This is a genomic window from Paenibacillus sp. UASWS1643 (genome assembly GCF_008693195.1).
GTDB classification, from domain to species: Bacteria; Bacillota; Bacilli; order Paenibacillales; family Paenibacillaceae; genus Paenibacillus; species Paenibacillus amylolyticus_B.
Map to the genome: position 1 here is coordinate 1 of NZ_VXKZ01000092.1, position 57,671 is coordinate 57,671.

Below are 57,671 nucleotides of genomic sequence, written 5' to 3' on the forward strand. Positions count from 1 at the left end.
GCTCATTTTGAATCTGACGAGATTAAACATCTCATTTGTGCTCCAGTCGATCCAAGCCAAGGCTTGTTTCAAACTTTTGCGTTCATTCTGCAAGCAGAATGTTTACTCACTCGTTGTTCAGTTTTCAAAGATCAAACTTGTTTTGTTACCGAATGTCGTTCTCTTCAGCAACTCTTATATAATATCATGTCCGAACCAACTTTGCAAGCTCTTTTTTTAAGTTTCTTTCGAAGCTTATTTCATTCGCTTGCCGCACCGTGTATCTCGTGTTTTTTCGGCCGGAAATAGAATATACCATGTACAGTTATGGAACGCAAGTCTTTTTTCGATAAACATTAAATTCTTATAAAACGAGTACTCTGTAGACCTTTTACAAGTATCTCCTTATAGCCGGCCAAATGATACATCTGCGCACTAACTTTAATGATCGGAGTGATTAACTTACATACGCAAAAAGTTTTTCACATGATCCCTAATTCAATTATAGAGAAACACATGTTGTATACAGTACAGACTCATCACGTTATAGAAACTTATTAGCCGATGATTTCATTAGATAAACAACCAACAAATCATAGATCATTATATTCATTCCTTCTATATAGAAGGAAAACATTTCTTAGATTCATTTTTCCCAAGAAAAGAATACAAAAAAAGCGAAAGCTCAGGGGCTATTCCCGGGGCTTCCGCTTCTTTCATTTATGAGATAACAAACGTATCTCAGATAATTCTTCGTTACACCTAACGAATCCTACTCCCCGCCAATAAATACATATCGGCAAACTACAATGAGCGCCAAGATCCACATAAGCCAGTGAATTTTCACTTTACGCTCTGTAACCAAGTTACTGAACACCGCCAGAATCACATAAGATACAATACCTGCGGAGATCCCGTTTGCGATTCCGCCTGTGAAAGGCATCAATACAATCGTAAGGAACGCGGGGAAAGCTTGCAGGAAATCATCCCACTCGATGCTACGCACTTGACTCATCATAAGCACACCCACGATGATCAATGCCGGAGCCGTCGCAGCGGATGGTACAACCAGCGCAAGCGGAGCGATAAACAGAGCCAAAATGAACAGCAAACCTGTGGTTACCGAAGTCAGTCCTGTACGTCCACCCGCCTCAACGCCTGAGGCACTTTCAACGTATGCCGTAATTGTACTTGTACCCAGTGCAGCACCTGCGCTGACACCAACTGCATCGACGAGCATCGCTTTACCGATCGTTTTCTCGCCTTTTTTCTTATCCTTCATAATCCCCATACGTGTTGCAGTACCTACCATGGTACCAAACGTGTCGAACAATTCAACGAAGGTGAAGATGAAGATGATCTCGAACAGCCCCAGACTGATGGCACCTTTCAAATCTAGCTGTCCAACCGCCAGATCACTGAAATTAGGCAACCAGCTTGCACCTGAAAGACCACTCAAATTCGTAACTCCCATTGGAATACCAATCAGCGTTGTTACTACGATCCCGATCAACAGAGCGCCTTTGACGCGCATAACCATCAGTATAGCAATAAGAAGCAAACCAATCAGAGCTAGCAATGCATCGTGATGTGTTACAAAGTTGCCCAATGACAGGTTAAAACTGCTACCTGGAATCGGCTGACTCAGATCTGCGTCTGGTGCAACATTAACTGTTACAGCCACGAGATTAGCAAGTTTGAAACCGATAATGGTAATAAAGAGACCGATACCAACCGTTATGGCCATTTTGATCGACTGCGGAACTGCAACAAGCAGCATTTGCCGAATCTTCGTCACAGTCAAAATAATGAACACGATACCGGAAAGGAAAACCGCTCCGAGAGCTGCTTGCCAAGTAATCGCTCCATTCGAACTTAGAACGACAGTCATGAAGTATGCATTCAATCCCATACCTGGTGCAAGCGCGATCGGAATATTCACGAACAATCCCATAATAATAGTCATTAATCCGGCGCCGACGGCTGTTGCAAAAAATACTGCATTGTCCGACATCCCCGCACCGGCTTGTCCCAAGAACAACGTATTCACAAAAAGAATGTAAGCCATTGTCATAAACGTAGTGAGACCCGCAACAATCTCCGTTCTAACATTTGTTCCGTTTTCTTTTAATTTAAAGAAACGATCCATAATTACTAACTCCCCCTTAGAGATGTTGAAGCCATATTGAAAAACGACAAATGACCCTGATGAAGATTCTTCACCCAGGGTTCAGCTGACAAGGAGTGGCATGATGCCTTTACTAAGAACAAAAAAAATTCTAATGTGCGTGATGTCCCCGCAATCATGTAGAATTCATGTGCTTAGCCTTCTCCTCTTCGTAGCCAGATCATTAGGGTGATCTCGTAGAGACTCCCGGGCCAATCCCCAGGATTATACGAATAAGTATGCGCTATTTGTTTGTTTCCCATCACTATTTTAGGAGGGCAGTATGTTTTTGTCAATGAGAAAAACGAATGTTAATCTCATCCTTGTATAAAATCGTTCGTATTATTTAACAGATTGAACCAGTTCAGCGGTTTACAACCCAATTGAATGCGCTCTTTTCGGTGAAACCTCTATGGGATATGTCCATTCTTTCAGGCTGAAAGTTCCGCAGGATAACATAAAAAGCTAACCTGATCAAAGAGCAGAAGCGCTCTAATCAGGCTAGCTTATGTTTCTGATGCATTTTAGCAATCAGGTGAATGATGATCTAGGAATAACGATGTCTCGTATTCCGAAGGCATATTAACATTAGGTATATGGAGCAATTTGCGGCATGTTCCGGAGCTATTTTTTACCGGATCAGTCCTATGTTAGTTAAATCTCTGTCTGTGGAGCATCCTGTCCCTCTTGTTGTTCCTGATTCGTGTTCGTTGTTAAGTCCGGATTTCTGGTCTGATCGGATGAAGCATCCGCTGCCTCTAAGTTCACAAGTGGAAAATCTCCTGAACCGGAAGCCAGGTCTTGCATACCTGAACCGCATCCTGCCAGCATCACCATCAGAAACGCACTTCCAATGCCCATCTTCCATTTGCTCATATAGTCGGTTTTACGCATACATTCAATCTCCTTTCAGTAGCCATATAGCTCTTAGTATGTACTAATTGTACAGGCTAGACCTGAAAGAATCATGAAATGAACTTTAAAATGGATGAAATATTGAAGCCTTTTGGACAGAACCTAAAACTGAAATCACAAAAGCTGTAAACAAAACAATCACTGAATATAAAAGTGAGGTACACCTTCACACTCAATCGATCAAAGTCTAAAGAATAGCAGTATATTATTTCAATAGTTGTAGTACCCCTTGCGGTTGGGAATTAGCTTGTGCGAGCATGGCCTGAGCTGCTTGCGATAGAATATTTTTTTGATTAAATTTCATCATTTCAGCTGCCATGTCTGCATCCCGGATACGAGATTCTGATGATGTTAAGTTTTCAATTGAATTCCCAACATTGTTCAATGTATGCTCCATTCTGTTTTGCAATGCACCATACTTCCCTCTATAACTTGTAACTCTACTAATTGCGTTATCTGCTGAAGTTATAGATAGTTCTGGTATGGCTGGTGGTAATAGACCGATATTGGAAAGACCTAACGCCTCTGCATCTATTTTAAACAAAGGTATACTAATTGTCTGATATTCATTTGCTCCTGCATGAATTTCAACCCTAGGAGGAATGTAGTCTATATCCTTTATGTCAGTTGTAACAGTTTCAATAACAGAATCAATCTGATTTGTAGTTTCTTCGGTAAAAAGATAAATATCTTTTTTAAAGTTAAAATTATCTAATGTGATTCCAAATTCCAAAACTTCTCCGTTATTAATATCATTATTTCCCCAAGTAGAAGTGATTACACTACCATTGAATCCAAATTGTGTGCTTGGAGTTGTCACTGAAGAAGGCTTAGTATAGGCACCGCCATTTAAGAAAGAAAGATTAAAATCAACTAGTTCATTTGAGACTTCAAAGGCCGATCCTGAATCTGGTATTTGAAGTCCAGAAGCCGTCCCACCTATAGGTATACCGTTAGAAGATGAAAGGGTGTAAAAAGCACTGTGTCCAGAAGAAAAATTAGTACTAATATTAATTTCCTTATGATCTTCCCCAGAGTTATTCCTGATCTTAAACTCTGCTTTAAATGAATTTCCATCAGTTGAAAGAACCTTCTCGATTTCAAATCCATCTTTTTCATAAACAACCGAGATCTTGCCGAACTCTATTATTGAACTTTGTATATTAATATCAGCAAGAGTTGTTATGCTACCGTCAATTTCTACAGTAATCGCATCATCCGAAAACCTGCCGAAATTCGGATGTTGTCCGACTGTCGTTATATTTGGATCAAGATTAGTTTGAAACAATATATTTCTTTCGTTTGAATCCCTGATGTCAAGTTCTTTAAACCTGTCTTTATAAGCTGCATCAGTATATAACTCTCTTGCGAATAAACTTTCTTTTGTAACTGTTGTCTCCGTATGTACATGCTCTTTTTTTTCATAATCATTATAGCCTTGTCTTCCATCTTGAGAAGTAATAGGTGTGGTTCGAGCATACTGATTATAATCGTTATTTATCTCAGTCCTAGTAGTGGAATTTTTAACATTAAGAGGCTCTTCTGCCGTGCCTATTGGAAAAAAACCAGTATATCTTCGTCTATCTGTAGTTTTAGGAAGTGGTCCTGAACTAGAAACATCAACTGTGTGGCTTGATCTATCCATTAAAATTTGGTAATCATCTCTCGCAAGTAGATTAATCGTATTAAACTGAGTCCTATTAGCAAGACTATTAATTTCCTCAGTAAGCTGAGTTATTTCTTGATCAATCCTTCTTCTATCATTTTCTGTATATGTATCATTTGAACCTTGGATAATTAGCTCTCTCTGTCTTTGAATAATTTCTGTAATCTCCTGTAATCCACCCTCTGCTGTTTGAATCAACGAAATACCATCTTGAACATTTCTCGAAGCCTGTTCCAGCCCTCTAATTTGCGCTCTCATTTTTTCAGATATGGATAGTCCAGCAGCATCATCACCAGCACGGTTAATACGAAGACCAGAAGACATTTTTTCTATGTTCTTTTCTTTGTTTGTATTGTTTGTTTTTAGCTTGTTTAACGTATTCAACCCAGTTATATTCGACATAATACGCATGTTATACCTCACTGCATTTATTAGTTACTTATATACTAGTTGGAAATATATTGGAAGTCAAATAAATTCAACTGATACTCATTTATGAATAATTAATTTAATTATTAAAATTTTAACACTAAGAAGATGACCTCAGGTAGCCAGTTTTTTTTGGATTCCTTTTAATTTTATGCCCTACGTTACGCACAAGCGGAACACGCTATACCAACATACCAATTTCACATGATTCAAACATTCTTGATAAAACTTGAATTCCTTAATTAATTCATTAATTTTGTCAAAAAAACTCCCTTCTTTCTGCGATATACCGCAGATAAAAGAGAGCTTTTTTCAATCTATTGTTATAGTTGTATACCCTATTCCCACTCGATCGTTGCAGGTGGTTTGGATGTAACATCATAGACGATACGGTTTACGTTATCAACTTCGTTAACGATCCGATTAGGCAGGGCGCGGGTTTGACGGTTTTTGGCTCCGTTAGTACGAGCGTTGGCCCAACGTCAAATTAGCGCAATACTCGTCGATTATCCAGTTGTTTTATGTATCAATTGTAGCGGGTCAGACGCGCAATTTCAAGCGCCAGCCGCGATATTTATAATAGAAGTAAGACGAAGGACTCCGGGAGTTTATTTTGACGCGTGGATTGTAAATGTACCTGATTGGCCGGAAAATCGGAGGGGCCTTGGGGTCGTAGACTTCACCGCATTAACGCGTAGACTCTTACACAAAATCCACATATGATGAATATATCTATCGCAGTTACAACTCGCCTTAAACGTATACGGGGCGCGGCTTTCCGGCGTTTACGATACATGCGCGTTACCTCCGCCAGCCCCTCCATTTGCACTATTCCGCATATTATACCGCTCGACATCGCGCGATTTGGCCGCCCCCTGAAATTTTCCGGAGGGCTGTCCGCCACGCGCGAGTTGTAGGAAAAACGCACCGGAAGTGCAATTTTGGGACACTTTAATAACGCCTAATCCCCGCGCCAGTCAAGCGATGATCTCCGGTTTCCTCCAATTAACGCCGGTTTACGTCATCCTACGAGCTTAGTAGCGCGGAGAATGAGCTCGATATCTTCAACCCGACTAATTTCGTACACTTTACGTTTCGCTCTCCGGAAACGAGCTGCAGCCTTTTGTCTACCCAACTCGCGCCACGCCTTATCGAAGTCCTTGCGTAGTCGCCAGCGGTATAACGTTCGGCGGTCAACTCCACACGCCCGCGCGATGTCATCGAGGTTCGGCGTTGGAACTGTCGTTAACAATTCAATCGCGAGATAATGACGATCATCCAATGTGGCGCGACGTCGCTTCCGTTTCTTGTTCGCTCCCATAGTCTTCCTTCCCCTCTCTCTCCCTCAGTAATATAATGAATTAAACCTATTAATAGGCAAACTGTACACAACGAAAAGACCGCCCCGAAGGACGGCCATATCGTGCGGCGTCGCACTATTTCAACGCGGCGAGCGCTGCTTCAATCTCAGTTATCTCAGTGTTTGCTTTTTCGATTCTCTCGCTATACTCGCTGAGTGCTTTCGTGCGCGCTGTGTACTCTTCTGGTTTCATTCCGCTAGTCTTATAATATGCGATCTCTTCTTCGATAGTTGCCTTACCTTCAAGATTAGGCGCGAGGATCTTATCTCTGAAAATAGACAGCGACTCCTCCAAATCAGCTTTCGATCTACCTGCATATTTATTGTCCACAACTGCCGTCTCTTCGGATTGCGCGTTAATAGTCGTCACGTTTATCGTCTTCCCTTCTACTTTAATGTCCGCGCCTAGTGCCTTCGAATACTCACGCACTGGTACGTTTGCTTTACCGTCAATGATGGCGCCTTTATCCGATAGCGTCTTTCCGTTCACAACTACCGTATACTCACCCGTAACCTTCTTGCCAACGAGAGACTTAACTCCGTCAGCAAGAACGCTTGATGTTGTCGAAAATACGATACCGATCACAATACCGCCAGCAATATACGCTACCTTTTTCATAATTAAAACCTCCGCGAGTGTAGTATATGGTTCATATTTCCTATACTACCATCAATCTGAGGTTGTCGTGAAGGTGCCTCCACCAGTTCCAGGCAAGTTCGCACTGTTGCCGTGGTTGTGGTTTGATGTTGTAACTTGGTGAGTATGGCCGCGGACAGATTTGCCGTTTATAGCGCTCCATATCGAATCAAGTTGCGACTGCAATCCGTTTACTTGTCCCAGGCTGATCCCGTTTGGAAAGTTAACCGCACCTCCGAACGTAACCGCTCCCTGCAGTCTTATCGGATTGGCAGTATTATTTGATCCGATTACGATACTATTACCATACATCGTCAGAGTCCCGTTATTAGCGTACGAATTTAATTCGCCCACTGACGTACCGCTCGCGTCTCTAAGTACTATCGCGGCAGCCGATGAGTCATCCGACGTAAGAATTTGTACGCGTGTCGCCCCGTTAGCATCGTAACTACGGAATCCAGACGCATTAATTTCAACCCGCCGTCCACTCGCGGCGGTACGAATAAGCGATCCGGTAATAGTCCCGCCAACTGTCGTACTTCCTTCCGCGTACATATTACCTGCGGTGTCCACTTTAAACTTGCCATTACCAACGTTGATGGACGAACCCACAATCGCGCCATTATTGAAATCGGAGCTATTAATCTGCGCGGAGTTGGCGGTCAGTTTGTTCATTATGGCATTACCTTGCATATCCGCGAGACAAGGCAGACGGTTACCTTTCCACGTCGGATACGCTGTCTTATCGTTTATCCAAACGTTGCTATGCGCTAGGTTTTCGTTGCTAAACCGGAATCCGAGCAACATACCGCCAACACTGGCATCGGCGATCTCTGCGTACGCCTGTTCAACCGCGCTACTTAATTCAACGCCGGCGTTTACCTTAGCGATGAGGATCGGTAGGATATCGTCTGAGTGCGCGCCGAACGAGAAAAAGTCCAGGTTAGCCGGCTGAGTGACGCGAATATCGAAGCCTGTGTCATAAACCATCTGAATATACCGCGGGATTCCCTCCTCAAACTCATGGACGATTACGCCGAGCTCAATTCCATGCTCAAGAGCTTGATATAACGGGTCTTTCTCATTGGCCGCCTTGAACGTTGAGTAACATTCTCGCGCCACTCTCTGTATGTCTTCGATACTGCTATCTTCTTTAATCATGCCGAATACTGACTCGGCGATCTCCAGCATGCCAGTTGCGAAAACAACACGTTTACCAAATACCCGCGCCTTCATGTACTCATCTGTGACGAGATAATTGGTTCCCTCGGCCTGAGCACAAACCCGACCGTCAGCCCAAACGTAAAAATTACCCTCTATGAAAGCTGATACACATAAACTCATTGATATATCCCCCTTTGAAAGTTAAAGGCCCCGAAGGGCCCCGTTGCTTTACCGCTGCTTAATACCTTGTGACTGCAACCGGCTGACTACCCGCGCACGTTCGTCATACATCGTAGCAACATCAACCCTATCCGTTAGATTCACTTCCGCAACGGACATATCAATGTGCTGCGTGACAACCGTAGTCGGCGCGGATGTTTCTGACGGACCGGCGGCGATCAAACGGAACAGGTTACCGATTTGCGCATCATTGAGAATCATTTCTCCCGCATGGGCAATAACCGGCACCGCAGATCCCGCCGCGCCTTGGACAACGCCGCCGACTTTAAACTGCTGAAGCTTACCGGTATCCTTGTCGATTCCGTAGAGCTTACGTAGTTCCTCGTTACGCGCCGTTAATCGCGCCATCTCCGCCGTGTCCCCGGAAGCCTTAGCAGCCGCCCATGCGTCTTTATTCGCGTTGTATTCCGTGAGGTCAACGTTTGCGCCGCCAACCGGAGCCGCCAACGAAGCCATCTTCGCGTTATACTCGGACACAAACGAATCCAATTGCGTAAGTATCTCCGTGTTAGCCGCCGCGTTAGCGTTCTTCCGGAACTCTCCGATAGCGGATTCGATGAACTTGATATCGTCGGAATACGCGTCGAATGCCGCCTTGAGCGCGTCATACTTGGCCTCCGTCTGCGTCTTCTCTGCGTCGAATGCGGAAGTACGTTCGTCCTTCTCATCCTGTAGCGCGGATTTCTGCGATTCCAGCTCACGCTTACGTAGGTCACGCTCATGCTCAAGAATCATCCGGTCACGTTCTTTGATCAGATCCTCGCGCTCCTGAATACCTTCCGGACTCACCGCCGAAGTTAACAGATCGATGCGCGCATTCTTCTCGGCGAGCTGCGTACTGTAATCCGCGTCGGAATTGTACTCGGCTTCCTTCGCTATGAGCGCGTCGATCGCTGCGATCTTCTCATCCTGAGCACTAACGAACGCCTTCTTGCGCTCCTCGATCGCATCCAATTCCGCTTTCTTCGCGTCTTCTACCGCTGTTTTCTGAACTTTAACGAGTTCCGTCGCCAGCTTCTCGGTATCCTGCGTGAGCTTTTTGCGGAGACTGTAGAGTTGATCCTCGGCGCGCTCGTAATACTCCGAATCCTTTTTATGGCGATCTCGGATACGTGTCCACGCGGCAATCTTCATCTGCGTGATCTCCGCCTCGGATTTACCGGCCGCTTCCATCCGGCGCTCTTCTTTACCGATCCACTTTTCGGAAGCAGAATACGCGTCCGCTACGGCTTTTTCGTCTGCTTTCGCCAAGTCTTTCCGCGCCTGATATACCTGTTCGTCGGCTTTCTTGTACTCCTCGGAATCCTTCTTGTAGCGATCCCTTACGCGGGTCCAGGCTGCGAGCTTCGAATTAGCCATCTCAACCTCAGATTTACCGGCGTCCTCCATGCGACGTTGATCCTTATCGATCCAAGTGGATGAGAAGTCATAACGGGCTTTGACGCTATCCTCCTGAAGCCGCTTGAGCTGTAGGTTAAGAGTCCGCGAATCTTCTACCGTCTCTTTGAGATGTTGCGCATGGGCCTTACGAAGCTTTTCATATGCTTTGGTCTGTTGCTCGGCAGACCAATCGTACATGTCGGCCTGATAACGTATCGTGGCAAGATCCGCATTATAAGCTTTGTCGCGGAGTTCCTTAGCGATTTCGGCCGCGGACTTCTCCTTTTTCGCCTTGCTCGACTTTGCCTTCTTGCCCTTTCCGCCGGATTTTTTGTCTTTGCCCCCAGTTAGATCAATACCGGAACCTACTCCCTTCGCAGAGTAAGCGTCCCCGGAAGACAGCCCATCCAAAGCCCGCGATATATCCAATACCGCTTGCTGCGCCTTCACTTGCTTATCGTAAAGACCGTCAAGTATCGTACTCTCCTCGTTTGCCAACCGCTCAAACGTTGGATTTACGCTTACCCCGCCGATCCCCGTTACGTTTTTCTTGAATGGCGCGGACTGAATACCTCCGACCGAGCTCATCGCTTTAGCCAGGTTCTCGTAGTTACTGATCTGCGCTTTAACTGACGCTAGGTTTGCCTCGGCCATCGCTTTCATATTCGCAACGTATGCGTTAACTACTTGCGCGGATTGATCGATGAAGGAACGTTCTGCAGCGATATGATCTCCGATGATGTCGATGTTCTGGACGCGTACTCTTCCGGATTCATCCATAACGCGGTTCAGATCCGGGTACTTCTTCCGGAGTTGGTCGACTGTGCTGGCTAGTTCCTGTTTCTGCGACTGATCAAGCGTTTGAGCGGATGCGAGCTCTTTATAGCGGCCCAACAATGCTTCTGACGCTTCAACCTGGCGGTACTTCGCCGTGATCTCTTGAATCTCCGCGTCCTTCATTTTCAGTAACGCAGGCGTAGACTCTTCGATGGTGCGATTGAGCATCCCGAGCTTACTAGTCGCGTCCTCAACTCCGTCGTAACCCATCGTACGTAAGTTATCGTCCATATCCGCGAGCTCTTCGTTAATATCAATCATCTCGTCCAGGAGCGCGGGGGTTCCGAGTCCATCGCTTTGTAGCGCCTCAATCTCATTAAGTCGCTGTTGTAACTTCGCGCGCTCCTCAAGGGCCACGTTTAGCTCGGATGTTTTCTCCTGTAGCGCCTCGACTTCGGCAACCGAGCGGTCTAGCGGCGATTGGGCCAACGTCTCATTGAGCGATCTTTGCGCCTCGTCGTGCTTCTTGACTGCTTCCGCGGCTTCGTTATTGCTTGATACTAACGCGGAAACTCCTGCGGCTACTAAACCGAGCGTTATAGAAACCGCAAGTAAGATAGGGTTCGCCGTGGCTAATCCCCAGAGAGCAACAGACAACGCTCGTATCGCCATCACCCCGCCCATAATAAGAGGTGTCGCCGTTGTAAATGCGATAATAGCGGTTTGCATTGCCGGGTCCAGGTTGTTGAATCCTAGCAATAGGCCCGTTATCTCTTCCGTAACCATACGTACAGCCGGCGCGAACTTGTCTCCCACCGTAATACCTACGCCTTCGAGCGCGGATGTCATTTCGATAATGGCGCCTTTGAGCGTATCCATTTGGATTTCCGCGATCTCTTGAGCTGTACCGCCCGCGTTTATCAGACTATCCGTAAAGGAATCAAACGAAGCCTGCCCGTTGTTGATAAGCGTAAGGAAACCGGAGGTAGCTTCGACACCCGCGATCATACTCGCCGCTTGCGCTTGCTGTGACTGAGTTAAGCCGCCGAATGCGCGCTCAAGTTGTCCGATAACGTTGCCGAGTGGTAAGAAGTTACCTTGCGTATCCTGTAACGTAACGTTTAACGCGGCAAGGGCTTCGCGCGCTTGCTTCGGTGGTTTTACCAAGCGTAAGAGAATCGCACGTAACTGCGTGCCCGCCATTTCGCCCTGAATACCGGCGTTAGACAAGACACCGACGGCTGTCGCTGCCTCTTCGATGGATACGCCTAGTGATGCGGCAACAGGAGCCAAATATTTCATCCCATAACCCAACTGTTCAATATTGGTATTACTGGATGTCATCGCTTTAGCTAATACGTCGACAACTCTTCCCGTTTCGCCTGCTTCGAGTTGGAATCCCGTCAATATGTTTGATGCAATGTCCGCTGTCCTTGCGATCTCCATCTGGCCCGCAGCCGCCAAGTTCAAGACGCCAGGCATCGCCTGCATGATCTGAGTTGTTTTAAATCCGGCCATAGCTAAGAATCCCATTGCGTCCGCGCTTTGTGAAGCCGTAAACACCGTAGTAGCACCGAGCTCTAACGCCTGGTTACGTAGGTTTTCAAATTCTTCCGCAGTCGCACCGGATATCGCCTTTACCTTCGCCATGGATTGCTCAAATGTCGCAGCAGTCTCAACCGCCTTTGCAATGACGCCCGCCATCGCAGCAGATAGCGCCATGTACGCGAGACCGAGCGTTTTCAGCTCTCCGTTAGCACCCTTTGCAGCTTTGGCGTTCTTCTCCAACTCCCGCGTAACCTGATCAATCTCCGAACTACTTGCGCCTAATCGTTTCATCTCTGTTCGAACGGCTTCGAGCTGTCTCCGTAACAAATCCGGATTAGCCTTGCGCATGCTCGTATTGATCTTCTCAATCTGCGCGGCTGACGCACCAACTCCGGCAAGGCTCGTATTCAGCGCAGAAAAAGAAGAGGACGCCGACTTTCCGGCCTCCCCGAGTTCCTTCGCTTTAGTTTTCGCTTTATCCATCGTTTGGTTATATCCGCTAATATCTGCGGTGATTACGGCCCGTATTCCTCCAACGTCTACAACCGCCATTAACAGCTCCCCTTATGCAGCGCTTGTACAAGCGCGATTATTCCTTCGGTTACAATTCCGCGGTTCTCTTCCGTTGATAGGCCGGCCGTTTCTAACTTCTTCGTCGCGCACTCCGCACCGTACCTTAACGTCTCTTCTATCTCTTGCTCGGAAGCTGACGTATCCAAGATGCTCAGCATGTTTTCAATGTCCCGGCCTACATACTCATAGGTCAGCAACATAATTTCCTCGTTCATATAAAATTCCTCCTTTAAATTAAAAAGCGACCCGAAGGCCGCTCCTGTTTAATCCAAATATTCCGCGCCCCAAAACGCATCGCTGCCTCGCCTTACAAGCCCGTAGTACAGACCGTCCGCATCTACTCTCACTTTGCTAAAACGCTGAACGCGCTCGTCAAACGTTTCGCCTGGCGCTATTGTGAACGTATCCAGGTCCCTGCGTCTTGTTCCGGTTGTCACCGTTAGCGGCTTCGTACCTTGGTTATTAATTACGAGCTCATGCAAAATCATTGGGTACTCGTACGATTTCGATGCCACTCCGTTAAATGAGCTTACTGTTACTGTTGTCATTCAGAAACACCTCCCACAGCTTCTTTTGCCTCTCTAGCTTCGCGAACTTTTCTCTCAATGATAGCTACTTGTTCCTTAGTAAATCCCATATCAGAGGACCTCTTTACCGGCTCTTGGGGTGCTTCTGTGACAGGACGATCATCTTCGTGCTGAGAAAAGTAACTCTCAGTGTTATTGATGAACGAACTATACTGAACTCCCAGCGTATCCCGTACAGCGCCCTCGACTGCATCCAAGAAGAATTGCGACTGCTCCATGTCGTTAGCCGTCTCTAAAGAACTGCGAGCCGCTTCTGCATCCGGAGATTCGTAACTCGCGTTCAGATTATCGTATTGTCGCGAAAGAGATATCCGCATGGATGGAGAGTTATCGAGCGCTAGGATTGACGCGGACAGCTCACCGTACGATTCGGAAATTTGGTGATGGAAGTATCGTTCATCTACCCCGCCAATAAACTGTGTCAGCTTTTGAGCAGCCGATTCCCCATCACGGGACAGCGTGATCTCCGTTCTTAATCTTCGGAAAGCATCGTTAAATCTGTCGATCTTGGTTTGATCGGGCTTCGGAATGTCCGCGTAAATTACTGCTTCGGCATTCTTCCGCGCGTCACTAAGAAGATCCTTATACTCACGATGCCTCTTATACGCCAACTGTAGCAGCTCTTTTCCGCGTCTCTCTCGAACCTTTGCGACCTGTTTCGAGCGACCTTCCGCTGATAGGTCGTCGTTAGACTCAATCTCTTTGATTTCCGCGCGCACCATGTCGTTAAACTCACGGTAGACACCGGTGTTCCCACGTTTCAAGTCATGTGCTTTCAGGATACTTTCTTTCGCTTTTTGTTTACTCATTCTCAGTTCCCCTTTTGTATTAGTTTTATAGAACAAGAAGAAGCCAACTAAATTCCGTCGGCCTCAACTTGATATCCATCTTGAATTAGTACTTGCTTGAATGCATGTAGTCGGCTGGCTAATGCTGTCCGCGATGATACTGTACGGAGTCTAAAAGACTCAGCGCGTACAACGTTCCCGGCGGAGTCTAGCGCCTCCATTTGGACCGTAGAAGTTATCCCGTCAACAGACGTAGACGAGCTGTGCCGGATCTTTATGCCCTCAGACTCGGCTTTACTCACCACTTGTACATCGGTAAGCGGAGTAGTATCACAATCGGGACTCTCGCTCTGCGGCGATCTATCGGATATGTCATATGAGGTAATCATAGGGGCACCTCCGATTTGACGTTAACAGCGCAACGTTTACCGGAATTGTCCTTGCCAGTCTCGTAACTCACGCGTTCACCTACCGGAATATCAACGGTGTCCATTTCGTCACATTCGTTAATATGGAAGAAGATCGATCGGCCGCGCCCCTTAATGAACCCGTAACCTTTATCCGCGTCAAACGAAATAACAACGCCTGGCTTACGTTTGGACTTCGGCGGCTTCGATAGTGACTTGCCCAAACTCGGCCCGATTAGCGCGTTGATCTCGTCCATTTCACCGTTCTGCAATCCGTTCCATACGTTGCTCATTTCGTAATCTCTCCTTTGTAATGGTTAATGAGCGCCAGGATCGCCGCTCTTATCTCGGCTTTCGTAATTCCGTAATTCTTCGTTGGACTGTATTCCTTGCATATGGATATCGCGGTCTTCTCGATCAAGCGATAGAGCCGCGCGTCCTCCATCTTGATTGCCGTAGACATTACGACATTCCGACGGACGTGATCGTAAATCACCGATAGAAAATCCTCGCGAACGTAATTATCGATAACATAGGGTTCGAACTTAAGCGGCACCTTGGCCCCGTAATTAACCGTGAATGGCTCCGTAATCATCTCTTACGCCCCTTCCGCCGACGTTTAACTTCTTCCGCGTGAATAATAGGTGCCATGAATCGGATGTGAGCGCGGGAAACAGAATCACCAAACGTAATAGTTATCCCGTCGGAATATGAAACCTTTATCGTGCGATCAACCATGCGCCTCAGCTCCTTTTCGTTTCCTGCGTGCCCAACCTCCGCGATAGAGTCCGCGTCCTTTAAGAATGTGCAACCTTAGGTACCGGCAGTCCTGTTGTTCATCGCGCCATAGCTTACATCTTGGATCGCTTTCGTCCGCTAGTCCCTGCATTAGAACGCAAGTCTTGTCCGGATTAATAAATTCGCATTGCCGCGTGTATTCTCTGTCCACTTGTCACCTTATCCCCTTTCAAAACCATACATATATCGCGTCCTTTCCCCTTGATCCCGCTTGATTTTAGACACGCAAAATAAGCCGAGGTGTTATCGTTCCTCCGCCTGTCCCAAGCTCTATATTCACGTAAAAACTACGTGATCTGTACTACGTTGAACAACCTCTTAGCTACGCGTTTTCTTGCGGCAGGCACACGGTACTGTATCCCGGTTACCTGACCCTTGCGCTCGTACGTTGCCATTTCGTTAAAGTCCGGGTAACTACGTCGAACCTTTGCAATGACTTCCGGATCTTCCGTGTAGGCTGCGAGAGTATCGGTGTTTAAGCGCCATATTGAGTTGGACAATTGATTTTCTCCCTTCATTAGTTGAATAGGACTTTGATTGCCCGTAAAGAATCGGCCGAGCCTGCAAATACGACGCGCGGATTAACAATGATTCTGCGTTTTCGCTTGTCGTTTACATCCGGGATCAGAAGGAACACGGGCTTTCCGTCTAATTTAAGCGATCCGAGAGCAGCTCGTAACTTCTGTGTATCCTTGTAGCTCAACAGCGCGGCCAGGTTATCCAAGTCCATAGGAACGACTCTATCCTCGTTATTCTCCTCTGGGTTGAAGCACACGATATTGAAAGAGAAATTTACAAAGGGAAGTACCGCGTACAATATCGCAAGCTGTTTAATAGTGCGGCCACCGTATTTTTCGTAGAGTTCGCGCACGGTGCTCCTGAATAATCGTGTATGTCGAAACTCATCGATCTTGTGACCCGCGTCGGCCAACGAGCCTCGATAAAAGATCGACGGATTAACGTAAATGTCTTCATACTCGTTGTTGTCTGAGATGACTTCCTCCGCCAGAAGCTTCTGGTAAAACTCCGAGAAGCGCGCGCGGCTCATATCGAGTAGCGTTCCGAGAGACTTGCGATTAATGGGGCGTCCGTTGTCGTGCTGCAGGCGTCCGTCATAATTCGTATAGGTACCCATAAACATCAACCGCGCGAGATCCGATTGACTAAGTGAAGGGAAACGTTCGCTCATCGTCATGCAACCGTTGAACAGGGCAAACACGAACCCTCCGTTAGCCTCCGAGTGGCTGCTGAGCTCATCAAGCGCCTTTTTGCCGCGGGCTTGGGATTCGGTCGTTTTCAGTACGATATCAAATCCGGCTATACGATCGCCTAACTCCGCTTCGATTTCTTCTCTTTTAGCAAGAACTCCGCGCTTTGCAGTAGGTGTAAGGTTGCTCCAATGTTGGTGTTCTCTCTTCCTATCGACTGCCATATAACCCCTCCTCAATAAAATACCCTGCTTTTCAGGAACAAAAGTGGCGAGTTACCCTGCTTTTTGGGAACATAACAAAACAGCCGAATCCCTTATGTGGCGCGGAATTCGAGCGTTTCCAGTGTTTCTATCCCTCTTTATTAGTCCAATTCCTTTCCCCGCGCTTTTCCTTCCTGACAATACCTTGCTCTTGTAGCACCCGCTGCCGCCTCCCTTTGGTCGTTGCCTCATCACGTCCAACACCTTGCCGCGCTGAAAATGTATGATGTGTTGATCTACCTTAGATTAATTGCGCGTATTCTCTCTAACAGTTCAGACGTTCCGAAGGGACGGATGTCCGGAGTGGCCGTAGGACACGTAGGAATGCAAGAACCGTTGCCGAGCGCTAGTCGTTGATTGTAGCGTCTGCTCCACGTATTTTGCGACGTGCTACCTCCGCCTTCCCTAATGCCTCCCATACCGGATCTTCGATTGCCTCATCTAGCCTCGTGAACTCAGATGCAACTTTGCGTCGGATAGTATCCGGTACTGCACGCTTCCCGCGTTCAATCATGTTGATGTACGCAACGCTAACGTTACACAAAGCGGCCAGTTCCGTTTGGGAAAGACCATAAACTGCGCGGATTCTTACAAGCGTCTCAGCTTCGACTCTCACGTTCTCACCTCCCGTTAAGTTTTTATTAACAAAATGGCATATAAAAAAGAGCCACCCGTTGCCGAGCAGCCACCTTCATAAAAGTTTATTCAAATACTAGTTGCTTCTTTTCTTCCCGTCACTATTGTCGAGTCCATACCTCCAAAGTTTAACACTTTCTCATGAATCTCAAGGCTCGACTTAAGCTTGCCTCGTGTATTCCGATCCGCGCGGCCATCTTTCTGTTGTTTAAAATGTACAACCCTTCCTTATCCACAGCATAATCCTTCCCGTCGTATTTACGTATATCCGCCTTTACCTCCTCGGCAATCTGATCGAAAAGTTTCCTCTGTCTCACCGATAACCTTCGATAACGACCTGGAACATAATCTCCCAATATCGTGTGCTCAACATCACTGCTGAACGTTGGGTCTACGTGGACTGTTCCCTCTCCTCTACGTACGCGGCGCATCCCTTTTGTCTGGATACGGTAATACTCACTCCGGGTGGCTTGATTAACATACCGGGTCACTTCTCTCGATGATCGCGATAGATCAACCCGTTTGAACGCGTACTCTAAAGCTTTTGACATGTCCGCCCAATGTTGCTCGACTATCCTTTCTTGAATTTCGAGCGCACGCCCAGCCGCGCCGGTATTTATTCGTTTGTAGGCCAGATCGGCGTCTCTTATTGAGTAACCAAAATAGTCCGCCATTTCAGCGCGGTGCTCCGGATAGTTTTCGATTGTTACGTCAACTCCGAACCAATCTCGGTACGGTCCAGCGAAGTCACGGTAAAACATACGCAAGTCTTCGTCATTCCCTTGAATGTTCGACTCGCCGCGCACCTTGCCGTCGTTGAGGCGGTATTTAATCGTACGGAGCCTTCCCGTAAGTAACCCCAGACAGGCCAACGCGACAAACTGTTCGGGGCGTCCTTCTGCGGGCACTTTCCGGTAGAAATCGATTTTCATAGCGTCCTTGACCATTAATAAGGCGGCTCTATCTGCGCCAACTTGGTAATCCTCGATAGCCTCCATGAAATCCATTCCTGATGTCCTCCTTAATAGGAAGCGACAGCCACAGTTAAGCAGCCGCCGCGTGTTCAATTGTGGGTACCCGGGTCTCTGTTATTATTCAACGTTGATGTGTGCCAACCTCTTCGAAAAAACTTTTTCATCATTTTGGAACCAATAGAACACCTGTTCCGTATTATCTATTATAACACAAGCAAGACAATGCCTGAACCGGATAAAACCGGCCGCCTTACAAGTTGGAGAAGCAGTTCCCGCTGTCCTCCGAAAGAATCTATGTGAAGCGATGTGCCTGAGGGAGTTGCCGCTCCCCACCGCGAATGATCTAAGGAAAGCCGGAGTCGTTGGCGCGAGACCGGCGAAAGTAAATCAGTGTTAAACGTCTGAATGGCGATCCTTCCGATTGGCGTCAGAAAGTACAGACTATCCGCATAGCGATCCGTCAGTTAGCGCTAACGGTACGGATGGTATAACGAAATTAGGCGATTGCTTCAACAATAGTAGGGAAGTTTGAGACAATAAATCCGAGGTCGGCCGCTTGTTCCAACGTGACATAAACTGCGTTCGCGATGGATCGGCGGTCTATTTTGGTTAGGATGTGGAAGAATGCGCCAGGTAGCACAACGATCTGTTGGCGACGGCGGTTACTGTTAGGGTGGAAGGATTCGTCAATGAGTGTAACAATGAAATTACCAGTGCGATGATCACGTACATAACCGATTTCGATTACTGTCGTTTTTTCCATGAATGCCTCCTCGGCGTTTTAAGCCCGCGCGGCTATTAGTTTGGTTGTTTCACCATTACAGTACGTTGTTACGCGATACATGCGGAAGTTCCGCGACCATCCGGACATAGTCCGTAGGTTTCGTCTGGCTCCGCGCACAGACTCGTCAGGCGATGTGTTATCGAAGGATTTCGAGTTTAAGGTTTAAATCTCCGCGATCCGGAGTCCACAGCAAGACATCGAGCAGAAATTGGAGACCGTCCATTCCGCGCAGCTCAGTTATAATCGTTCCGATAAGTTCGCGGACGTCCATACCCTCAACGTTATTTGCGACAATCATTCCGCCAGAATCTCCATCAATATACAGGTGCTCCATGTGCGGCGCCTTATGTACGTGTCTGAGCCAAAGTTGACCATCGTCAAGAATGAAAATGTGGCGACCGTTTAACACATAACCCTCGTATAAAGCATATTGGTGCGCCTCATCGAATGGGCCTAGGATCGTGGAGGCAAGTTCAAGATTGATCTGCTCGCTCATGCTACGATCTCCTTCGTAATAATAATCAGGCAGTAGACTGCGCGAAGTAGTTTCAGAAATCTCCGACCATAGGCGTTCGATTTAATATTGTTAGACGTAGTTTGATTATTATTAACGGTAAGTTGCATGTTAGTTATCCCCTTTTCAAATCATATTTTTAAAGTAACTCGAATGTTGGATTAAGTTTCACGGTCTCAGACCGGCCATACTATCGCTTGATAATGATGAAACCATTTGGTACGATACTACGTATAAGATGTTAACAGGTTATCTTGTCAACTAGTTTACTTGATTACTAATATACACCCGTGTGTTATTCTTGTCAACTAGTTTACTACATTATTTTTGGAGGAATTTTTGTGGCTATCCGATTCTCACTCGATAAGATAATGAAGGATCGCGGACTCGAGCAGAAAGACGTTGTTCAAATCACCGGGATAAACCGGAACACGGTAAAGGCTCTCGCGCTGAACGCTAACGCACGGATCGACTTTCCTACGCTGAATACGTTATGCGTAAAGCTAGGCGTATTGCCTGGCGACTTAATCGAATACATACCGGAAGACAACGAAGAGAGCCGTTAATCACTACGGCTCTTTTTTTGCGTAGTTTACCGTGGAATCAGCGCGTTTAGGCTGTGTTAAGGGGAACGTATCCGGACGGGCCAGGCGCGCTATATGTAGGGGGATTTGACGGAGATTCTACGTGATGTATCCACGTAGGGACAACGCAATACCGTTCGACGTCGAACGATTTCACTCCGCAAAGTTGCTGATACCCCTAAACGACAAAAAAGCCCGCGAACGGAAACGATATCCGCTGCGGGCTGATGTGCACAAAGTTCGCTACTTTGAGGTGGTCTAATTGAAAAGTGAGCTAACAGGTGAAAACTTGCTATGTTGCTTTGAAACGTCTCCCTGGAACATCTCACTGTATAATTGCGCCATATGAAGCGATTTGTGGCCTAAAATTTTCATAAGACTTACGATATCTCCGCCGTTTAGAATGTAATTGCGAGCAAATGTATAACGCAACGAATGGCAAGAAACGCGGACGCCTTTTATCTTCGCAAGCTGTCCGTAGTCTGATATCTCCTCTTGAACAGTCCGCCGTTTGAGAGGAAGTCCGTCAATATTAACAAAGAATACAGATGTGTCCGTTTCGCCGCGTAACTCTAGGTATTCACGTAGATGGACGGCAAGAGTAGCGCTAAATGGAACGAGTCTTTCTTTGCGGCCCTTACCGAAAACCTGAATCACCTGTTCCTTCCAATATACGTCTTCCACATTGAACGTCAGTGCTTCCTCTATACGCAACCCAGTGTCGAGTATTAGCAAGATAAACACATAGTTACGGTATCCCGCTGGCGTTGCGCGGTCAGGTACGTCAAGTAACAATGTAATTTGCTCACGACTCAGAGTACGTAGAATACGTTTTTCCTCCACAAGCTTATCAATTGGCTCCATAGGATTTTCAAGTAAGTACCCAGAACTACGAAGAAAATTAAAGAATGCGCGTAGGTTTCTGATGTACTTGTTCAACGTTGGCGCGCTGTTCCCCTTCTCTTTTCGTGTCTGGATAAACTCTTGTATATCTTCAACTATTATCTCATTTACTTTAATTATCTCATTATTCGCTAAGAAGGTGCTTAGCTTGTTGAGAGACTGGCTGTATGAAGCCACAGTATTTTCAGTTAGATTTTTCAACTTACGCGAGCTTAAAAACATACTTATAGCTGACTGCATGTTTAATTCTTCTTTTGACTCCCGCATTTCAATAATTGACTTTCTTTTCTCCTTGTAGTCCATTATGTAACCTCCTCAATTTGTCACTGAAAAGGCTATCATAATGAATGACTGCGGCACAACTTTGGACTTTATATCAATTACCACTCACTGTTTGATCTTAACCCCATTCAAAGGGCTGTGCAGGCGGCCGATATTGAGTATATCCTCTTGTTCTAGGCCTCTCAGGTACTTCGCCGTGATCTGCGTATCAAAATGCCCCAGGAGCCGGCTCAGGCTGTATATATCGATCCCGTTTTTGAGTTGCTTCTGCGCGAAGTAGTGTCGGCAATCATGCGGAGAGCATCGTACCTCTTTTCGTACTCCCGCGTTCCTGCAATGCTCCTTGAGTATCTTATTGATGCGTGAGCGCGATAGTCCGTCCGCCGTCTGATCCAGAAAGTAATAATCCGCGATCTCTTCCGGCTCCTTCTTCTTAAAGCGCTCCTTACGCAACTCCTCGTACTTCCGCATATACTTGCGCATGATACTACTGATATATACGAGACGCTGCTTCGAACCCTTTCCGTGAATCAAAATATGACGCCGCGCAATATCATCGTTCTTTATACCGCAGAGCTCAGATACGCGGATTCCGGTATCAATCAGCATGATTACGATAAGCTTGTCCCTAACGTTCGAGTACGTCTCCTCGCGCACATCATTGATTATCCGAGATACCTCTTCGTCGTTGAACGTGATGATGACCGTTTTGGTCTCTTTCAGATTCTTTATCCGGCGCATAGGATTGTCGCGTTCCTCTATAAACTCCTCGTCCACCAAGTATTGAAAGAACACCTTTAACGTCGCGATGTTATTGTTCAGCGTAATATTCGCCTCGCTGCCGATCCGCTGACGTTCTTGGATGTAGCGTTTAATATGGTGGGAAGAAATATCCTCCGCGTGATGTACGTCCAACTCCTTCGTTATAAACCGCTCCCACCGACCAAGACGGAACATGCATATCTCGACATACTCTCGTGCGCGGCCGAGAATTTCCTGATTGAGCTTAAAATCCTGAATCAACTCCGTAATTTTAGTCACAAAAAAACTCCCTTCATCTGCTAAAACAACGCGGATAAAAGAGAGTATTTTGAGCAACCAATTGTTGCGGGTCAATTGGAAGCGATCGTACTAACGGTTACCGAAACCCTTACGCAGCAAGGATTCCCGCAGGCCCATCGTCAAATTTCCGTCCAATTCATTCCCACTCGATCGTTGCAGGTGGTTTGGATGTAACATCATAGACGATACGGTTTACGTTATCAACTTCGTTAACGATCCGTACGGAGATTTTCTCCAGCACATCCCAAGGAATACGTGCCCAGTCCGCAGTCATACCGTCGATGGATGTTACTGCACGGATACCTACAGTGTAGGAATACGTACGCGCATCACCCATAACGCCAACACTCTTCATGTTAGGCAGGGCTGTGAAGTACTGCCAGATTTCGCGGTCGAGACCGGCTTTGGCAATCTCTTCACGCAGGATGTAGTCTGAGTCACGAACAATTTTAAGTTTTTCTTCGGTAACCTCACCAAGAACACGGATCGCAAGGCCCGGACCAGGGAACGGCTGACGATGAACAATTTCGTCCGGCAGGCCACACTCGGTACCGACTTTACGTACTTCATCCTTGAACAATGTGCTCAGCGGTTCGATCAGTTTGAAATTCATGTCTTCAGGCAGACCGCCCACGTTGTGGTGGGATTTGATGGTCTGTGCAGTCGCTGTACCACTTTCCACGATGTCCGTGTAGAGTGTACCTTGTGCCAGGAATGCAAAGTCATCGAACTGCTTGGACTCTTCGTCAAATACGTAAATAAACTCGTTACCGATGATTTTACGTTTTTGTTCTGGATCATCCACGCCAGCCAGTTTGGACATGAAGCGCTCTTGTGCATCAATTTTGACAACTTTCATGTCGAATTTGCCGACAAACGTCTCCATTACACTTTCTGCTTCACCTTTACGCAACAGACCGTGGTCGATAAACATACATGTCAGTTGATCACCAATGGCTTTGTGAAGCAATGCAGCTACAACGGAAGAATCCACACCGCCGCTAAGCGCACACAGTACTTTACTGTCGCCCACTTTTTCACGAATGTCTTTGATGGTGTCATCGATGAATGTCTCCATCGTCCAGTTACCTTCGCAACCACAGATTTCGAACAGGAAGTTACGAATCATGTCGTTACCGCGAACAGAGTGACGTACCTCAGGGTGGAACTGAACAGCATACAATTTACGCTCATCGTCACTCATGGCAGCGATTGGCGCACTTTCCGTGCCTGCATCCAGTTTGAAACCTGGAGGAAGTGTAACCACATGGTCACCGTGACTCATCCATACCGTATGTTCGCCTTCAATACCTTTTGCCAGTGTAGATCCAGCAGCAAACTCAAGGTCTGCTTTACCGTACTCTCGCTTCTCGGAACGTTCTACTTTACCTTCGAGCTGTTGGGCCATAAGCTGCATTCCGTAGCAGATACCGAAGATTGGCAAGCCTAGATCATAGACACCTGGGTCCACGTGGGGAGCATTCTCAGCGTATACGCTGGACGGCCCACCTGAAAATACGATTCCTTTTGGTGCCATTTCTGCGATCTTTTCCGCCGGTGTGTTATACGGCAAAAGCTCGCTGTATACGCCAAGATCCCGGATTCTTCTGGCGATTAACTGGTTGTATTGGCCCCCAAAGTCAAGGACAACCACAATCTCATTCTGCTTATTCATAACCGTGCCTCCCTCAATTCAATGAAACTAATTATACGCAACGACAAAACATACCGTCAAGGAAAGGCGAAACTCCTTTTTTCGACATATCAAAACAGGATTACCAATTGCCTTTAGATATGAAATTCCAAATACAAAAACTTGACAGCAAGATGCTGGTTCAAGTGTATGATCGTGGAAAGACGCCTCGTTCGCAGCGCAGCGCGAAAGGCGTCTTATGTATGGCATGCAGCGATAAACCAAACGCTGCATTATGCATTAAAGGAACAATGCGCCAGCCAATGGTGATCTTCATCTGCCCACAAGTGGCCAAGCTCTATTGGAAAGCGATAGCGATTGTATGGCAGCAGCTTCGCATCTTTGGTGTAACGTTGTAACATCCTTGTGTTACAACGCCTGCAACTGCCGGGCCAAACGAAGTGCCCGGCGCAGGAAGTCCAGACTGTCCGCGCGCAGCGGACGGTCCGGCCCATACAGCAGCCGTTCCCAGTCGGCTGCAAACCGCGCGATGTCCGCGCCGTCCGCGCCTGCGGCCAAAGCCGGTGACGCTGCATATTCACGCAGCGTCATACCCGGCGGCCGCGGGCCGTACCGGCGCGCTAGCGCGGCCCAGACCGGAGCGGCGGCACCCAGCAGCCGCTCGCGGTCCGGAAAGCTGCTGCGCGGCCACGCCAGCAGCAGCCCTAACCGCAGCGCGGGGCGTAGCCGCCGCATGCGGACCAGAGCAGCGGCGCCCAGCAGGGCCGCTGCCACAAGGGCTGCCACGAGCAATGGCTCCGCGGCAATGGCCCGTGCGCGGGCGAGCAGCCATGCGCCCGCGTTAGCCAATCCGCCGCTCATATACGGCGGATTCTCCGCAACAGGCTGTGGTTCGGCGAGCGCTGCGACACTTTCGCCCGCGCCTTGCGCCATGGTGAAGCCTGGCGTGGCCTCAAACGGCATCCAGCCTGCACCCGGAAAATACACTTCTACCCAGGAATGTGCATCTCCCTGTGAAATCACATACTGACTGGGCACATCCGGGTCAGCAACTCCGGGGCCAAAACCTTTAACCCAGCGTGCGGGGATACCTTCCGAACGAAGTAACACAATCATAGCTGTGGAGAAATGATTGCAATACCCCTGCCGGGTGACGAATAAAAAATCGTCCACAAAATCTGTTCCTCGCGGTGGCATACGGGTATCCAACGTATACTCGGCATGAGCAGCCAGATAAGTCTTTACAGCTTGCACAGCGTCATACCGGGTCTCACTGCCTTGAATGATTTCCTTGGCAAGCGTCTGCACTCGACCGGGGAGTGATGCAGGCAATTGCAGATAACTCCTCCGAATGGCTGCCGGATCTTTCCCTTTATTCGTTTCCTCAAGCAGACGTAACTGTTCAGCTGTTGCGACAGGAACCATGACGTCTGCCGAATAATGTTTAACCATCTTATCGTTTCCGGAGCCTGCGAGCCACAATGTTGCCGAATCGCGATTAGACAGCAAAGAAAACATGTTTTCCTGATTATCCTTGTTCTTATCCTGGAACGATACGTTGACCGGTATGCCACCGGTAAAGAGTGGATTTGGTCCTTTCCACTCTCGCTGCATCGAGACGGTTTGGCGAATGCGACTCCAATAGGTTGGATTCTCCCAACCATCAGCACGCAGCATTCCGGATGGACTTGCCGTTTCAAAGCTCTGACCCGGGTCACTCCAAGTACTACCGTTATAATATGAACGGGTCTCCCCTCGCCAATACGTCACTTCCGGACTCTTTGCTATAAAAAAGATGGAATTCCCCGGCACCAACGGCGCTCCCATAGGCGCGTCCGCTGTACTATATCCCGTGACCGCTGTTGCAGCAGGGATACTACTGTGCTGTGTATAACCTGCCCAGCGAGCTATGCGTTCACCCATCTGTTCCAGAGATATGCGTTCCGGTTGAGGAATGGAAGCAAACTGGCCAGGTACCGCTGAGAAAAGCACCATACCTGCTGAAGCAACGATAGTTACTGCACTCCAGCGGCCATAGGGGCTGCCGCGATAACTCGGAGTAGTGACTCCTGCATTGAGACGTAATAGCTGGAGCAGAGCCTGAATAAGAAAAGTCCATAGGACAGACCGTATTACAGAAGCATACACATCCAGCCCCGCAAAAGATTCAAGCAAAAGCAAATAGAGCAGTGTTGCACTGCCAAACAGCATAACGCTTCGACGTAAGAATACGAGGGATTGCACAGAAGCCATGAGCATGCTCCAGCCGCACATCATGAACAACCCTCTCGTTTCTGTACTAATCGAGTGAAATCGCCAGTTATTTATAAAAGTGTCCATATCCGCTGAAAATATTCCCGGATAAGCGACCGCCCAACGGGCAGGATCACTTCCTCCGTACATCAGACATAAAGCAGCGAGTGCAATGAATAATCGGATCAGTACCCCGGTGATCCATCCTGTACGAATTAACCCCGCGAGCAACAATGCTCCCGTTAATCCCGCCATTACGGACAAGAACCGTTCACTGCCCTGCTGATCTGATGATGTAACAGGATATATCCACTCCAGAGACAGTATAAGTAAAATGGCCGAAATAAAAATTTTGTACAGGACAGGTACGCTAACATATCCCTCATCCTTTATATCCGTCACAGAACTCCGGTTCGCAGCTTGATGTACAGCATAGGCCAATTCCATTCTCGTACGGGCCGTTGACTCTAAGTCGGCCTTAGTGGAATTGGGTTGCTGGTTTCCATTACGCTCCCACATCCGTTACCTCCACCTTTCCCAATGAAGATAACGCAACGTCTGTAACCGTGTGGATCGGCACCCCACTGTGACGAAGCCGCTCCAAACTCAAGCTGTCATATCCCAATCCATTCGTCAATCTATCCGTTGATCCTAATTGGTCCTGGTTCGCTTCAGTCAATTGCACCTCTACACGATAACCCGACCCTATTGCAGTTATGATCCATTCGGCCAGAACCGGGTCCATCTTACCTGTGAGAACCACAATTCTTGACCCGCTCGCCAGTCCATCCAGTATCTCCGTTCGGAGCGAAACAGAGCCTGATTGTGCTTTGGATATTCGCGCTCCCGCTAGCTTGTCCAGTCCATGATTCTCATCATCTGCATGGAACGGCCCATGTTGCCTTTGATGTTGTTCATCATAGCTCTTATCGCCGCCTTCCATCCACAGATGATAAGGAATGTCATCCTGCTCAGCGGTATGAATCCAGCGGGCAGCTGCACGAACCACTCGTTCAAAAGCAGGTGCATCCATGTTCTCCCGTTGTTTTACGTCATACCCCGACGCGCCCTCATACACAAGGATACCCAGTGAGGCAAGATCCGTGGTATCGGGCAGAAAGGTCTGAAGTTTTCCCGTTTTGGCTGTACTTTTCCAATGAACTCGTCCCAGTGGGTCACCCTGCTGATATTCACGAAACTCAGGGCCGCGGTTTCCCTGGCTATTTCTTCGCTCCGACAGAGTCCCTTCGATCATCGCTGCGAATTCTATCGAATCACCCTTCCCCCAAGCCGTTGCTTGAGGAACAACAATCAGGGGTGTACCTCCTGCGGTCTCTGCGGAGAGGGTATTCCAGCCAAACATATCCCCCCAGTACAATCTGCCCGTATCCCATCTGTAGACTCCTCTTCGTAACCCAGAACATTCATATTGATAGGAAAATTGTCGCCGTGTTCCCGGGAAAATCAATTTGCGATGAACACCTGCAGGTGTGTTCTCACACAGAACGATCCATAACAATGGAATACGGCAATTGAATTCCAGCTCCACCAGAACCCGTACCTGCTCGCCTGCCTCAATCCGGTTCGCGTGTATTTTCCGACGGATGTGAATACGCCGTGGTCTGAACCAATGGAGAAGCAGACCTCCTGTGAACATCAAGAAAGTTATAACGGATAGAAACAACGCCGCTTTGCCCCCATGCCACTGATACAGGTAAGCAAAAGCCACCACCAAGACAGCACTCACAATCCGTTGTCCCAGCGCAGTCATTGCCTCCGTCCCCTTCCCTGTGATGCCATTTGTACAGGTACCGGGACCGATGACAATGCTTCTTCAATGACTTGTACTTGCCCCCAAACCTCCGCTCTGTTCTGGGCCTTCAATTGAATACGGTGGGAAAGGACAGGCACAGCTACCTCTTTCACATCATCCGGAATGACATAACTGCGTCCTTGAAGATAGGCAAATGACTGCGCCGCAGCCATCCAGGCCAGTGTTCCACGCGGACTGATGCCCAGTCTGACCGCCGGAAGGCTGCGAGAGGCTACAGCAACGGCCACCAGATACTGTTTGACGACGGGATCAACATGTACCTGTTTGACTTCACGCTGCATGGCTACGACCTCTTCAGCAAGCAGGACAGGGCGAAGTTCATCAAGCGCTTCTCTACCTTGCATGCGTGTTAACAATTCCAATTCCTGTTCCGGATCGGGATACCCCAGTCCAATTCTCATGATAAATCGATCCAGCTGCGCTTCAGGCAGACGGTACGTACCCTCAAACTGTAACGGGTTCTGTGTCGCCAACAGAAAGAACGGGCGTGGCAAGGCATAGGTTGTGCCATCAACCGTAATACGCCGTTCCTCCATTGCCTCCAGCAGGGCAGACTGAGTGCGTGGTGAAGCGCGATTTATCTCATCAGCCAGGACAACGTTGGACATGACAGGTCCGGGCCGAAACTTGAATTCACCTGTATGTGGATTATAGATTGAAGTGCCCGTAACATCTGCCGGCATGACATCGGACGTGAATTGAATCCGGCCCATGGAGCAGTCCAGTGCAGAAGCAACGGCACGAACCAGCATCGTTTTCCCTGTACCCGGCACATCTTCCAGAAGTACATGCCCCCCACTGAGCATTGCAGTGAGGACATAACGAATCTCTGTTTTTTTGCCAATAATCACACTCTCAACACGCTTCATGACCCTGTTTAACAATTCAACAGCATGTTCATGTTCCATTCGGATATAAGACATTTCTCCTGATCTCCTTCCGTTCATCAGCATTCCTGAACCATAGTAATCTATGATTCAGTGTTGCCCGGAAGTAGAGAGAATAGTCCTGCAAGAATGACTTTCTTCAGATCATTTTATACTTAAATATGTTATTCATTGCCGAAATGGATCTGGAAGCGCCCGCCTTTACCGTCCACTCTGCTTCATTACTGGTTAAGGAATTCACCCTCAACCCCATCTGCTCCAGTAACTCACGTAATGGAACCCAGATGGTTCCACCATGACTCTGTACTGCCCCCGTTTCAATTGCCCCTGTTGTTGTCAGTGTTCCGCTCACACTGTCTGCATGAATCGTTTTTTCTTTCCATACTGCTATGGCTGTCCTTGTTTCAGAGTCCCAGCGAGTGCTGCCCCCGAATTTTTTCATAAAAGTACGCAAAGGCACCATGATTCGCTGACCCTCCATGCGGAACTCACCCGGTTGCAAGGTAGCCGCAGCCAACCCCACCTCTACCTTCAGCTTCTTGTTTGCAAGCCATAACGTCGCGTTCGCTTCTACATGCTCTGCGATCCAGGCCTTTCCCGGCGCCTTGCGGGCCTTATACTTACCATCTGGATGTACACGGAATTGAACTGGTTGATCCGTACTCTTTATGGTGTCAAAACGATATCCATGATCACGATAATATTTGATAATACCCGGAAGTGCTTTTACCGTTTCAGCATGTGCACCACCGTCATGCATCAGGACGATAACCGAACGTGCTCCCGCGGGTACTTTGGTGGAATTACTGAGGATTTCTTTGGCTGGAACACCCTTACGCTTGGAATCTCCACTATCGACGTTCCAGTCCATGACGGTGTATCCACCCAGTTGGAGCAAATCAAAGTAACTCTGGTCAAAATGCCCGTAGGTACCGCCTGGTGCTCGCACCAGATTCGGACGGAAACCGGTTATACGCTCCAGCACTTCCTCTGTCTGCTTGATCTGTTTCCAGAACACTTTAAAATCACTGTACAATTGTTCGTATTGATGATTAAACGTATGATTGCCCAAAGCATGTCCATCCTCCACAAGCTCCCGGATTAACTCGGGATAACGCTCTGCCTGCTCACCCAACACAAAAAATGTAGCCAACACCTTCTCCTTACGCAAAATATCCAAAACTTCACGGGTATGGTTACCCGGTCCATCGTCAAAACTCAGATAGACTACCTTGTCTTGAGTATTCTTAGCTTCCGGGATTGGATCACCTGCGCCGGAAGCAGAAGATGCATAAGCCGTGCCTGCATATACAGCAAATGAACATAACAATATCGCAATTCGCACGAGAATGACATACCATTGTCCAGATAAAAACGTATGTATGGTTGTTGCAGAGTTTCCCCCTATTTCCTTGATTCTGAATTCCGGTCTCTGTACCATTTACGAATCGACCTCCACCGTCTCTAGTAATTTGCTGATAGACTTCAGCAGATTTGTTAGAATTATATGGAGGCTACATTGAAAAAAGACGTGATTTTGTTTAATATTTTTTCACAATTTGCTATCTAGCCTGATTGATTCTTCGCTTCAGATTAGGTAGCATAATGGACAGGCAGAACACATTAAAACACCTTGGAGAGTATTCATGCTCCCACCCCGTATTCAGGAGAGTGAAATCTATTGGAATTGCTTGAGAAGATCCAACATCTGTTTGGGTCCTACGGATACAGCGTATTGTTTTTTGGCTTGTTGCTTGAATTCATCGCACTTCCCTTTCCTGGTGAAACAACGATGGCTTACGCAGGGTTTCTCTCCTACAAGGGGCATCTCGACTTCGGAATCCTCACCATACTGGCTTTTCTGGGAACAACGATTGGCATGACAATCACTTATTTTATTGGAGCCAAAGCAGGACTTCCCTTTATAACACGATACGGAAAATGGTTTCTGCTGAAGCAGGACAAACTCGATAAAACGCAAAAGTGGTTCGCCAAGTATGGTAATGCCTTAATCTTCATCGGTTATTTCATTCCGGGTGTAAGGCATTTCACCGGATATTTTGCGGGCATAGCTGCTGTTCCCTTTCGCAAATTCGCTCTCTACGCCTATTCAGGCGCACTGTTTTGGGTTGTACTGTTTCTGGGCATTGGCAAAATATTTGGCCCTCAGTGGAACGCCGTATTCCATCTGGCTCATCAATATGCAGCATATATCGTGGGAGGAATCGGCCTATTGCTTATCGTAGCCGTGCTCTATCGTTACCGCAAAGCATGGACAGCAAGATCCACCGTATCCAAGCCAGCCCCTGTTCGACAAAGACAAAAGTAAATTCGGACAAATGTCCACCTATAAAAGTAAGGAGCTGCGAGTCTTCGCAGCTCCTTTTTTTTTCGTTTATACGAACAGTGTAAGAACGAATCATTCTTTTATTTTTTGTGATAATCCGAATTCATCCCGGTCATACTATCTTGAAAATATAGGGTATATAGGGAGGCGAAGGCATGAGTGCATCGGTGCAGAACCATCAGGACCAGAAAAAGATCTCTCCGAATCTGAACGACAATACCGAATATTGCAAACAAGTGATGGGGAACAGCAACGACTTGATGATCCGACCTCTGCAATGTTTGCACAAATGGCCTGCTGTCATGTTGTACATCGATGGATTGGTGGATGTGAACATTCTGAATCACTCCATCATGGAATCGTTGTTGCAAAAGCGTGATCTCCCTGAATTCTCCGCAGACGATGAACATCTCAGCTACCTTCAGAATGATATTCTGATCGCCAGTGATGTATTGCTGGTGAACGATATGGAAGAAGTAATGAATGCACTTCTTTCGGGATCGGCTATCCTACTGCTTGAAGGATCTATACGTGGATTAAAGATTGGCGCAGCAGGCTGGGAAGATCGTTCCGTTGGAGAACCAGTCTCCCAAACCGTCGTTCGCGGACCAATGGAGGGATTCAACGAAAACCTGCGGACCAATACCTCATTAATTCGCAAACGAATCCGCAACCCTCATCTCTGGATTGAAGAAAGAGAAATTGGCAGGGTTACCAAGACCCGTGTTGCCGTGCTCTATCTGGAGCATATCGTGGATCAGGAAATTGTAAAAGAACTGCGTCGAAGACTCGATGAAATCGATATCGATAGCATCCTTGAGAGTGGTTATATCGAGGAACTGGTACAAGACAAGACGGGGACGATCTTTCCCACGGTCTACAACAGTGAAAGACCTGATACCGTGTCTGCCGCTTTGCTTGAAGGGCGTGTTGCAATCATTGTGGACGGGACACCTTTTGTATTGCTCGTTCCTGCCTTGTTTGTTCATTTCTTTCAGTCTCCAGAAGACTACTATCAACGAGCCGATATCAGTACGTTAATTCGAATGATCCGATATCTAGCCTTTTTTATCGCCCTGCTTGCCCCATCCTTTTATATTGCCATCACCACGTTCCATCAGGAGATGTTGCCTACCAATCTACTCATCAGTCTGGCCGCACAGCGAGAAGGCGTACCTTTCCCCGCTTTTATTGAAGCCTTACTTATGGAGCTAACCTATGAGATTTTGCGGGAAGCAGGCATACGGATTCCCAAGACGGTTGGTCAAGCCGTATCCATTGTCGGTACGCTTGTCATTGGTCAGGCAGCGGTAGATGCTGGGGTTGTATCCGCTGCGATGGTCATCATCGTATCCATCACTGCGATCTCCAGTTATGTTATTCCGGAAAACGGACTGTCCATCTCTGTACGTATTCTACGATTTGTATTAATGATCTTGGCGGCTGCCTTTGGCTTCTATGGCATCCTGATCGTGCTGTTAATAACAGTAACTCACCTCTGCAGTTTGCGCTCTTTCGGGGTGTCCTACATGTCTCCATTTGCACCTTTTATTCAGAAAGATCTTAAAGACACGATCTTTCGTGTGCCTTGGTCCCATATGAAAACTCGCCCACTCTCTACTCATGCAACCAATGAAGTCAGACAGTCCACCAAAAAAACGAAGCGGTAGAAATTCGGTAAGGAGTGCACATCCATGAACAGATGCTTACGCTTAATTTTATCCTTTGCCCTTCTGCTTCCTCTCCTTACCGGATGCTGGGATCGCCAGGAACTGAATGAACTTGGCATTATGCTGGGTCTCGGTGTGGACAAAGATGGCGATATGATCAAAGTGAGTGCTCAGGTCGTTGTTCCGAATGAGGTATCTTCCAAGGCAGGAGGAGGCAAAGGTACCCCGGTTACGCAGTATCAAGCATCTGCTGCCACTTTGTTCGAAGCGATTCAGAAATTAACGGAGACCAGTCCACGCCGCATATTCATGGCGCATATCCGCGTGCTGGTATTTGGCGAGGAATATGCGCGAAAAGATGGAATATACGACGTTATCGAAGCGCTAATGCGCGAACCTACGGCTCGACCTGATTATTACGTTATGGTGGCAAAGAATACAACGGCCTCCCATGTCCTTGATGTGCTTACACCTTTAGAAAATATTCCTGCGGAAAAGTTGTTTAATTCCTTGGATGTATCCGCCAAGACCTGGTCCCCCACTACCACGGTAACCGGGGATGAATTAATGGATTTCATGATATCTCCCGGCATCCAGCCTGTCATTACGGGTGTAGAGATCCTCGGTAACAAAGAACAAAGTGGTAATAAAGAGAATATAGCCACCATCCGGTCACCAGCCCGCCTTAATACAACGGGACTAAGTGTATTCCGGAAAGACAAGCTGATTGGCTGGTTAACGGAGGATGAATCCAAAGGCTACAATTACATCCGTGATAATGTAGAATCTACTGTCAGCCACATGCCTTGTCGCAAGAAGGGCAACGTGACATTTAAGGCACTCCGCACCACAACGAAGAGAAAAGCCAAAATCGTAAATGGCAAGCCTGTAATCAACATTGATATCAAGAATGTCTCCTCCATAGGCGCAGTTGAATGTGGAATACGGATCGGTTCAATGAAAGTTCTCAAAGAACTGGAATCCGATAGTGAAGAACGGTTAATTGAACTGATGCAGGAATCTGTGCATTCAGTAAGACGCAAGTTTCATGTCGATATATTTGGTTTTGGACAGGAAGTGTACCATGCAGATCCCAAGTTCTTCAAGAAGATAGAGAATGACTGGGATAAATATTTCGAAGAACTGGATATCAAGTACAAAGCCAATGTGCAGATTAAACGTGTCGGTACACTGGATGATTCATTCAAAGATGAACTGAAGGAGTGAGGAAGCATGTTGCTTACATTGGCGGTTATCTTCGTAGCAGTAATTATTGGCTGGGTTGATCTGCCTGGCCTCATTCGCCGGAAGGAGTGGAGAGAAACGGCTGTATACTGTGCAATGCTTCTCACAGCTACATTCTTCGGTGTCATTGCGTCCAATTTGTGGGAGTTCCCCAGTCCTCTGTATATCATTATGTGGATCTATGATCCCGTGAACCATTTATTAGCACGCTTGACTGGAACTTAGGTGAAGAAGGAGGGTATATCATGCTCGAAAAGGGACGGATCGGTACAAGACAATTGTCCACCCTTACATTTATGTTAGTGGTAGGGGATATGATGCTGATCTACCCTTCCGTCATCACGTCCTATGCCAAACAAGATGCGTGGATATGTGCTCTTATTGGCGTTCCGCTCGGAATGGCTCTAATGGCGTTGATATTGAAATTGGGCACGATGCATCCAGGGAAAAACCTGGTGCAGATCTCCCGAGATATTCTGGGGTTTTGGCCAGGCACCTTTTTGTCGTGCTTTTACTTGTTCTTCTTTATGATTGGCACATCCACACATACCCGGGAAGTCGGTGATTTCATGACGTCCCAAATATTTCAGTACACCCCTATTCGTGTCATCATCCTCATTTTTGTAATTGCCATCGGATGGGGTGTATACCACGGCTTGGAGACCATTGCGAGAACAAGTGAACTGCTCATGCCCCTCGTTGTACTGTTTATCATGATCCTCGCCTTCTGTCTTTTGCCACAGTTAGATACCAGTAAACTGGAGCCCATATCGGATACTGGTGTTGTCTCCATATCGCAAGGGATCCTTGTGAGTATCATATATCCTGTCGGAGAAACCATTCCCATTTTGATGGTTCTTCCCCATGTCGCTAACAGTCGCCATCGTATGCGTGACATCATCATCACAGCAGGATTCGGTAATTTGATCCTTGCCATTCTTGTTAGCATATCCATGCTCGTGCTCGGCCCCTTTCTTACCCAACACAATATATATGCTTCGTTTATTTTGTCTCAGAAGATTAGCATCGGCGGCTTCTTCGAACGAATCGAGGTCATCATGGCTTGCTCGTGGCTTATTTCTACCTATTTCAAAGCGATGATCTACTTATACGCCTTTATTGTCGGGTGTGCGGAACTCTTCAAGTTAAAGCAATTTAAAATGCTTATTTTGCCATCAACATTGCTCGTTTATGGAATGGCCAATCTCGTTGCGCCCAGCCTGACATTTATTATCATCACCATTGTTCCGTACTGGGTGGATTGGGACACCACACTAGGTATCATTCTTCCGGGGATGCTGGTTCTCATAGCGTTAGTGAAGTCTCGCAGAAAATCCAATTCACACCCCCAACCCTCAACTGAAAGATAGTTCGGAGAGAGCGTATTAATCCACGAGAAGGAGCAGAAGAACATGTTGATGCATGAAAAACTCACAATTCGGCAGTTCACCCTGCTCACTTTCCTGGTTATGATTGGAGATATGGTTCTGATCTACCCTTCACTCGTTACCGCAGTAGGCAAGCAGGACGCCTGGTTCTGTTCTCTTATTGGTCTGCCGATCGGTGTTGGCATCATGTGGGTTCTGTACAAACTACATCGAACACATCCCCAGTTGTCTCTTTTTGAAATCTGTAACCAATTACTTGGGACCTGGATAGGTTCCATGTTATCAGTTGCCTATCTATTTTATTTTGCCATAGGTGCAGCCATATGTGTCCGTGAAGTCGGTGACTTCATGACGACGCAAATATATCTGAAAACTCCCATTCGGGTCATTATTCTGATGATCATTTGTTCCCTGGCTTGGGGACTTATCCATGGTTTTCGTACGATGGGGCTGAGCGCAGAACTATTAACTCCAATCGTTGTGGTATTTATTCTTTTTCTCTTTTTGGGGCTCCTGCCTCAAGCCAAAAGTGCAAATCTGCAGCCATACTTCAGTACGCCCTGGATACATCTTGTAGAGTCTAGCATACGCGCAGCGTTCACTTCCTTTGGCGAACTTATCATTCTCTCCGTGTTTCTCCCGTATGTGAACTCCGGGCCTCATTTCAAACGGGACTTCCTACTAGCGACCTTCTGTGGAGGGTTACTGTTAAGTTTGCTGCTACTCATCTCACTTATGGTGATGGGACCCACACTTACGCAGCACAGCATCTATATCTCATACGCCCTTTCACAGAAAATTAATATAGGTAATTTCTTTGAACGAATTGAAGCCTTTATGGCTATCGCCTGGTTAATTTCCACCTATTTCAAAAGTCTGTTATATCTCTTTGCCTTTGTGTTGGGAACAGCACAATTATTTCGATTAAAGACATATAAGCCGCTCATTTTGCCTTCGTCCTTGTTGTTATTCGCCCTAGGTGTGCTGATTGCTCCAAATGTTATTTTCTACACAGATACGATCATGCCTGCTTGGGTAGACTGGGATATCACTGTCAGCTTCATCATCCCACTGTTCCTCTTGCTGGTTTATCGCATTCGTTCCCGGAAGAGTAAAAGTAAACCCACCCCCTCATGAAGCGGATAACATCTGAAGCAGACAAACAAATTTTATTATAAATGGATATACAAAAGGCTGTGTACATGGCAACTTCCATGAACACAGCCTTTATATTATGAAATATATGCTTGGGTACATATAATGTGGAAGCAGTTACTATATAGCCTTCACAGCCTCAAGAGCAGCCTCAATATGTCCTTTGACCCGAACTTTGGACCAATCCTTGATCAATTTCCCTTCTTCATCAATCAGAAAAGTGGAGCGAACCACACCCATGTATTCCTTGCCATACATTTTCTTCAGCTGCCATACACCGTATTGCTCGGCTACAAGGTGCTCTTCATCTGATAACAAGGTGAAGGGCAATCCATATTTGGCAATAAACTTGTCATGCTGTTTCATCGGATCGGTGCTGATTCCGAGAATGACCGTGTTCAGTCCTTCAAATTCAGCATGTCGATCCCGGAAATCACAAGCCTGTTGTGTACAGGACGAGGTCATATCTTTGGGATAAAAATAAAGCAGCACCCGCTGTCCGCGGTAATCCGAAAGCTTTACCGATTCTCCCGTACTGGACGGAAGCTCAAAATCCGGTGCCAATTCGCCTACATTTAACGTCATGTCAGTTCCTCCCTAATCTCCCCCATGAATTACTATAGGGCGTTATTATGAACCTGCTCCGCGATACCGCTTCACGCCAAAATTCCACAAAAGCAAGCCCATGGAGCCAAACACCAATCCCATCACAGGTGTAAGCAGCGCCATGCGATGCATCTCGGACCTTTCCAGGAACAAGGCTGCGGGATAGATGCCCACAAAGGCAAACGGAATGATCCAGGTTAACAGCACCTGAATGGCACGGTTATAGATCGTTACCGGGTATCGTCCATATCCTTGGATGTTATACATCAACGGCAGGATACCTGTTGGCGCGTCCGAATAAAAGGATAGTGAAGTCAATGTGGTATAGATGCCGGCATAGATCATGACTGAGCTAAGTGCCAAAATAATCAAGGCAGGAATATGCCACCATTCCAGCATCAGGCCCATCTCTGCTCCGCTAAAGATCATGATGATCAAGCCGATAAACGAGCCCACCAGTGCAGGCGGGTCCACATTTTCAAGCAAGATCTGGAACAGATTATGTGCAGGGCGTGTCAGGATCCGATCCATCTCACCTTTGACGATGTACCGCTCACTGAATCCCCACAGATTGATAAAACAACTGAAGATGCCATAGGGCACCATAAAATATCCATAAACAAAGAGCACTTCACTCTCACTCCAGCCGCCCAGGTTATCCGTGTGGCGAAAGACCACAAAAATAAAGATCAGGTTGGTTGCCTGGAACAGCAGATCCGATAGGATCTCCACCCAGAAATCGGCACGGTACGTGAGTCGTGTTTTCATGTAATTCTTCAAATATTCCCAGATCAGACCCATATAGTACATATCTGTTATCCCCCTTGCACGAACAGACGCTTGCGCGCCTTACGCCAGATCAATACCATCGGAAGCAGTAACACGGCAAACCAGAACACCTGAATACCGAGTACATTCCAGATGGCGGTACCTTCCACTCTTCCAGTGAACACGGAACCGGGCAGATACGTAATGGCCTGAAAAGGCAATACTTTCATCACTGCGGACATCCAGCCTGGATACAGGCTGATCGGGATGATTAGACCGGAGAACAAATCAACCACGACGCGTTTCATACGCATCATGCCTTCATTGTTTTCCACAAAGAATGCCGCCAGTCCCGTTATCACATTAATCTGGGAATTAATGAGGAAACTGAAGAACAGCATGACGAGAAAGCCAATCCAGGCCGATGGCGCCGTAGGCAATTCAACCGGGAACAGCAGAATGGCGATGAGCATCCCAGGAATCATGAGGAGCAGGAAGCGGAAGATACCTTCGCCGAGACCCTGCATCATTTTGACCATAACGTAATTGATCGGCCTGATGAATTGAATCGCAATGGAACCATCCCGTATATCTGCGGCAATCTCCCGGTCCAGGTTGTTAAAGTAAAACGCACGTGCCATCCAGGATACAGCGATGTAAGTGGTCATCTGCGCTGCCGTGAAGCCGCCCAGTTCACCACTGCTACCGTAAATGGCTTGCCAGGTAAAGTAATACACGCCGATATTCAGCGTATATATCAAAATGCCGGAGTAATAATTCACCCGGTATGCCAGCATCGTTAGAAAACGGATGCGCATAAAATCAATAAATGCACTATTCATCTTAGGATACACCCACCGCTTCTTTCCCTGCTCCCACAATCTCGGGACGCTCGGCGGAACCGGATTGGTAAATACTGCGCACAATCTCATCCGTGTTGATCTCAATAATCTGAATATCGGTAATATCGGCTTGTCCAACGACACGTCCGAGTACATCCGAAACGTTCAGTTCCAGCGGAATCCATACGGATGCGGACAATTCATTCTCAACCGTCCAACGTACAGGCAACGCAGCAGTCCACTCCTGCATCTGACTGATGTTGTGAGCTGAACCGAACTTGAAGCGGATCTCGCGCTCCTTACCCCACTGGGACTTGAGATGATCCAGACCTCCATCATAGATGATGTTGCCTGCATCAAGCATGATCACCCGGGAACACAGTGCCTCAATGTCCTGCAAATCGTGGGTTGTGAGCAGAATGGTCGTTCCATGCTCCTTGTTCATGTCTTTCAAAAAATCCCGAATTTCCGACTTCACCACAATATCCAAACCAATGGTTGGCTCATCCAGGAAAACAATACTCGGATTATGCAACAAGGCTGCCACTAACTCGCAGCGCATACGCTGACCAAGACTGAGCTTCCGCACCGGACGACTTAGCAGGTCCTGAAGCTGTAATCGCTCAACCAGTTCATCCAGCCGTTTACGGAAATCGACCTCTCCTACACGATATACTTTGCGCAATAAATGGAAGGATTCGATAACGCCAATATCCCACCACAATTGACTGCGCTGACCAAAAACAACACCAATATTCTGTACAAACTTCTCCCGTTCCTGATACGGAACATATCCACCAACCGATATTTGCCCTGAAGTAGGCACCAAAATGCCGGTTAACATCTTGATCGTTGTTGATTTACCGGCACCGTTCTCCCCAATATATCCGCATATTTCGCCCTGGGGAATCTGAAATGAAATATCATTTACAGCCAATACCTCTTGGTATTGACGTGCAAACAGGTCCTGGAACGCGCCCTTCAGCCCACCTCGGCTTTTCTGGACGCTAAACGACTTGCGCAAATCTTTGACATCAATCGCCAGCATGATTATACCTCACTTGGATTTTGTTGAAATTGCTTGTAGCCCAAAAAGAAATTATAATGGTATCAGTCAAAATTCAGCAAGCTTTAAAATAGTCTGGAGCCGCGTCATGCCCTTATGTTAGGAAAAGACGTGCACGGAAAGCTCCGACTAGATCTTACTTGAATACTCGAACTCGTTTTTTTTATTTCATCTCAAATACAAAGGAGAGCTAGCATGACCAGAAAGACGAAGAGAACCATATGGATTTCTCTTGCCGCCTTCGTGTTAATTATTGGAGGAGCAGCGGCATATTATTTCGGTTCTATTCTCAATCAGTTGGACGGTTTGGCAAAAGACGGTGACGAATCACCATTCGCAGGTATCGAGAATGTGGAGAAAGTAAATACTCCTGACCCACCCAAATGGGAAGGTACAGAAACGGTAAATATTCTCGTTATGGGTGTCGATGCGCGCGGATTGAAAAAAGGTGAAGTTCCCCGCTCCGACAGCATGATGGTTGTATCGCTCGACCCACTTACCAAAAAAATCAATCTGTTCTCCATTCTGCGCGACACTTACGTCAATATTGACGGATATGGCAAGGAACGGATCAACACTGCCATCACCCATGGTCCTAATGCAGCGATGCAAGCTGCCGGCGACCTGCTCGGCATTCCTGTACAGTATTATGTGTATACGGATTTCCAGGGATTCATCAAATTGGTGGATGCCGTTGGCGGTGTTGATTTTGATGTGGAGAAAGACATGCACTATACAAGTAAAGCAGACAATAACGAATACGATATTGATCTCAAAAAAGGATATCAGCATCTGGATGGCGAGACAGCGCTCATGTACGTTCGTTTCCGTCATGATGCAATGTCTGATTTCGCTCGGTCCGAGCGTCAGCGTGAGTTGCTGAAAGCTGTAACAGCGAAAATGCAGTCAACAACTACCATTGCCAAACTGCCTTCCATACTGGAACAGGTTAATCCTTATGTGGATACGAATCTGACACTCTCCGATATGTGGAAGCTGGGTGGCCTCGGTTACCAGAGCAGCATGAACGGCAGTGAGCAGATTCCGCCAATGAACCTGCTGAAAGAAGAACGTACAGCAGGCGGTGCGCAAGTATTGACGGTTACCAATGAAGAGAAATTGAAGCAGCATATTCAGGATATTATTCACCCGCCTGCTACAACGGATGATAGTACGACCAGTACCGAAGATAAAACAGCCAGTGGCGACGATCAAAAGTCAGAACAACCGGCTCAGTAATCTAAACATGAAGAGGGCAGCCATTACGCTGCCCTCTCGTTGTGCCCGGCTATACTATTATGAGAAAATCATCATATCTTTCTGTGGCTTGTTAATTTATCATATTTTGAATTACGAAAGGAAGTTATCTTATGAATACATCACGTTCCCGTTCCGAACTTCTATACGCAGAAGCACTTGAGCATATTGTAGGAGGTGTTAACAGCCCTTCACGCTCGTTCAAAGCCGTTGGTGGCGGTGCACCTGTATTTATGAAAAAAGCCCAAGGCGCCCACTTCTGGGATGTCGATGACAACCGTTATATTGATTATCTGGCCGCTTACGGTCCGATTGTTACAGGACATGCCCACCCGCATATTACGCAGGCCATTACGGAAGCAGCAGCAAATGGTGTACTGTACGGTACCCCGACAGAGCTTGAGATCAAGCTCGCCAAAATGCTGAAGGAAGCTATTCCTTCCATGGATAAAGTGCGTTTTGTAAACTCCGGTACGGAAGCAGTCATGACCACGATTCGGGTAGCTCGTGCCTACACCAAACGCAACAAGATCGTAAAATTCGCCGGATGTTACCACGGTCACTCGGATCTGGTGCTTGTGGCTGCCGGTTCTGGCCCTTCTACGTTGGGTATCCCGGATAGTGCAGGCATTCCAACCAGTATTGCGCAAGAGGTCATCACCGTGCCTTACAATGATCTGGATAGCCTCAAAGCTGCACTGGAGCGTTGGGGTGACGATGTTGCTGCGGTTATGGTTGAACCGATCGTTGGGAACTTCGGTATGGTTATGCCGGAGCCTGGCTTCCTGGAAGGCCTCTGTGCCATGACACGTGCTAACGGCTCACTGGTTATCTATGACGAGGTCATTACGGCTTTCCGTTTCCATTACGGTTCTACTCAGACGTATGCCGGACTCGAAAACCATGCGGAGATTGAACCCGATCTGACGGCTCTTGGTAAAATTATTGGTGGTGGCCTGCCAATCGGTGCTTACGGCGGACGCAAACATGTTATGGAGCAGGTTGCCCCACTCGGACCGGCATATCAGGCGGGAACGATGGCTGGTAACCCTGCATCCATCTCGGCTGGTATCGCATGTCTGGAGGTCCTGCAAGGCGCGGGTGTATACGAAGAGATGGAACGCCTTGCTATTGATCTGACGGCAGGTCTGCAAGCTTCTGCTGACCGTCATGGCATTGCACTAACGATCAACCGGATTCGCGGTGCATTCTCCACCCATTTCTGTGATCATCCGGTTACGAACTACGATCATGCACAAGACACGGATGGAGAGCTGTTCGCTTCCTTCTTCCGTCACATGCTGGACCGTGGCATTAACTTGGCTCCATCCAAATATGAGGCCTGGTTCCTGACCACGGCTCATACAGACGAGGATGTTCAGGCTACATTGGAAGCCGCAGAAGCTTCCTTCAAAGCGATGGCTCAGGAATAAATTAGATTATTTCCATTCACAATGTAGAGTACAAGCTGCATCGTTGATAGATAGCAACTCAAGGAAAAGGCGTCCAACAAGTGATTAACTTGTGTGGACGCCTTTTGTTATATACGGATAGTGGTGAGTGGCCAATACGACTAGATAGATGCTAAGTGTAACAACTATATGCGTTTTATTGTAATGGCCTTGCTGTTATAGTCTTGTCTTTATCTCTGACTGATCTGCAGTTTCAAAATTTCCTCCCGGATCTTCTGTATCCCTTCCTCGATTCGCTGCTTCGGCACATTGGAGATGTTCAATCGCAGCATTTGATCCTCATGCGCCTGATATGTTCCCTCCGGATAATACCGTTCTGTCGTATCAACGATGACTCCGCGCTTTTGAAGCCGGGACAGTAGAACACGAAGCGGCATATCACCCGCCAAAGGTAATACGGTATGCTCCCCTCCTGTTCGAGGAGCCTCCATAAATGGAGCAAAGTCTGGATATGTGTCCAGTTGCTCATGCACCGTGTTCATCCGGGCAGCATAGCGGTTACGAATCACTTTCCTGTGATGAGCAAACATTCCGCTGTGGACATAGATCTCCAGAGCAGCTTGAGACAGAACGGAAGTGTCGATATCGAGCATTTTTTTGTAAGCCCCAAAAGATTGAATTAGTGGTGAGGGCAGAACAGCTACACCAATGCGGAGACCTGGAAACAAAATTTTGGAGTAACTCTTCAGATAGATGACCCGGCCTTCGGTATCATAGGACCATAGCGGGTCCTGTTTCGTATTGTCCTCCAGATCAGCCAGATAATCGTCCTCTACCAGATAGACATCGTACCGCTGTGCAAGCCGGATCAGTTTCTTTTTCTCAGCAGCAGTCAACGATGTGCCAATCGGATTGTGAAAGCGCGGCATGACATAGAAAAACTTGATATCTTCCTCAGCGAACTGACGTTCAAGCGATGCCCAGTCCAGCCCATTCAGGGCACGTCTCACACCGGCAATCGGCACATTCAATCCACTCAGTAGCGAAGGCATATTGTGATAGGTCGGCAGTTCAAGCAATACTTTTCTCTTTCCATTGGGAAAAGGCATCAATGCAAGTACAGCCAGTGCCTGTTGCACACCTGATGTGATAAAGAACTGCTCTGTTCTCGCAAACACCTGATAATCCGCAAACTGCTTCTGCAATAGCATGATAAGCGAAGGTAATCCCTGATCCGTGCCATACATAAATAACTCTGCCTGTTTCTTCTCCATCGCCTGATCCACACAATGACGAAAGTCTGCATAAGGGAACACCCTTGGATCGGGAGCAGCTGAAGCAAAGTCCAACGCTCCCTGCCAGTCCATGTCCTGAGCACCTGTCCCGTTCTGTACGGCATAATAACCGGATTGAGGTATGGCATACACCAAATGCCGCTGTTCCAGCCACTCATATGCACGAATAGCCGTACTTACACTGCATTGATACTGTTCTGCTACAACTCGAACGGCTGGAAGTCGAATGCCCTTGTCTGTCCACTGCCGACGATCTTGCTGCAACATTTGTTCCTGAATCCACTGCTTTAATGCTTCGGCAATCACTTCGTATTTTCTCACTGCACTCACCCCTCTCCCACAATTGTACCGTTACAGTCCATGCTTTTATCTATTGTAGCACGATGCACCCGGCAGTATATTGAATAAGGCCAGCACGTGACTCGAACCTGACATAATTCAGGATAATGAAAGATAAAGCACTATGACTACTGTATTGGAGGAGCTTTTATGAACACAACACACACTCGGGGATACGCTTATATCGCAGCTGTATTGTACGCGGCTATTATCGGTCTATCTTTTCTATTTGTTAAAATGACTGTCACTGTTGCACATCCCATTGATGTGCTTGCCCACCGATTCGCCCTGTCGCTGATCGTTGTCAGTATTCCTGTCATTTTTGGTTGGATCAAAATCCGGCTTAGCCTTCGTGATCTGTGGAAAATCATTCCACTGGGGCTGTTATCTCCCGTCTTATTTTTTGCCTTTCAAGCCTTTGGACTCGTATCTTCCAACTCATCGGAAGCCGGTATTATTCAGGCTATGGCCCCTGTATTCACACTCGTTCTCGCTTCAGTTTTCCTGAAGGAGCGCACATCCACCACACAAAAGCTTTTCCTGCTTCTGTCTGTCGCTGGAGTCGTTTTTATTTTCATGATGCAAGGAAATGGCGTGTCAGTGGGTAACCTGAAGGGCATTGCATTATTGCTGTTATCCACGGTCTGTTTTACAGGTTATGGTGTACTTGCGAGACCATTAACCCAGAAGTATAAACCCATGGAATTAACATGGGTCACGCTGATGGTTGGTTGTATTGTGTTTAACGCCGCTTCACTGATCCGACACGCTTCCAGCGGTTCCATGATGGACTACATCAAACCACTTGGAGATACATCCTATCTGGGTGCCCTTGCTTATCTGGCGATCCTCTCCACCATGATCTCCACCCTGCTCGCGAGTTATGCCCTGACTCATCTGGAGGCTTCCCAAATGAGTGTATTCAGCAACCTGTCCACACTCATCTCCATCGTAGGAGGTGCATGGATACTGCATGAACCAGTGGGTAGCTACCACTATATTGGTGCATTGTTGATTATCGCTGGTGTGCTTGGCACCAATATGAGCGGTCGCAAACATAGGCTGGTCAGTGGAACCGACCAAGGCCAAAACTGATCCTGCCCGCATCCATCGTTCTGATCCAGGACACCCGGATATCTGCCCTGTTTTTGCCTATCATCAGCTTTTCCGCAAGGAGAATGTAGACGAAATACATGCCAGTTGCAGCCAGGGTTCGATCGGATGTAAAGACTGCAAACAGATCGCAGGCAGTGCGATTAACGATCTGCTTACTCCTTTTCGTGAACGGCGAAATCAATATGAACAGCGATTAGACGAGGTGAAAGAGATTCTTGTCGAAGGTACCCGCCAGGCTCGCAAAGTCGCGCGGGAAACGATGCTTGAAGTGCGAGAAGCCATGGGTATTCGTTATTTTGATCTCTAAACACAGAGATGGAGTCCGAATTACAGGATGAGACGCACCACATGATCTGCAGGCTTGCCTGTATGAAGCGCACAAATCACGTTAACACTGCTGAGGACAGTCTATCGCGAAAAGGGGCTTCCTCAGCATGAAACCTAGACAACCTTCTTTTTTGCAAGCCATGATGTTAATTATGTTATCCGTCGGCCTGATTAGCCACGTGCTGATCATTCCCGCCCTATTGAGTGCAGCCAAAAGGGATTCATGGATCTCGGTCCTGCTATCCGTAGGTCCCTACCTTGTATTTTCCCTAATGCTTGCCTATGTATCTCGTTTTCTCCAGCATCAAACCCTGCATGAATGGCTGACTTCACATCTGGGCAAGCCCCTCGGCTTGCTTTTCCGGATTGGGAACAGCCTCTTTTTCTTGTCCGTGATCTACTTCACCCTGCATGACACGACCACATGGGCCAAAACCAGTTACCTGACGGAGACACCCGTATTTTTTACAAGCATTGCGCTCATGTCGCTCTGTGCCTATGCAGCCTATAAAGGTATTCGTTCGCTGGCTTTTACAGCAGGATTGGTCCTCCCTCTCGTTGTACTGCTTGGCTTCTATGTTGCGATCGTCAATACCCAATACAAGGATTACAGTCGTCTGCTTCCTGTACTTGAACATGGCTGGCCTCCCGTGCTTCATGGCATGGTTTACAGCCTTGCAGGCATGTTCGAGCTGCTGCTCTTGTGGTACATACAACCTCATCTCTCCAAAAGGATTCGTCCATGGCAATATGTGATGCTCGCACTCGTCATTGCAGGTCTGACACTGGGGCCACTCATTGGTGCTATCGTGGAATTTAATCCTTTTGAGGCTGCCAAAATGCGTTATCCCGCTTTTGAAGAGTGGCGGATAGCCTCCTTGGGCAAATACATCGCGCAAACTGACTTCTTTTCCATCTACCAATGGCTCGCCGGCTCGTTTACCCGGATTAGTCTTGCCATGTATATTGTGGTGGAAATTTGGGATATTAAGAGCACCTCTAAAAGAAGGATCAGTTGTGTCTCTTTAGCCGTTCTATTTATACTCTCCATGCTGTACCGTCTAGACGATATCACATTCGAAAAGCTGCTTGTCGATTACATATTCCCGTTCAATCTCATCTATCTTAGCGGACTTGCTATAATCGCAACAACGGTTGCACTCATCAGCTCACGCCATCAGAGGAGGAAACATCATGGAGCACCCAACGATTGACAACACGTCCCATGAAACACTGCTTGCCTCTTTGAAAGAGCAATTCAACCCCTGCGCGGATGTTGTCATTCAAACTTTTCCAGCAAAAGATGAACTTGATCTGCCGATTATTGTGCTATATTGCGATGGTTTGACGGATGCCAAACAAATCAATCAGTTTATCATTCCCCGGCTCGAGGAGCATTCCCTGTTCGAAGAAGATTTACACCCGAAAGAACTGGGCCTAACATTAAATCCAATAGAAGACCTTCAAGATACGGATCAATTAAATTTATTGCTTTTTAGTGGACAACTGCTGTTGATCTTCGGCAACGGCGATCAATCCTGCAGTTTGGATATTGCGAGCATACCAGGGCGCAACCCAGAAGAATCTGCCATCGAATCTTCCGTAAAAGGGCCTCGCGATGGATTTACCGAAGAGCTGAGTGTAAATATCGCACTCATTCGTAAACGGATGAAAACCTCTTCCATGTGCTATGAAAAATACGTTAAAGGTGGACGAACTCAGACCGCTATCGGCTTATTGTACGTAAAAGACATTATCAATCCTGAGATCCTGAAAGAAGCACGTGAAAATCTGGACAAAATCGAAGTCGATGGTATTATTGGAACTTCTGTTATGGAACGAGCAGTTATGGGAGGCATTCGCAGTATCTTTCCTCTCACCGATAATACAGAGCGACCGGACTATGTCGTGAACTCGCTCTTAAATGGGCGCTTCGCTGTTCTAATTGAAGGTTCGCCCGTGGCAGTCATCGCTCCAACCACACTGTTCAACCAGTTGAAATCACCGGAAGACGAAAACACTCCTTTCTTCATTGTGACCTTTGAACGCATTCTGCGAATTTCCGGTTTGCTGATTGCCTGCTTTTTTCCTGCTTTCTATATCGGACTCACCAGTTTCAATGTGGAACAGATCCCTCTGCCTCTTCTGGCAACGATTGCCGGGACTCGTATGGGGCTGCCAATGCCTGTAACACTGGAAGCATTTCTAATGATTTTTATGTTTGAGTTGTTCAATGAAGCTGGTCGCAGACTGCCTCGAGCTTTGGGCCAAACGGTCAGTGTGGTAGGTGGACTCATTATTGGAGATGCAGCTATTCGTGCCGGGATTACTTCTCCTACCATCATTGTCACGGTAGCAATTTCAGTTATCTCCAGTTATATTCTGGTGAATACGGTGCTCAGTGGGGCTACTGCTCATGTTCGGATAGGGATGCTTGTTATTTCTTCCATCCTTGGATTATTCGGTTTCATGCTGGGATTATTCGCTCTGCTGGTTCACCTTGTTTCCTTGGAGTGTTATGGTGTTTCCTATCTGTCCCCCGTTTCTCCCTATATTCCCGGCGACTTCACCCAAGCCGTATCCATGTATCCATCCATGAAGAGAACCAAGCGTCCAGCTGCACTCCATACTCAGGATTCCACGCGTGGGAGAAAACGCCAATGAGCAAATGGATTTACCTGTTGTGCTTGCTTATGAGCTGCCTGATTATACTGTCGGGGTGCTGGGATTCCAAAGAGGTTCAAAGCATTAACTTTATCACGGGAATAGGGATAGATTATGAGGATAACAAATATGTCGCTTATGCTCAATTAATTGATTTCTCCAGTATTGCCAAACAAGAGGGGCCGACTTCGCGGGAAGAAAGTGATATCTGGGTTGGTCGAGGCGAAGGCACAACGCTAAGTATGGCTATTAACGACCTCTATCAAACTTCCCAGCAACAAACATTGTGGACCCATGTTAAAGCAATTGTTTTATCAAAAAATGCAATGAGTGGGCGGTTGGAGGAGATTTTTAACACGCTGTTGCATTCAGGTCAGCTGAGATACACACCATGGATCTTCGGCACGGAACAAAGCATACCCGAAGTGCTGTCCCCCTCTGCCCTGCTGAACCAATCTACCCAGACCATTGAGCTATTCGAACCGGTTAAGCTGTATAAGCAACATTCTGCCTTTGAACCTATCCGTCTTCATGAGCTTCTTGACGGTTTCCGTGAGCCTGCTTCGGTTATCCTGTTACCCTCAATCACCGATAAAAACAAAACCTGGTTCAATGGAGATAAAGCTCCCCCTTTGATTAGAACGGATGGATTTTTTGTCATTTCGAATGGCAGAAGCCAAGGGAAAGTGGCAGGCAAGGATGCAGATGGTACTCGATTCGTAAATTATAATCATGTCTACCAGTATCCGCTTTACGTGTATAAGAATGGAAGCAAAACTCCTGATCTTACACTTCGCCTCCATAACCCGCAGACAAAGATTTCATCAAGGAAAGTAGGCAATGGGGTCACTTTCGACCTGACTACTTCGGTGAAAAGCGTCATCGTTGAAGATAATGGCTCCCATAATTCTCCCCGCACGATGGAGAAAGCTGCCGAGGAGCAGATCGAATCTGAAATTCGGACAACCTTCCAAAAAAACAAATCTCGTAACATTGATTCTTACGGCCTTGCGGAACATCTGTATCGTCATGATCTTGCGGTGTGGAAAGAGCTGGTCCAGCAACGGGCTGATCCCATCAAACAATTCAATCTTGGCAAAGTGGAAGTTCATGTGAAAATCCTTAATGCCAGTACGTACAAATATACCGAGTAATGCACAAAGACGACCAGTCACCTGCAGTGAATGCATGGTTACTGGTCGTCTTTACTTCAATTCAGCGGAAATGCGATGACACTCATCAGTGCCAGTTCAGGCTGGGTCGTGTCCAAACGACTGTACTGGATGATGACAGGGACGTTGCTGGATACAGTGATCGCATATGGAACACCCGTGGGAATATACTGATCTCCGGAATGCAGTGATGCGGTTCGAATATGGCTGGTTCTTCTGCCAAGTACGATAGCTTCAATATTCTCTATGGGCTCCCTGTCTTCAAAAAAGATCGTTATGTTGAGATCTGCATCTTCCAAACCTGTATTTAGCACACAAATGCTCTCATGACTCTCCAATGTCCCACGGCTCTCTGGGGGAATGTAGCCATCCGGGATAACCCAGTAGGTGTGCCCTGTAGCTGCTGGAGCGATCTTGCGGGCGGACGTGCCTAATTCTGTCTGATCAGTTGTCATTGAATACATCCTCCTTTTTTTGCGATTGCAATATAGGTTAAAAATAAATGGGCTCGCGGGGTAGTCACTTCGGCGGACGGATCGGGCTGTGGACCGCTGTTGGCTCGGGATTTCTTCGGCTCATTCGCGGAGCCAACTCTTAAAATCGGGTGGGCTCGCACGGCAGCCGCTCCGGTGGACGGATCGGGCTATGGGCCGCTGTTGGCTCGGGATTTCTATTCATTCCCCCTCAGCAGGGGAAATCCCGCTCCAAAGGCGGACGCTTCGCTCCCTCTACCCGATTCCGTCCTCCTCCGCTGCTACGCTCGCCGAACTGATTTTAAAAAATTATTGCCTTCGCTCTTCGCTGGGCAACTTTTTTGCTGGCTCGTTACTTCGTTTAACTCGCTTCGCTTAAATACAGACGCACAGGACTTAAAATCCTGCGGTAGCTTATCTCCTAGAGCAGTAAAAATGAATTCTGCGATTGCTTGCTACCGCAGATACATCTGCAGCGGTTGCAATTTTAACTCGCAGATGGCTTCTGCCACCTGCTGGGCAAGGCGACGGGCACCGCGTTCCTGAAAATGCGTGTTATCCTCCACGCCTGAGGGGAAGTTCACATACTCGCCTGGCAGTACCCACATAAAGTCGTCCTTGGTGCCTTCAACGCCCGCCTGCTCGAACAGAAGACGGCTGCGCTCAGCCAGATCGATCAGCGGAACATCTTCCTCTTCCGCCAACTCACGCATGGCGATAATATAATCGCCGTGCGTATCGGTCAATGTGCCATCATCCGCAAAATAGCGACGATGTACCGGGGTTATGAGCACCGGACGAGCCTTGGCTTCGCGTGCAGCGTCGATATACTTTTTCAAATATTGCTTATATGTTGTGAATGGGTCCGTCCCACGTTCAGGGTCCGGCTTCTCATCGTTATGTCCAAATTGAATAAACAGAAAATCTTCAGGCTTGATTCGCTCCAGAATGGCGCTTAATCTGCCTTCATTAATAAAACTGCGGGAACTGCGCCCTGACTGGGCGTGATTATCTACTGCCACATCATGTTTGAATTGGGCTGGCAATAACTGGCCCCAACCGCAATATGGATATCCACTTTCCGGCTGATCTGTTACGGTTGAATCCCCGGCAAGAAATACGGTCATGGTCTGATTCGCAAGAGTAATCTCCAAAGCATTAATTCTCGGTGCAGGACCGGAGAATGACAGACGAAGTCTGCCGCCGCGAACAACAACCGAGAATCGAACCTCTGCGCATTGTCCGGGAAGTGTGCGAATGGTTGGCAGTACAAGTCTGCCTTCACCAGCTTTCACGCGGGTCACTGTCTCAGCCAATTCATCACCTGCAACGAGTAATACTTGGTAGGTTCCATCGGGAACATCCACGATGAACGATGCTTTGAGCGGAATACAGAAACCTGAACGCAATCGGGCAGACATGGTTGTCTGCCCCGAATTGTTATGATGTTGTTTCGTGGGATCCGACACATCGTCATCACTAATGCGTTGTTTCTCATACACCAGAGATCCTGACTCGAATCCGTATCCTCCGCGTTCCTCGTATGCGGTTGTTGCAGTTACTTTCAGATAATCCCCTGTCTCATCTGCTCTTCCCGAGTCCGGTCCAAAGTTAAACTTCCAGCTGGTCACGGACACTGCCTGGCCCTCTGCCGCTGCCTCCATGGCAACGGCCTGACTACCTTGAGCTTTATTCAAAAGCGATAACCTCCTTGGTTAACTTTCGTAAACGTTCATTCGGGCGAAGATACGAAGATACAGTAAGCTGGCTTATCCTTTCAATCCACTGGTGCTCATCCCTTGAACAATTTGTTTCTGGAAGATGAAGAACACAGCTACAACCGGAACCAGACTGACGATGGACATGGCGAACATTGCGCCCCAGTTGGAAGCAGATTCACTATCGAGGAACATTTTCAGCGCCATCGACACGGTGTATTTATCAGGCGAGTTCAGGTACAATACCGGACCGAGCAGATCCTCCCATCTCCAGTAGAAGGAGAAGATGGCTGCAGTCGCCAGAGAAGACTTGATCAGCGGCATAATAATCTGGATATACAGTCTGAATTTGTTACATCCATCGATGGTTGCAGCCTCATCCAGCTCCTTCGGAATCGTTCGAATGAACTGTACCATCAGGAAGATGAAAAACGGCATTCCGAAGAATGTAGGTACAACGATTGGCAAGATAGTATTCAGCCAGCCGAGCTTCGTGAAAATGATGTACTGAGGAACCAATACCACGTCATGTGGCAACATCAGTGTTAACATCATCAAGGAGAACCAGAATGTACGTCCCTTGAAGTTAAGTCTGGCAAAACCAAAAGCGATCAACGATGACGATATTACGGCACCGATCGTGGAAATAACCACGATTACAAGTGAGTTGGTGATGTAATCCATAAACGGTCTTCCAGCTGTGCCTTTCCAGCCATCCACATAGTTGCTCCAGATCCACTCCGCAGGAAACAGGGTATCCGCAGTGACGAAAATCGTACGGCTTTCCTTGAATGAACTGAATAACATCCATAGGACGGGATAGAGCATCAGGAGGGCAAGAGCTGCAACGAACAGGTGATACACGGGCCATTTTACATTTCTCCAAACCATCGTTACTTCCCTCCTTCAGATTCGTAGAACACCCAGTACTTGGATGTCAGGAACACAGCTACCGTGAGTATACCAATCATGATGAGCATGACCCAAGCCATGGCCGAAGCATAACCCATGTTGTTAAACATAAACGCCTGACGGAACAGATACAGGGAGTACAGCATCGTACCGTCCATTGGACCACCTTCGCCTTTGGAGATAATATAGGCAGGTACAAACGTCATGAATGCTCCAATCGTCTGCATAATCATGTTGAACAGGACGATCGGGCTAAGCAGTGGCAAGGTGATGCTGAAAAATTTCCGTATAGGATTCGCGCCATCCACACCTGCTGCCTCGTACATCTCCGTAGGGATATTTTTGAGACCAGCCAGGAAAATCAGCATGGACGAACCAAACTGCCACACAGACAGTGAGATGAGCATAACCAGGGACGCATTCGGGTCACCAAACCAGCTTATTGGCCCGATCCCGATTGCCGTTAGAGCACTGTTGATAACACCCTCATTACTGAAGAGGTTACGCCACATAATGGATACGGCCACACTACCACCGATAATGGATGGCAGGTAATACAGCGTCCGGTACGTTCCAATCATACGAGAGCCAGTGTTTAGGACCATCGCTACGAAGAGGGCAAAGATCAACCTTAACGGTACCCCAATGAATACATACAGAAACGTCACTTTGACCGAGTTCCAATATTTCGGGTCATCAAAAAACATTTTGGTGTAGTTATCAAGCCCAATCCACCGCGGAGAAGTGAATAAGTTATAACTCGTGAACGACATATATAAGGACACAAACATGGGGATGAGTGTGAAGCCCAGGAATCCAATAATAAACGGGCTTATGAACGCATATCCAGTTAAGTTTCTACGTAACGACGAATACTGCCTCAATGGAACGAACCTCCTTCATGGATCAGCTTGTTCCCTCATCCTTGCTTCGGTCATCTGGACGGGGAAAGGCCCTCGCATTCGCGAGTAGCCCCATTCCCGACCATCCCTGAAGTGGGACGAGCAAGCCATCATTCAACTGTTATTTATTGTTCGCAAGTACAGATTCGGCGTTCTTGCGGAATGTTTCTGCTGCTTGTTCAGGTGTAATTTTGCCAAAGTTCAACTCTTCAACCACATCTGCCAGAGCAGAGATTACTTCAGGTGAACCAACCGGTGGCGGAGAACTCATTGGTGAAGCTTTTGGCTCCATGGCTGCTACGAATTCAAAGACTTGTTTCGTTGCGTCACTCAGCTCAGGTGCGATAGCTTCTTTGATTGCTCCTGAAATTGGCACACCGCGCTCACCTTTGATCAGTTTGTTGGCTTCCACGTCATTCACCCAGAAATCAATGAATTTAGCTGCTTCTTCCTTCACTTTGGAGTTGGACGTTACACCCCAATACATACTTGGCTGCATATAAAGTCCTTTTTCCATATCTGGTCCTGGCATTGGAGCGATTTCGAGTGGACGGTTCGCTACTTGTTGCAAGGCTACGAACTGGTTGGACCATTGCCATACGCCGATTCCTTTTTCCTTCACGAGATCTGATTCCTCAATAATGCCTTTGGTTTGGTTGGCTACATCCGGCGTAGGTGCTGCACCTTGCTCGATCATGCGGCGCATAAGTCCGAAGAACTCCACAAACAATTGGTCATCATCATAACCAAGGCCAGTTCCTTCTGCATTGTAAAGCGAATGTCCTTTGGTACGCAGGAAGTAATGGAAGAAGATATCAGGAGCTACCCCTCCATCCAAATACAGGCCTTTCTCTGCGGCTTGTTTACCCAGTGCTTCGTATGATTCCCATGTCATATTTTCAGGCATAGCTTCCGCTCCCGCTTTTTGAAGCAAAGCAGGGTCATATTGGAAGCCCAGAACGTTAACACCGGCAGGTACACCGTATTGTTTACCGTTAATTACACCTGTGCTAATAACGTTCTCGGACACATCGTCCACTTTGATCTGATTGCCCAGATAAGGCGCTAGATCCTCAAGCTGACCATTTTGTGCATATTGGCTGATGTAGGAAATATCCATCTGAACGATGTCAGGCAACTGATTTGCCGCTGCTTGTGGTGCGAGCTTTTTCCAGTAGTCATCAAATGAAGCATATTCCACGTCGATTTTGACATTCGGGTTTTTCGATTTGTACAGGTCGATGACCTTCTGTGTATATTCATGCCGTGCATCCGAACCCCACCAAGCGATCCGCAGGGTAACTGAGTCATCTCCAGATCCTCCTTCAGTTCCTCCACCTGAACTACACGCCGCTGTAAAAACGAGCAATGCAGCCATCATCAGGAATATTGCCTTCTTCACCATGCCAATCTCCCCTTTTATGTTGATATGGTTATGTGAAACGAGTTATCCTTTTATTTCTGATAACGCTTTCACAAACTTGTTAATGTCATTCTCGCAAATGTACGACCAGAGTTGAATACACAAAACCGTCTTGTTGGTTCAAAAAACAGAGGAGGACAACAGCCTCCTCTCGGCGCTGTTCATCCTCCCCAGACATGAATCACATGATTGGTAGTCCATTGTTATACGCCGATCCTGCGGAATTCCGTAGGTGTCATACCGGTCCACTTTTTGAACACCTGACTGAAATATTGTGAATTCCCGCCGAATCCGAACAATTCAGCAAGCTCGAATACTTTCACATCCCCGCCTCTGCGAATATGGTCACATGCGCGTTCAATGCGCAGACGATTCACGTAATTGGAGAAATTTTCGCCTGTGACTTTTTTGAAAATTTTGCCCAGATAATCCGGATTCATATACAACATCTGGTGGGCGACTCCATTGAGAGAGAGATCCGCCTCTCCATAATGACGATCCACGATATCCATCATCTTCTCCACGGCAGAAGACTGGCGACTGATATGGTTTTTGTAATAACCGGAAGTTAATCGGGCTGCACTGCTTGCAACAAAAGACTTCAAACCAGATAACGTATCGATATGCGGCAGTTCTGCCATACGCTGGGTGAATTCCGTTGCTTCCTCTGGAGGACAGACATGAACCATCGCCGAATATAGCTGCACTACGTAAGAGCGAGTCACTTCAATTTCCAGCTGCTGACGCGATAATAGATCAAACAGACGTTCCACCTCTACCGCTGTTTCCTCGGTATTGCCCGATTTGATCAACTGACACAGTTGCTCCGCATCCTGTTCTACATGCACGCCGTCGCATTCTCCCGCCAATACCAGATCATTCTTCGTGATCAGCTTGCCTTCACCGATGAAAAAGCGATGGTTCAGATACTGCAAAGCCTCACGAAACAACCGCCGGGATTGAATCATTCGATCTGCTTCACTCAGCGCAGCGGTCACTTCCAATTTATATAGTCTGGTAAATGCAGCCCGAACCTCTTCAATACTTTCTTTCAGTCCGGCCGGATCAGCTGAATCCGCAAGCAGGATGAGGAGTTTGCCTTCAATGGTTGTGCTTAACAGGACATGTGGGAGCAGGTCACTGGCAATGTTTTTGATCGCAAATAAATGACTGTAATCATGTTCATCTACAATTCGGAACAGCAGTAACCGAACTGCGTTCTCTTCAAGCTCCAGATCAAACAGCTCCTGATAATACTCCAGATCAACCGGCCCATAGGTTCGGTTGGTCATGAACTCCAGCAGAAATTGCTCTTTCACATGTGGAAGGACACGCTGCAATCGCTGTTTCATCTCACCGGCAACATGCTCCTTCACCTGAGCATCCTGATGTTCCTGCAACAGTTCAGTTAATGCATCATGGATCTGATTCTCGTTGCAGGGTTTGAGCAAATAATGCTTCACACCGTATTGCATCGCTCTGCGAGCATATTCGAACTCCTTGTAGCCGGATAACATGATGAAACGTACACCCGGATATGCTTCAGATGCCCTCTCTATGAGTCCGAGACCATCCAGACCTGGCATGGAAATATCCGTAATAATAATATCGGGTCTCGACTGCCCAATTTTGTCCAATGCTTCAATCCCGTTCCTCGCCGTACCCACCAATTCCGTTCCTGCCGCGGCCCAATCGACCACTTGGGAAATCCCCTCCAGAATGACACGTTCATCATCTACGAGCATCACTTTGTACATCGTCATCGTCCTCTCTGATCCAAGGTATGCTGATCGATACTACAGTTCCTGATCCGGGCTTGCTGCTCATCACCATTCCACCTTCATCACCGAAGGTCAGTCTGATTCGTTCCTGGATGTTAGATAACCCAATGCCCTGTCCTCTTGTCTGAATACGTCCTTCGTGTAGTTGTTCCAGGAATTCCGGTGTCATCCCCGGACCGTCGTCCTCGACTTCAATAATCACCTTATCTCCATCTGCTCTCGCCCGAATACGGATCCGGCAAGGGTCAATGCTTGGTTCAAGTGCATAATGTATGGCGTTCTCCACCAAAGGCTGTAATGTTAACTTCGGTATCCGCGCCGTTCCTACCTCTGGGGCAATTTCCATGTCGAAATCCAGTCTTTCCTCAAAACGAGTGCGCTGAATCGTCACGTAACTGCGGACAATGTCCAGCTCTCTTTCCAGCGTAATCCACTTCTCGGACATATTCACAGAGCTACGCAGCAGAAATCCGAGAGCCTCAACCATTTCTGAGATCTGTCGTTGCTTCTGTACTTTAGCCAGCCAGTTAATCGATTCTA

General features: G+C 47.4%; 51 protein-coding genes, 1 pseudogene and 1 riboswitch (1 of these 53 running past the window's edge). Of the genes and pseudogenes, 15 read left to right on the forward strand and 37 right to left on the reverse strand.

Going from position 1 to position 57,671, the window contains the following annotated elements; genetic code table 11:
• Positions 1-751: 751 nt before the first annotated feature.
• The 18 genes and pseudogenes from FE296_RS03500 to FE296_RS03595 form a co-directional block, all read right to left on the reverse strand.
• Complete coding sequence (locus FE296_RS03500) at positions 752-2,128, reverse strand: NCS2 family permease (protein ID WP_124118713.1); 1,377 nt, start codon at positions 2,126-2,128, stop codon at positions 752-754.
• A 171-nt stretch (positions 2,129-2,299) separates the two neighbouring features.
• Positions 2,300-2,399: riboswitch (purine riboswitch) on the reverse strand.
• 401 nt (positions 2,400-2,800) lie between these two features.
• A complete protein-coding gene (locus tag FE296_RS03505) occupies positions 2,801-3,040 on the reverse strand; it encodes a hypothetical protein (protein ID WP_150364231.1) in 240 nt (79 codons plus the stop codon).
• A gap of 226 nt (positions 3,041-3,266) precedes the next feature.
• Positions 3,267-5,138, reverse strand: a complete 1,872-nt coding sequence (locus FE296_RS03510) for a flagellin N-terminal helical domain-containing protein (protein ID WP_411860555.1) — start codon at positions 5,136-5,138, stop codon at positions 3,267-3,269.
• A gap of 356 nt (positions 5,139-5,494) precedes the next feature.
• Positions 5,495-5,578: pseudogene (locus FE296_RS03520) on the reverse strand (GMP synthase (glutamine-hydrolyzing)); the annotation flags it as partial.
• 1,014 nt (positions 5,579-6,592) lie between these two features.
• On the reverse strand, positions 6,593-7,135 hold the full coding sequence (locus FE296_RS03530; protein WP_150364233.1) for a stalk domain-containing protein: 543 nt from the start codon (positions 7,133-7,135) through the stop codon (positions 6,593-6,595).
• Positions 7,136-7,186: 51 nt separating this feature from the next.
• Positions 7,187-8,275: a hypothetical protein gene (locus tag FE296_RS03535; protein WP_150364234.1), complete on the reverse strand. Its 1,089-nt coding sequence runs from the start codon at positions 8,273-8,275 to the stop codon at positions 7,187-7,189.
• Between the two features lie 270 nt (positions 8,276-8,545).
• Complete coding sequence (locus FE296_RS03540; RefSeq protein ID WP_150364235.1) at positions 8,546-12,814, reverse strand: phage tail tape measure protein; 4,269 nt, start codon at positions 12,812-12,814, stop codon at positions 8,546-8,548.
• Entirely contained in the window at positions 12,814-13,050 is a 237-nt protein-coding gene (locus FE296_RS03545; protein WP_150364236.1) for a hypothetical protein, read from the reverse strand. The genes FE296_RS03540 and FE296_RS03545 overlap by 1 nt, the downstream gene beginning before the upstream one ends.
• Before the next feature lie 48 nt (positions 13,051-13,098).
• Entirely contained in the window at positions 13,099-13,383 is a 285-nt protein-coding gene (locus FE296_RS03550) for a hypothetical protein (protein ID WP_150364237.1), read from the reverse strand.
• Positions 13,380-14,231, reverse strand: a complete 852-nt coding sequence (locus FE296_RS03555) for a hypothetical protein (protein ID WP_150364238.1) — start codon at positions 14,229-14,231, stop codon at positions 13,380-13,382. The genes FE296_RS03550 and FE296_RS03555 overlap by 4 nt, the downstream gene beginning before the upstream one ends.
• A gap of 364 nt (positions 14,232-14,595) precedes the next feature.
• Entirely contained in the window at positions 14,596-14,910 is a 315-nt protein-coding gene (locus FE296_RS03560; RefSeq protein WP_150364239.1) for a cold-shock protein, read from the reverse strand.
• Positions 14,907-15,212 (reverse strand): hypothetical protein, encoded by a 306-nt coding sequence (locus FE296_RS03565; protein WP_150364240.1) that lies wholly within the window; start codon positions 15,210-15,212, stop codon positions 14,907-14,909. Before FE296_RS03565 ends, FE296_RS03560 begins: the two co-directional genes overlap by 4 nt.
• Before the next feature lie 490 nt (positions 15,213-15,702).
• Positions 15,703-15,915 carry a hypothetical protein gene (locus FE296_RS03570; RefSeq protein ID WP_150364241.1) on the reverse strand — a complete coding sequence of 71 codons (213 nt, stop codon included), beginning with the start codon at positions 15,913-15,915 and terminating at the stop codon, positions 15,703-15,705.
• A gap of 17 nt (positions 15,916-15,932) precedes the next feature.
• Complete coding sequence (locus FE296_RS03575) at positions 15,933-16,847, reverse strand: hypothetical protein (RefSeq protein ID WP_150364242.1); 915 nt, start codon at positions 16,845-16,847, stop codon at positions 15,933-15,935.
• A 385-nt stretch (positions 16,848-17,232) separates the two neighbouring features.
• Positions 17,233-17,502, reverse strand: coding sequence for a helix-turn-helix domain-containing protein (locus tag FE296_RS03580; protein ID WP_190945017.1), 270 nt, complete (start codon positions 17,500-17,502; stop codon positions 17,233-17,235).
• A gap of 148 nt (positions 17,503-17,650) precedes the next feature.
• Positions 17,651-18,529, reverse strand: a complete 879-nt coding sequence (locus FE296_RS03585) for a hypothetical protein (protein ID WP_150364244.1) — start codon at positions 18,527-18,529, stop codon at positions 17,651-17,653.
• A gap of 463 nt (positions 18,530-18,992) precedes the next feature.
• A complete protein-coding gene (locus tag FE296_RS03590; protein WP_150364245.1) occupies positions 18,993-19,259 on the reverse strand; it encodes a hypothetical protein in 267 nt (88 codons plus the stop codon).
• A gap of 157 nt (positions 19,260-19,416) precedes the next feature.
• A complete protein-coding gene (locus tag FE296_RS03595; protein ID WP_150364246.1) occupies positions 19,417-19,776 on the reverse strand; it encodes a hypothetical protein in 360 nt (119 codons plus the stop codon).
• Between the two features lie 359 nt (positions 19,777-20,135).
• Between FE296_RS03595 and FE296_RS03600 the strand changes: the two genes are divergently transcribed.
• The gene (locus tag FE296_RS03600) at positions 20,136-20,360 is read left to right on the forward strand and encodes a helix-turn-helix domain-containing protein (protein WP_223868757.1); all 225 of its coding nucleotides are present in this window, start codon (positions 20,136-20,138) and stop codon (positions 20,358-20,360) included.
• 276 nt (positions 20,361-20,636) lie between these two features.
• Here FE296_RS03600 and FE296_RS03605 read toward each other — a convergent pair whose 3' ends face one another.
• From FE296_RS03605 to guaA, 3 genes are all read right to left on the reverse strand, one after another.
• Complete coding sequence (locus FE296_RS03605; RefSeq protein ID WP_150364247.1) at positions 20,637-21,584, reverse strand: tyrosine-type recombinase/integrase; 948 nt, start codon at positions 21,582-21,584, stop codon at positions 20,637-20,639.
• A gap of 84 nt (positions 21,585-21,668) precedes the next feature.
• Complete coding sequence (locus FE296_RS03610) at positions 21,669-22,604, reverse strand: tyrosine-type recombinase/integrase (protein ID WP_150364248.1); 936 nt, start codon at positions 22,602-22,604, stop codon at positions 21,669-21,671.
• 157 nt (positions 22,605-22,761) lie between these two features.
• Complete coding sequence (guaA, locus tag FE296_RS03615; RefSeq protein ID WP_091018677.1) at positions 22,762-24,300, reverse strand: glutamine-hydrolyzing GMP synthase; 1,539 nt, start codon at positions 24,298-24,300, stop codon at positions 22,762-22,764.
• A 221-nt stretch (positions 24,301-24,521) separates the two neighbouring features.
• Here guaA and FE296_RS32610 point away from each other — a divergent pair, with 221 nt between their 5' ends.
• A complete protein-coding gene (locus FE296_RS32610) occupies positions 24,522-24,677 on the forward strand; it encodes a hypothetical protein (protein WP_190945018.1) in 156 nt (51 codons plus the stop codon).
• 10 nt (positions 24,678-24,687) lie between these two features.
• On the opposite strand, the gene FE296_RS03620 is transcribed toward FE296_RS32610, so the two are convergent.
• The 4 genes from FE296_RS03620 to FE296_RS03635 form a co-directional block, all read right to left on the reverse strand.
• The gene (locus FE296_RS03620; RefSeq protein ID WP_150364249.1) at positions 24,688-27,051 is read right to left on the reverse strand and encodes a DUF4129 domain-containing transglutaminase family protein; all 2,364 of its coding nucleotides are present in this window, start codon (positions 27,049-27,051) and stop codon (positions 24,688-24,690) included.
• Positions 27,038-28,303, reverse strand: coding sequence for a DUF58 domain-containing protein (locus FE296_RS03625; protein WP_150364250.1), 1,266 nt, complete (start codon positions 28,301-28,303; stop codon positions 27,038-27,040). The genes FE296_RS03620 and FE296_RS03625 overlap by 14 nt, the downstream gene beginning before the upstream one ends.
• Positions 28,300-29,289, reverse strand: coding sequence for an AAA family ATPase (locus tag FE296_RS03630; protein ID WP_150364251.1), 990 nt, complete (start codon positions 29,287-29,289; stop codon positions 28,300-28,302). The genes FE296_RS03625 and FE296_RS03630 overlap by 4 nt, the downstream gene beginning before the upstream one ends.
• A 103-nt stretch (positions 29,290-29,392) precedes the next feature.
• Positions 29,393-30,694, reverse strand: a complete 1,302-nt coding sequence (locus tag FE296_RS03635) for a polysaccharide deacetylase family protein (protein ID WP_150364252.1) — start codon at positions 30,692-30,694, stop codon at positions 29,393-29,395.
• A 240-nt stretch (positions 30,695-30,934) separates the two neighbouring features.
• On the opposite strand from FE296_RS03635, the gene FE296_RS03640 reads away from it, so the two are divergent.
• From FE296_RS03640 to FE296_RS03665, 6 genes are all read left to right on the forward strand, one after another.
• A complete protein-coding gene (locus tag FE296_RS03640; RefSeq protein ID WP_017690726.1) occupies positions 30,935-31,582 on the forward strand; it encodes a DedA family protein in 648 nt (215 codons plus the stop codon).
• 173 nt (positions 31,583-31,755) lie between these two features.
• Entirely contained in the window at positions 31,756-33,270 is a 1,515-nt protein-coding gene (locus FE296_RS03645; RefSeq protein WP_124118721.1) for a spore germination protein, read from the forward strand.
• 24 nt (positions 33,271-33,294) lie between these two features.
• Positions 33,295-34,497, forward strand: coding sequence for a Ger(x)C family spore germination protein (locus FE296_RS03650; protein WP_124118722.1), 1,203 nt, complete (start codon positions 33,295-33,297; stop codon positions 34,495-34,497).
• Positions 34,498-34,503: 6 nt separating this feature from the next.
• Positions 34,504-34,740 (forward strand): hypothetical protein, encoded by a 237-nt coding sequence (locus FE296_RS03655; protein WP_150364253.1) that lies wholly within the window; start codon positions 34,504-34,506, stop codon positions 34,738-34,740.
• Positions 34,741-34,760: 20 nt separating this feature from the next.
• The gene (locus tag FE296_RS03660; RefSeq protein ID WP_150364254.1) at positions 34,761-35,885 is read left to right on the forward strand and encodes a GerAB/ArcD/ProY family transporter; all 1,125 of its coding nucleotides are present in this window, start codon (positions 34,761-34,763) and stop codon (positions 35,883-35,885) included.
• A 42-nt stretch (positions 35,886-35,927) separates the two neighbouring features.
• Entirely contained in the window at positions 35,928-37,040 is a 1,113-nt protein-coding gene (locus FE296_RS03665; RefSeq protein ID WP_150364255.1) for a GerAB/ArcD/ProY family transporter, read from the forward strand.
• A 138-nt stretch (positions 37,041-37,178) separates the two neighbouring features.
• On the opposite strand, the gene bcp is transcribed toward FE296_RS03665, so the two are convergent.
• The 4 genes from bcp to FE296_RS03685 are packed head-to-tail and all read right to left on the reverse strand — an operon-like array spanning position 37,179 to position 40,322.
• Positions 37,179-37,643, reverse strand: coding sequence for a thioredoxin-dependent thiol peroxidase (gene bcp, locus FE296_RS03670; protein ID WP_124118726.1), 465 nt, complete (start codon positions 37,641-37,643; stop codon positions 37,179-37,181).
• 45 nt (positions 37,644-37,688) lie between these two features.
• Positions 37,689-38,474 carry an ABC transporter permease gene (locus FE296_RS03675; protein WP_036614076.1) on the reverse strand — a complete coding sequence of 262 codons (786 nt, stop codon included), beginning with the start codon at positions 38,472-38,474 and terminating at the stop codon, positions 37,689-37,691.
• A gap of 5 nt (positions 38,475-38,479) precedes the next feature.
• Complete coding sequence (locus tag FE296_RS03680; RefSeq protein WP_062837592.1) at positions 38,480-39,274, reverse strand: ABC transporter permease; 795 nt, start codon at positions 39,272-39,274, stop codon at positions 38,480-38,482.
• Position 39,275: 1 nt separating this feature from the next.
• Positions 39,276-40,322, reverse strand: coding sequence for an ABC transporter ATP-binding protein (locus tag FE296_RS03685; RefSeq protein WP_036614079.1), 1,047 nt, complete (start codon positions 40,320-40,322; stop codon positions 39,276-39,278).
• Between the two features lie 213 nt (positions 40,323-40,535).
• Here FE296_RS03685 and FE296_RS03690 point away from each other — a divergent pair, with 213 nt between their 5' ends.
• Together FE296_RS03690 and FE296_RS03695 are read left to right on the forward strand one after the other, a co-directional pair.
• Positions 40,536-41,579, forward strand: a complete 1,044-nt coding sequence (locus tag FE296_RS03690; RefSeq protein WP_091018703.1) for an LCP family protein — start codon at positions 40,536-40,538, stop codon at positions 41,577-41,579.
• Between the two features lie 131 nt (positions 41,580-41,710).
• Positions 41,711-43,030 carry a glutamate-1-semialdehyde 2,1-aminomutase gene (locus tag FE296_RS03695; protein ID WP_150364256.1) on the forward strand — a complete coding sequence of 440 codons (1,320 nt, stop codon included), beginning with the start codon at positions 41,711-41,713 and terminating at the stop codon, positions 43,028-43,030.
• A 209-nt stretch (positions 43,031-43,239) separates the two neighbouring features.
• Here FE296_RS03695 and FE296_RS03700 read toward each other — a convergent pair whose 3' ends face one another.
• Positions 43,240-44,571 carry an aminotransferase-like domain-containing protein gene (locus FE296_RS03700; RefSeq protein ID WP_411860557.1) on the reverse strand — a complete coding sequence of 444 codons (1,332 nt, stop codon included), beginning with the start codon at positions 44,569-44,571 and terminating at the stop codon, positions 43,240-43,242.
• A gap of 222 nt (positions 44,572-44,793) precedes the next feature.
• On the opposite strand from FE296_RS03700, the gene FE296_RS03705 reads away from it, so the two are divergent.
• From FE296_RS03705 to FE296_RS03725, 5 genes are all read left to right on the forward strand, one after another.
• Positions 44,794-45,738, forward strand: coding sequence for a DMT family transporter (locus FE296_RS03705; RefSeq protein ID WP_150364258.1), 945 nt, complete (start codon positions 44,794-44,796; stop codon positions 45,736-45,738).
• Positions 45,713-46,066, forward strand: a complete 354-nt coding sequence (locus FE296_RS03710; protein WP_190945019.1) for a tryptophan--tRNA ligase — start codon at positions 45,713-45,715, stop codon at positions 46,064-46,066. The genes FE296_RS03705 and FE296_RS03710 overlap by 26 nt, the downstream gene beginning before the upstream one ends.
• A gap of 127 nt (positions 46,067-46,193) precedes the next feature.
• Complete coding sequence (locus tag FE296_RS03715) at positions 46,194-47,300, forward strand: GerAB/ArcD/ProY family transporter (protein WP_150364259.1); 1,107 nt, start codon at positions 46,194-46,196, stop codon at positions 47,298-47,300.
• Positions 47,281-48,750, forward strand: coding sequence for a spore germination protein (locus FE296_RS03720; RefSeq protein ID WP_150364260.1), 1,470 nt, complete (start codon positions 47,281-47,283; stop codon positions 48,748-48,750). Before FE296_RS03715 ends, FE296_RS03720 begins: the two co-directional genes overlap by 20 nt.
• A complete protein-coding gene (locus FE296_RS03725) occupies positions 48,747-49,904 on the forward strand; it encodes a Ger(x)C family spore germination protein (protein WP_150364261.1) in 1,158 nt (385 codons plus the stop codon). The genes FE296_RS03720 and FE296_RS03725 overlap by 4 nt, the downstream gene beginning before the upstream one ends.
• A gap of 56 nt (positions 49,905-49,960) precedes the next feature.
• Here the strand turns inward: FE296_RS03725 and FE296_RS03730 are convergent, their stop codons facing one another.
• The 7 genes from FE296_RS03730 to FE296_RS03760 form a co-directional block, all read right to left on the reverse strand.
• The gene (locus tag FE296_RS03730; protein ID WP_150364262.1) at positions 49,961-50,377 is read right to left on the reverse strand and encodes a sensory rhodopsin transducer; all 417 of its coding nucleotides are present in this window, start codon (positions 50,375-50,377) and stop codon (positions 49,961-49,963) included.
• A gap of 473 nt (positions 50,378-50,850) precedes the next feature.
• Complete coding sequence (locus tag FE296_RS03735; protein ID WP_150364272.1) at positions 50,851-52,059, reverse strand: rhamnogalacturonan acetylesterase; 1,209 nt, start codon at positions 52,057-52,059, stop codon at positions 50,851-50,853.
• 105 nt (positions 52,060-52,164) lie between these two features.
• Entirely contained in the window at positions 52,165-53,004 is an 840-nt protein-coding gene (locus FE296_RS03740) for a carbohydrate ABC transporter permease (protein WP_091039044.1), read from the reverse strand.
• A gap of 2 nt (positions 53,005-53,006) precedes the next feature.
• On the reverse strand, positions 53,007-53,909 hold the full coding sequence (locus FE296_RS03745) for a carbohydrate ABC transporter permease (protein WP_091039042.1): 903 nt from the start codon (positions 53,907-53,909) through the stop codon (positions 53,007-53,009).
• A 139-nt stretch (positions 53,910-54,048) separates the two neighbouring features.
• Positions 54,049-55,332, reverse strand: a complete 1,284-nt coding sequence (locus tag FE296_RS03750) for an ABC transporter substrate-binding protein (protein ID WP_124118735.1) — start codon at positions 55,330-55,332, stop codon at positions 54,049-54,051.
• A 221-nt stretch (positions 55,333-55,553) separates the two neighbouring features.
• Positions 55,554-57,107 carry a response regulator transcription factor gene (locus FE296_RS03755; RefSeq protein ID WP_124118736.1) on the reverse strand — a complete coding sequence of 518 codons (1,554 nt, stop codon included), beginning with the start codon at positions 57,105-57,107 and terminating at the stop codon, positions 55,554-55,556.
• Positions 57,082-57,671: the end of a cache domain-containing sensor histidine kinase gene (locus tag FE296_RS03760; protein WP_124118737.1), read on the reverse strand. Its footprint extends 1,198 nt past the window's final position; only the last 590 of its 1,788 coding nucleotides appear in the window; its start codon lies beyond the right edge, outside the window; the stop codon is at positions 57,082-57,084. The genes FE296_RS03755 and FE296_RS03760 overlap by 26 nt, the downstream gene beginning before the upstream one ends.

Coding starts and splice junctions, on each gene's coding strand:
- FE296_RS03725 (WP_150364261.1), top strand. CDS start 48,747: ATGAGCAAATGGATTTACCTGTTGTGCTTGCTTATGAGCTGCCTGATT.
- FE296_RS03660 (WP_150364254.1), top strand. CDS start 34,761: ATGCTCGAAAAGGGACGGATCGGTACAAGACAATTGTCCACCCTTACA.
- FE296_RS03555 (WP_150364238.1), bottom strand. CDS start 14,231: ATGAGTAAACAAAAAGCGAAAGAAAGTATCCTGAAAGCACATGACTTG.
- FE296_RS03590 (WP_150364245.1), bottom strand. CDS start 19,259: ATGGAAAAAACGACAGTAATCGAAATCGGTTATGTACGTGATCATCGC.
- FE296_RS03560 (WP_150364239.1), bottom strand. CDS start 14,910: ATGAGCAACGTATGGAACGGATTGCAGAACGGTGAAATGGACGAGATC.
- FE296_RS03705 (WP_150364258.1), top strand. CDS start 44,794: ATGAACACAACACACACTCGGGGATACGCTTATATCGCAGCTGTATTG.
- FE296_RS03730 (WP_150364262.1), bottom strand. CDS start 50,377: ATGACAACTGATCAGACAGAATTAGGCACGTCCGCCCGCAAGATCGCT.
- FE296_RS03530 (WP_150364233.1), bottom strand. CDS start 7,135: ATGAAAAAGGTAGCGTATATTGCTGGCGGTATTGTGATCGGTATCGTA.
- FE296_RS03740 (WP_091039044.1), bottom strand. CDS start 53,004: ATGGTTTGGAGAAATGTAAAATGGCCCGTGTATCACCTGTTCGTTGCA.
- FE296_RS03645 (WP_124118721.1), top strand. CDS start 31,756: ATGAGTGCATCGGTGCAGAACCATCAGGACCAGAAAAAGATCTCTCCG.
- guaA (WP_091018677.1), bottom strand. CDS start 24,300: ATGAATAAGCAGAATGAGATTGTGGTTGTCCTTGACTTTGGGGGCCAA.
- FE296_RS03655 (WP_150364253.1), top strand. CDS start 34,504: ATGTTGCTTACATTGGCGGTTATCTTCGTAGCAGTAATTATTGGCTGG.
- FE296_RS03720 (WP_150364260.1), top strand. CDS start 47,281: ATGGAGCACCCAACGATTGACAACACGTCCCATGAAACACTGCTTGCC.
- FE296_RS03750 (WP_124118735.1), bottom strand. CDS start 55,332: ATGGTGAAGAAGGCAATATTCCTGATGATGGCTGCATTGCTCGTTTTT.
- FE296_RS03675 (WP_036614076.1), bottom strand. CDS start 38,474: ATGTACTATATGGGTCTGATCTGGGAATATTTGAAGAATTACATGAAA.
- FE296_RS03700 (WP_411860557.1), bottom strand. CDS start 44,571: ATGTTGCAGCAAGATCGTCGGCAGTGGACAGACAAGGGCATTCGACTT.
- FE296_RS03500 (WP_124118713.1), bottom strand. CDS start 2,128: ATGGATCGTTTCTTTAAATTAAAAGAAAACGGAACAAATGTTAGAACG.
- FE296_RS03735 (WP_150364272.1), bottom strand. CDS start 52,059: ATGGAGGCAGCGGCAGAGGGCCAGGCAGTGTCCGTGACCAGCTGGAAG.
- FE296_RS03505 (WP_150364231.1), bottom strand. CDS start 3,040: ATGCGTAAAACCGACTATATGAGCAAATGGAAGATGGGCATTGGAAGT.
- FE296_RS03755 (WP_124118736.1), bottom strand. CDS start 57,107: ATGTACAAAGTGATGCTCGTAGATGATGAACGTGTCATTCTGGAGGGG.
- FE296_RS03575 (WP_150364242.1), bottom strand. CDS start 16,847: ATGGCAGTCGATAGGAAGAGAGAACACCAACATTGGAGCAACCTTACA.
- FE296_RS03545 (WP_150364236.1), bottom strand. CDS start 13,050: ATGAACGAGGAAATTATGTTGCTGACCTATGAGTATGTAGGCCGGGAC.
- FE296_RS03510 (WP_411860555.1), bottom strand. CDS start 5,138: ATGCGTATTATGTCGAATATAACTGGGTTGAATACGTTAAACAAGCTA.
- FE296_RS03690 (WP_091018703.1), top strand. CDS start 40,536: ATGACCAGAAAGACGAAGAGAACCATATGGATTTCTCTTGCCGCCTTC.
- FE296_RS03605 (WP_150364247.1), bottom strand. CDS start 21,584: ATGGACTACAAGGAGAAAAGAAAGTCAATTATTGAAATGCGGGAGTCA.
- FE296_RS03595 (WP_150364246.1), bottom strand. CDS start 19,776: ATGAGCGAGCAGATCAATCTTGAACTTGCCTCCACGATCCTAGGCCCA.
- FE296_RS03685 (WP_036614079.1), bottom strand. CDS start 40,322: ATGCTGGCGATTGATGTCAAAGATTTGCGCAAGTCGTTTAGCGTCCAG.
- FE296_RS03715 (WP_150364259.1), top strand. CDS start 46,194: ATGAAACCTAGACAACCTTCTTTTTTGCAAGCCATGATGTTAATTATG.
- FE296_RS03695 (WP_150364256.1), top strand. CDS start 41,711: ATGAATACATCACGTTCCCGTTCCGAACTTCTATACGCAGAAGCACTT.
- FE296_RS03585 (WP_150364244.1), bottom strand. CDS start 18,529: ATGGATTTCATGGAGGCTATCGAGGATTACCAAGTTGGCGCAGATAGA.
- FE296_RS03625 (WP_150364250.1), bottom strand. CDS start 28,303: ATGACTGCGCTGGGACAACGGATTGTGAGTGCTGTCTTGGTGGTGGCT.
- FE296_RS03680 (WP_062837592.1), bottom strand. CDS start 39,274: ATGAATAGTGCATTTATTGATTTTATGCGCATCCGTTTTCTAACGATG.
- FE296_RS03620 (WP_150364249.1), bottom strand. CDS start 27,051: ATGTGGGAGCGTAATGGAAACCAGCAACCCAATTCCACTAAGGCCGAC.
- FE296_RS03565 (WP_150364240.1), bottom strand. CDS start 15,212: ATGATTACGGAGCCATTCACGGTTAATTACGGGGCCAAGGTGCCGCTT.
- FE296_RS03550 (WP_150364237.1), bottom strand. CDS start 13,383: ATGACAACAGTAACAGTAAGCTCATTTAACGGAGTGGCATCGAAATCG.
- bcp (WP_124118726.1), bottom strand. CDS start 37,643: ATGACGTTAAATGTAGGCGAATTGGCACCGGATTTTGAGCTTCCGTCC.
- FE296_RS03540 (WP_150364235.1), bottom strand. CDS start 12,814: ATGGCGGTTGTAGACGTTGGAGGAATACGGGCCGTAATCACCGCAGAT.
- FE296_RS03630 (WP_150364251.1), bottom strand. CDS start 29,289: ATGTCTTATATCCGAATGGAACATGAACATGCTGTTGAATTGTTAAAC.
- FE296_RS03665 (WP_150364255.1), top strand. CDS start 35,928: ATGTTGATGCATGAAAAACTCACAATTCGGCAGTTCACCCTGCTCACT.
- FE296_RS03650 (WP_124118722.1), top strand. CDS start 33,295: ATGAACAGATGCTTACGCTTAATTTTATCCTTTGCCCTTCTGCTTCCT.
- FE296_RS03635 (WP_150364252.1), bottom strand. CDS start 30,694: ATGGTACAGAGACCGGAATTCAGAATCAAGGAAATAGGGGGAAACTCT.
- FE296_RS32610 (WP_190945018.1), top strand. CDS start 24,522: ATGGCATGCAGCGATAAACCAAACGCTGCATTATGCATTAAAGGAACA.